This window comes from Nocardioides sp. (genome assembly GCF_050699375.1).
Lineage (GTDB): Bacteria > Actinomycetota > Actinomycetes > Propionibacteriales > Nocardioidaceae > Nocardioides.
This window is the reverse complement of the sequence record NZ_JBOHDN010000205.1, coordinates 1-44,526: the sequence shown is the minus strand read 5'-3', so window position 1 is coordinate 44,526 and position 44,526 is coordinate 1. Positions and strand designations below refer to the sequence as shown.

Below are 44,526 nucleotides of genomic sequence, written 5' to 3'. Positions count from 1 at the left end.
GGGGGAGGCATCACTTGTCTGGAGCCTGTCAACAATCCGAAGTCGCACTGGGTCGCCGAGTGCCGCGTGCACTGTGGCCCGGCGTTCCAGCTCGGATTGTTGCTCAGCATCCATTGAGTCAATAATTACTGACCCATTCTCGGATAGTCAAGGGAGGACCTGCCTGCACCCCTCGGAGCCGTCACCGACGAGGCTGGCTCGGCCCGCCTGACCGCTCGAAGGGGTATCAGGGGGATCCTTCGCCGCGGCGGCAGCCTCAGACGCGAAGGAACCCCGCCTGACCCGGTGCGTTTCCGCAGGTCAGACGGGGTTCCGTTTGGTGGAGCTGAGGGGATTCGAACCCCTGGCCTTCTCTTGGTGCCTGGCGCCTTGCGCCGGCCTCCGGATCTCTCGAGATTTCTCGGCCCGCCCCGAGAAACCACCGCTTGACCTGGGCGAACATCCATCATCGACTTCGCTGACGAGTGCCACGTTACCTCATCGCCTCGGCCGATCTCGGAGTCTCTCGACAGGGTTTTCGCGGAGTATTCGCGGAGTGGATAGGGCTAGGGATTCGAGAACACGTCGTGGTCACCGACCCGGCGCCACCGCACGCGCAACTCTCGCTCGACCGTGACCAGCTCGAGGGTCGCTCGCCCGTCAGGGCTCGCGAACGACCAAGTCATCTCAAGGACGCCGGGCGCTGAGCGGACCGACTTGACTCGCAACGATGCGGGCCACGGCGTCGCCGGATCGGCTACGTACGCATCACATGCAGGAACAAACTTCTCCCGCACCACCTTCTTGAACTGCGCCGCATGCTCTGGCTTGAGTCGCCGGAAGTCAGCATCGAACGCCGGCGTCGTCTCGAACTTCACTCGGCCGGGCGGAGGTCATCAAGATGGGCCAGAAAGTCCTCACCGCTGTCATGTACAGCCACCTCACCGGCCGCGACATGGGCATCGACCTCTCGCTCACGCTCCTGCCAGGTCTGTGTCCAGAACCACTTCTGGTCGGCCGGGACCGGCAGAGCCGGACGAAGCTCGATGACACCGTCACTGCGCTCGGTCAGCTCGAGCTGCGCACCGGGCTCGTCGAGATGCAGGCGCTTGCGCAGCTCAGCGGGCAGGGAGATCACGCCGCGGCGCTGTACGCCGACGTAGCCGTGGTACTCGTGAGCCTCTGCAGTCATACCACAATGATGCCCCGAAACCGCCGTGCAGAAAAGCGGCAGAGCAGCAGAACGACAAGGATCCCGCGCGAAACTCGAGCACACCCCGCTGCATTCGGCCGTCAGCAGTCTCTCCCTCGTCAGCCGATTCATCGCGCGCTCGCGATGTCCAGTGCCAGTCGCATCAGGTCCACCACGGTTCACGCCGGATCGTAGATGCGTACGAACTCTCCCGGGGCCGCCTCCACCTGCGAGAGGCCGACCTCGAACGTCTCGGCATCGAACCGGAACACGCTGGTCGGCGGATAGACGATGCGCGGTGCACTACGCGCCGAGGAGACCGCGATCTGGACGGCTGGCTCCATCTCGTCGGTCAGCCCGTGTGCCACCGCAGCGCTCACGCAGCACACGATTGCTTCCGGAGCCCGCATCCCAACCGCCAAGAGCTCGGGGAGCGAGGGCTCGGGCGCATCCGCGTGACGGAAGACCCCGCGCGAGAGCTCGATGACTTCACCGTCGTCCCGCCAGTGATACAGGTCCCGCGGATGCACTCCTGCCTGCAGGGCCGCTCGTGTCGTGAACGTCGCTGGAAGTGACTTCATTCCCACCATGGATAAAACCCATACACTCTCGCGGCGAGAGTGAGTGGATTTTATCCACCCTTGCAGATTCGCGCAGGCTCCCATCGACGCCAGGCGGAGGAGCAGACGGTTCGGGTGGTCGCGGCGTGTGTGGCTGCGATCGCAGGGGTGATCCGCTCGACGTCCGCCGCGGTGAGCGGCGTACGGCGGCGAGGATAGGAGTCGATGAGCACTGGAGACGTCGAGTTCATCGCGCGGTCCACCCCAACGCGACCCGACACGACCCGCCTCAACTCGAGCGCGCTGACCCTCCGAGCGGGTGCAGGCGTGAAAGTGCGAGTATTCGCGGAGCGACGTCGAAGGCCTGGCCTCGGATGATGCTGGAGCGACCACGGCAGTGATCGACCCTCCGAATCGCACGTCTAGGTGATGTCGCGGCGCATCGAGACCAGAGAACCGACGGCCGCGAGGAGTAGTCCGTACCCGGCGAGTACCAGCCCACCCAGCCAGGGGTCGAGATAGTTCTGCGTGCTGAGGGAGACCTGGGTGAGGGCTGCGGAGGCGGATCCGGGAAGGTAGGCAGTCCACTCGGAGGTGGCAGGTACCGCGGTCAGGATGGGCTCGGCGACGAAGCGGTAGACGAGAAGGCCGACAACGGTGGCGACTTGATTGCGGAGCAAGGCGCCGAGGCCGATGCCGATGACTGCGAAGATGATCACGTCGGCGACGACCCCGGCGTAGGTGCCGGGAAGCCCGTTGCCGAACAGCATCAGGTCGATGTCCCTCGCGTGCAGCCACGGCCAGGCGATCGCGGCGACAGTCAGCAGGCAGGCGGTCGCGTATCCCCCGCCCACGACGGCGTAGGTCACCAGCTTCGCAGCCACTATCTTTCCGCGACGTGGCGTGGTGAGGAACGTCGCGGTTGCGGTGCGGTGGCGGAATTCGCCGGTGATGCCGATCGCGGCCAAGACGGCGGCGAGGGTGTTGGCGCCGCCCGAGGCTACAGAGAAAAGGGTCTGCTGGCCGGCTGCGGTATGCAGCGGTGCGGTCATGGTGTCGGGGTCGTTGCTGAATCCGATCAGCAGCGATGCGTAGAGGGCGGTCAGCGCCATCGAAGCCAGGAGCAGCCACAGCCATAGCCGGGTGGAGAGCAGTTTGGCGATCTCGGCGGCGAACAGGTGTCTCATGACAGGGGCTCCTGGCTGGCGGTGAGGTCGAAGAAGGCGGACTCGAGGTTGCCGTGGGTTTGGGTGAGGTCGGCGAGGGTGGCCTGCTGCACCACGTGGCCGCGATGGAGGATGACCACGCGGTCGACCAGTTGCTGCATCTCGGTCAGCACGTGGCTGGAGACGAGTACGCTGCGGCCGCCGGCGGCGTAGTCCCTGAGGAATCTGCGTAGCCAGACGATCCCTTCGGGATCGAGTCCGTTGGCCGGCTCGTCGAGGATCAGGACGGCGGGATCACCTAATAGGGCGGTGGCCAGGGCCAGGCGTTGCCGCATACCGAGGGAGTAGCCACCGACTTTGCGGTTGCTGGCGTGGCTGAGGTCGACCAGTTCCAAGACCTCGCTGGCGCGCGAGCGTGGTAGCGCTGCGGCTGCTGTGTAGATGCGGAGATGGTCGAGGCCAGTTCGCCCGGGGTGGAATCCGGTGGACTCGAGGGCCGCGCCGACGAGCTCGATGGGCGTGGCCAGGTCGGTGTACAGCGTTCCGCCGATGGTTGCTCGGCCCTGGTCGGGACGAACGAGACCGAGCACCATTCGCAGTGTCGTGGTCTTGCCTGCACCGTTGGGGCCGAGGAATCCGGTGACTGATCCAGGTTCGACGACAAAGCTCACGTCGTCGACGGCCGCGACGCCACCGAAGTGCTTAGTCAGCCCGCTTACCTCGATCCGGCCTATTGGTTCACGCACAGCTATCGCCTCCCAGCACAGCCACGCCGCTCGTGTGGAACGAGATAGGGGTGCTGGCCTGCGGCCACAGAAAGCTTTGCGTCGCCTTGATTCGGAATCCGGCGTCGGTGATGGCCCGCACCGGATCCCGGCCGACGTGGCAACCACCCGCCAGGTGCGGGTAGATCGTGGCATCCATGGCCCATTGCAAGCGCGCCATTCCTGACGAGGGCGCGACGCCATGTTCGAGGAAGCGCACCTCTCCGCCAGCACGGAGCACTCGCCGTGCTTCGGCCAGGCAGGCCTGAACGTCCCGCACTGAACAGAGAACGAGAGTGAAGACCACTGTGTCGGTGCTGGCGTCGGCCACAGGCAGGTGCTCGCCGGCTCCGTCTACGACATCGATCGAGGCTTCAGTTTGAGTCGCGACGCGGGTCGCCTCGCGTCGCAGATGAGGCTCGGGTTCGACAGCGGTGACGTGCCGAACGGCGCTGGGGTAGTAGCGAAAGTTTGCTCCGGAGCCGGCGCCCACCTCGACTACTTCGCCACGCAGGTCAGTCAGGAGCGACCTTCGGTGCGCCCGCATCCCGCCGTCGTCCATCGCCCGTGCCATCGCGGGGTAGAGCCTGGCGAACAGCGGATGCCGTCTAGACCCGACGGTCGCGGCTTCAGGGTAAATGTTTACTCGCATGTATACAACCGTAGATGTATACTTCGATATATACAAGAGGAGCTGGTGACATCCATGACAGAAGGCAAGACGCGACTTCCCCGTGCCGAACGACGGGCCCAGATCTTGGTGGCTGCCACGCGTGCGTTCGCTCGACACGGGTTTGCCGACACCGGCCTAGACGAAGTCGCCGACGAAGCGGGTGTCACTCGCGTCGTCCTCTATCGCCACTTTGACTCGAAGGCTGAGCTTTATCGGACGATTCTGGACCGGGCGTGTGAACGGCTTGCCGAGCGCGTGGGCACCGACAACTTCGAGGACGATGCGATCCCGGCGCTGCTCGATGCCGCCGCCGAGGATCCCGACGCCTTCCGGCTGCTGTTCCGCTTCGCCAACCGCGAACGCGAGTTCCGAGATCTGACCGACAGTCTCTCTGCCGCAGCCGTGGAGGTGGCGCGCAGCAACCTCGCCAAGCAGATCCCGTCAGGGCCCTGGCTGGATTGGGCGGCGCAATTGATCCCGACTTTGACGACGGACGCGGTCATCGCGTGGCTGGATAGCGGTCAGCCCGACCCGGAACTGGCGGCCGGCCGAATTCGTGCCGCGATCCACGGCATCAGCCAAGCGGCGATGTAGCTTGCCCGACGCGTCGCAACCGGTGCTCGCCGCCCTTAGAACGGTCGCCAGGGCGAGGCGGGGTCGGTGGGTGTGGGTGACGGGGTGACTCGGATCGCGTAGCGGGTACGCGCTGACGGGGGTTGAGTCACGGGGCCGAGGTAGGTGTGCCCGGTCCTGCGACACCAGGCGGGAAGGTCGATCGGAGTCGGGTGTCGTCACAGATTGCTCAAGCCGAGTAGTGGCTTGCCGTGGACTCCTTGGTGACGGGCATGTCGGCGAGTCGCCACTCGAGCATGCCGTCCTGGAGGCGGATTGCCCGACGTCCTCGGGTGGTGAGCATGCGGACCGCGTCGTAGGCGAGCACGCAATATTCGCCGCGACAGTAGACGACGACGTCGACGTCGTCTGGCAGGTCGTCGATGCGCTCCGGTAGCAGATCGATCGGGATGGAGAGCGCGCCCGGGATGTGCCCGGCGTGGTACTCCTCGGCCGGGCGTACGTCGAGGACGATCGCACGGCCGTCCTCGATCTGGTCGACGAGTTCTTGGCGGGCCACTTCTCCCGGATCCGCATCGGGGCCCAGGTAGGCGTCCCGTGCGGCGCCCACCTCGGTTCGATGGTTCTCGGCGACCTTGCGCAGCAACGCCAGCAGTTGGGCGACGTCCTCGCCGGCGAGGCGGTAGTGGATGCGTACTCCGTCTCGGCGGGTGCGGACAAACCCGGCCTTCTTGAGGGTCTGCAGATGCGCGGAGGCGGTGGTCAGGTTCAGGCCTGCGGTGGAGGCCAGCGCCTCGACCGTGCGCTCGCCCTGGGCCAAGAGGTCCAACAGCTCTAGGCGTTTGCCGCTGCCCAGTGCCTTTCCGCTGGTCGCGAAGGCCTCGTACAGGTCGGCCTTGGCTTCAGTGATTGCCATCGTCTCGCCTTCTTCCATGATTCCATGGAATAGTGTAGGACATCCTCCTGGGCGCTGCCAGCGCCCAGGCGTCGCGAGTCGTGGGGAGTGCGGAATGAGTTTCATCGATGAGCACCTGGTCCCGCTGGTCGACCAGGGACTGGGTAACTCGGCCTACCTGGTGGATCTGGGGGATGGGCGCGCGATGGCAGTGGATGCCGCGCGCGACTTACGGTCCGTGCGGGCGGCGGCCGAGCAACGCGGACTCACGGTCGCCTTCGCCGCCGACACCCACCTCCACGCTGACTTCCTGTCCGGTGCCGCCCAACTCGCGCATGACCAGGACGCGGTTGTGCTGGCCTCTGCGACGGGTGATCGAACGTTCCCGCACCGCGGCCTCGACGATGGCGACGAGATCGACCTGGGCGGCCTGACGCTCCGAGCGCTGGCCACACCGGGCCACACCGACGAACACGTCTCATTCGTCCTGCTCGACGGGACGATCGAGCTCGGCGTGTTCACCGGCGGGTCCTTGCTGGTCGACTCCGCGGCCCGTACCGACCTGCTGGGCGCAGATCGGACCGAGGAGCTGGCCCGGGCCCAGTATCGCTCGTTGCAGCGACTTCGTGAGCTGCCCGATGCGACGGCTGTGTGGCCCACGCACGGTCCGGGGTCGTTCTGCTCGGCGCCCGCGCGGGGGGAGCGTACGTCGAGCATCGCGGAGCAGAAGCTTTCCAACCCACTGCTCGGCGCGCCCGATGAGGACTGGTTCGTCAAGGAGCTCGTCGGCCGCCTCGGGCCCTACCCGACGTACTTCGACCGGCTCGCCCAGGTCAACCGCCGCGGCCCGGCGGTCCTCCCGGCGACTCCCGGTCTGCCTGCTCTCACGGCAGATCAGGTCACCGCCGTGACCGCCGGAGGTGGGTTCGTGATCGACGCACGCCCAGCCGCCGACTTCGCCGCCGGGCACGTCCCGGGAGCGGTGTCGATCCCGCTCCGGCCGGTGTTCGCGACCTGGCTGGGCTGGCTGGTGCCCGCCGAGGTGCCGTTGGTCTTCGTCCTCAACGACGACCAGGACGCTGACGAGATCACCTGGTCCGCGCTCAACATCGGGTACGAGCAACTCGCCGGCACCCTGCGCGGAGGCATGTCGGCCTGGCGCGAAGCGGGCCTGCCCGTGCGTCGCACGCCCTTCGTCACCGCCGACGCAGCGCCGGCCGGGCCCTACCTCGACGTGCGCAGCGGTGGGGAGTTCGCCAGTGGTCACCTCCCCGGGGCCATCAACATCGACCTCGGCGACCTCACCGCCTGTGCCACCGAGGCGCCCCAAGGAGCGGTGGTTGCGTGCGGCCACGGCGAGCGGGCCATGACGGCCGCCAGCCTGCTCGAGCGAGCAGGGCGCACCGACGTCACCGTCCTGGACGGGGGCCCTGCCGACTTCGCCGCCGCGCATGGGCAGCCTCTCGAAGAGGGACCGGAGCGGTGACGTCCAGCGAGACGTCGCATCAGCAAGCCCGTTCCGACCGGCCGGTGCGGCTCGGGCTGCGCGAGAACTGGCTGCAGTTCACGCTGCTTGTCATCGTCAACATCTGCGTCGGCGCGTTGGTCGGGCTGGAGCGCACCACGGTGCCGCTGATCGGCACCGACGTCTTCGGACTGACCAGCGACCTGGCGGTGTTCTCCTTCATAATCGCCTTCGGCATCACCAAGGCGCTGACCAACCTCGCCGCCGGTGCGCTGACCGCGCGGTTCCGGCGCAAGCAGCTGCTCGTGGCCGGGTGGATCATCGGGATCCCGGTCCCGTTCCTGCTCGCGTGGGCCGACAGCTGGACCTGGATCGTGGCCGCCAACGTGCTCCTCGGTGCCAATCAGGGCCTGACCTGGTCGATGACGGTCAACATGAAGATCGACCTCGTCGGGCCCGCACGCCGCGGCCTGGCCACAGGGCTGAACGAGGCCGCCGGGTACACCGCCGTCGGCGTGATGGCACTCCTGACCGGCTACCTCGCCTCGACCAACGGCCTGCGACCAGTACCCGAGCTGATCGGCGTGCCGTTCGTGGTCGCCGGCCTGCTTCTGGCCATCGTCGTGCGCGACACCGCAGCCCACGTCGCGCTCGAGCTCGCCCAACACACCGAGCCGCCGCCCTCGGCCGAAAGCACCCGGTTAGGGGCGACCTTCGCCCGCACCTCCTGGAAACATCGCTCGCTGCGGGGCGCGAGCCAGGCCGGGCTCGTCAACAACCTCAACGATGGCCTGACCTGGGGCGTGTTCCCGCTGCTGTTCACCGACCACGGTCTCGGCCTGGCAGCGGTCGGCCTCATCAAGGGCCTCTACCCCATCTTGTGGGGCCTCGGGCAGATCGGCACCGGCCACCTGGCCGACTCCGTCGGCCGCAAGCCCCTCATCGTCTACGGCATGCTCGTCCAAGCCGGAGGATTCGTCCTGGCCCTCGCACTGCTGGACTGGCCCCTGCTCGCCGGCATCCTGTCCGCAGTCGCCCTCGGCCTGGGGACCGCCATGGTCTACCCCGCGCTGATCGCCTCCATCTCCGATCACGCCCACCCCGCCTGGAGGGCCAACGCGCTGGGCACCTACCGCTTCTGGCGCGACATCGGCTACGCCGCCGGCGCCCTGGTCGCCGGCATCCTCGCCGACGCCCTCGGACTCGAAGCCACGGTCGTCGCCGCCGCCGTCCTCACCGCACTGTCCGGTCTCCTGGCCGCCCGCTGGATCACCGAGAAACGGCCGACGTGAGCACCGCCTGTGCCCACCCTCCGCTGATCAGGCACACGTTTGACACCCTCCCGCCCCACCACTCGTGAGAGGCGCATGAACCCCACAAACTCCAGTCTGATCGAGCAGACCGCCCTCGACGACTCCGCCCGTCACGCCCTGTACCGCCGCTCCCTGACCGTGGTGGTGATCTCCCAGGTGTTCGGCGGCGCCGGCCTCGCAGCAGGAGTCACCGTCGGCGCACTACTGGCTCAGGACATGCTCGGCGGCGAAGGGATCGCCGGCCTCCCAGCCGCACTCTTCACCCTCGGATCCGCCTTGGCGGCCTTCACTGTTGGCCGGTTCTCCCAGCGCTCGGGTCGCCGCGTCGGTCTCACCGCAGGCTTTCTCACCGGTGCCCTGGGAGCCGCAGGCATCGTGCTCGCCGCCGTCATGGACAACCCCGTCCTGCTGTTCATCGCCCTGTTCGTCTACGGATCCGGCACCGCCACCAACCTCCAAGCCCGCTACGCCGGAACCGACCTCGCACCGCCGCAGAGCAGGGCGACCGCGGTCTCGATCGCCATGGTCTCCACCACCTTCGGCGCTGTCGCCGGCCCGAACTCCATCGGCCTGCTCGGCGACCTGGCAGACACGATCGGGATCCCCCGGCTGGCCGGTCCGTTCCTTCTCGCCGCGGTCGCATACGGCCTCGCAGGCCTGGTGCTGTTCGCGTTCCTGCGCCCCGACCCGTTCCTGGTCGCACGAGCCATGGCCACCCAGGCGCCCGCCGAAGCGCCGGCAACCGAACTCACCGCCCCAAGCGACAGCCCGCCAGGCGACACCGAGCCCGCGATGTCATCGAGGTCGACCAGCTCATCGCGCGGTGTCGTCCTCGGTGCCACGATCATGGTGCTCACCCAGATCGCGATGATCGCGATCATGACCATGACTCCGGTCCACATGCGCCACCACCATCACAGCCTCGACCAGGTCGGCTTCGTCATCGGCATGCATATCGGCGCCATGTTCCTGCCATCGCTGATCACCGGGCGCCTCGTCGACCGGATCGGTCGCATCCCGATGGCACTGGCCTCAGCGGCCACACTGCTCGCCGCCGGCCTCACCTCCGCTCTTGCCCCAGGCGACTCCATGGCCATGCTCACCCTCGCCCTCGTGCTCCTCGGCCTCGGCTGGAACTTCGGACTCATCAGCGGCACAGCGCTCATCGTGGACTCCACCCCACTGGCAACCCGCGCAAAGACACAGGGCACCGTCGACGTCCTCATCGCGATCGCCGGCGCCTCCGGCGGCGCCGTCTCCGGTGTGGTGGTCGACGCCTCGAGCTACGCCACGCTCTCCCTGGCCGGCGGATTCCTCGCACTACTGCTCATTCCCGTCGCCCTCTGGCATCAGACCCCTAGACGCCGGTTCGCAACGACCCGGCCGAAGGCTGCCAATGATCTCTAGAGCCAGCGCGTGCAGGTACGAAGCAATGTCCTCGACCTGCGGCTCCCCGCGCCGCCACAACCAGCACCGCAAGCGATTCGACACCCGCCATGCGGACACGCGCAGACGGATCTCACGGCTTGCAACTTGTACCTAGGTCCAGGTTTACCGTTGTTGCCATGGAGCCCTTGCTGACCACAGATGCCTGCACGATGCCGACTGCTGAGCGCCCCTTGCGGCTGGCGGAGTTCGATGACCTGTTCGCCACCTCGGTCCGCAGCGTCCGACCCCGCGGCAGCGATGTACGCCTGCACCTCGCCGGCGAGGAAGGCCTCCTCGAGCGGGTCCGCGACCTGACTGCACGCGAGACCTCGTGCTGCGCGTTCTTCACCTTCACCATCGAGGGCACCGACAAGAGCCTCACGCTCGACATCTCCGTGCCGCCCGCCCACCAGGAGATCCTGGACGCCCTAGCAGGCCGAGCCCAGGAGCTCTCGGCGTGAGCTTGCGGATCAGCGACATCGCCCAGGCCGTCGGTGTGAACAAAGAGACGCTGCGGTACTACGAACGCCGTGGGCTGATCGAGCAGCCGGAGCGAAGTCCCGGCGGGCATCGGCTCTATGACGAGCGAACCGTGCACACGATCCGGATCATCAAGGCCGCCCAACGGCTCGGGTTCACCCTCGACGAGGTGGCCGACCTGATCGAGGTCGGCCACCGCCGAGGGCGCGACTCCGGGCTCCAGGAGCGCGCCCAGGCCAAGCTCGTCGAGGTCGAGGCCCGGATGAAGGACCTCGCGGCGATCCGCGACAACCTTCGGGCCGCACTCGACGCCGGCTGCGATGACCTGCACCAGTGCGTGAGCAGCGACTGCTGCCCGCTGCCGTTCGCAGAGATCACCACCAGGAAGACCGACGCATGACGGCAAAGATGAAGGACCGCCACCTGCTCGGCGCGGGAGTCGCTGACAGGATGGCAGCGTGGACGCATTGAGATCCATCGCACTGTTCGTGGCTGCGGCCGTCGCGGAGATCGGCGGCGCCTGGCTGGTCTGGCAGGGCGTACGTGAACAGAGGGGCTGGATGTGGATCGGGGCGGGCGTCATCGCGCTCGGCATCTACGGGTTCGTCGCGACGCTCCAGCCCGATGCCCACTTCGGACGCATCCTCGCCGCCTACGGCGGTGTCTTCGTCGCTGGATCCCTGGCCTGGGGCATGGCACTAGATGGATTCAAGCCCGACCGCTACGACGTCGTCGGTGCTCTCATCTGCCTCGTCGGTGTCGCTGTGATCATGTACTCCCCACGAACCAGCTGATCGACGACGCAGCTGACTCTCGGAAGCCGAATCTCGGCATCTTCGGCGAAGGCGACTGCGCGCCCTCGCCCGCTACCTGATCGATGCTGACGTCACGGGCGCGTTCGCCCAGCAGATGATTCCGCACCACCAGCAGGCTTCCGAGGCTTCCACGGCACCCTTAGTAGCGCCGAGTGGTAGGCCAGCACCTGCTTCCTTGGCGCGTTGGCCGCCCTCGTCCTCGGCATGCTCGCCGCCCTTGTTGGCTTGCTCCTCCTGGCCGCGATCGAGTTTCAGGTACGCACGGTCGAAGCACCGCATCTGCGACGCCAGCATGGCGAGACCTATCGACGTTGCACGGCTCGTGTGCGCCGCTTCGCTCCTCGCATCGGGCTCACATGAGATTCAGGTTGGCGTCTTCATCTCGGTCTGGCGGTCCAGGCGTCTCTGATCGGCGCACTCGGCTCTGATCCATTGCCAGATGAGAACTCCCGCCATAATGGCGAGGGGGTAGGCACCCAAAGCCCAGCCGAGGGAGGCGCCGAGGTCCTGGTCGCTGGCAAGGGAGTCTGCCCATGGTGGGTGCACCAGTTGGAACCAGTCCTTCGCCACGATCTCGCTGTCGGTCAGGGAGAGCGACAAGAACGTGTGGAAGCCGAAGACCGCCATGACTATCAGCACCCTGAAGGGACGGGTGAGGCGTATCAGGCCAGGGTCGATGCCAACCACCGCGCTGGCGAACAGATATCCGAAGATCAGGAAGTGGGCGATCATCGCCACGTGTGCCGTATGCGACCGCATGGACAGTTCGAGACCGCCGGCGTAGTAGAAGGCGACCAGGCTGATGATGAAGATCGCTGAGGCGACCACCGGATGGCTGGCCATCTGGGTGTAAGGGGACTGAAGGAGCCGCAGCGTCCACTCGCGCGCTCCGTAGGAACCGTCGGGTCGCGCTGAGCTGGTCCGCAGCAGGAGGGTCACCGGAGCGCCGAGCACCAAGAATGTCGGCACCGCTGTCGCGATGGTCATGTGCTGGACCGTGTGCATGCTGAACAGCACCTGTCCATTGACGCCGGGGGCTCCGCTGGTTGCCCAGAGGAGGAGGACCCAGCCGGTCGTCCAGGCGAGCGCACGTCGTGCCGGCCATCCGTCCCCGTTTGCTCGGACCTGACGTACACGCGTCCAGTACCAGGCCAAGGCGATGACCGCCAGCAGCGCCCACAGGCCGTCGATGCGCCATGCGGTGATCCACTCGGGCCAGCCGAGAAGCCCTGGCATCCGATAGCCGAGGATCGCCTCGGCCCCGACCAGAGCACTCTCGCCCTCTGCGGATGGTGGCGCAGACTTCCCGAGCGCGACACCGACTCCCATGGCCGCCGCCATGATCGCGATCTCACCGAGCGCGAGCGCGCCGAAACCGGATCGGCGGCCCGAGGCGATCTTGTTGCTCAGCCGGTGCCTCTGCAGCCGGCCCACGACACCCAACGCGATGAGGCCGACGACCTTGGCGCCGAGCATGAACCCGTAGGAACTGACCAGGTCGGACCAGGCGTTGAGCCGAAGCGTCGCGTTCACGACACCCGAGAGCAGCACCGCGAGGAAGGACCAGCCGGCAAGAGTCGAGTAGCGCTGCAGGGCATGGCTTTGGGCAGAGCGATCCAGACGACGCGAGACGAGCAGCAGTGCCACCAAGCCGCCCAGCCAGACGGTGGCTCCGGCAAGGTGGAGTGCTTGTGACTCCACGGCCAGCCCGTGGTTCAGCGACCCAGCAGCGTGTCCGGTGAGCGCGAGTGGCCACAGCGCGAGAACGGCGATCACGAGCAGGATGCCGCAGGCGGTGGTCGTGCGACCCACGGCGGCACCGACTGCAACCGCGGCTGCGAGCAGGGAGCTGAGGGCGAGGTACTGGCCGAGCTCGAAGCCGGTGGCGAAGCGGGTCGCTGAGACCCACAAGGCTGGGTCGGACAGCGGGAATCCTGATAGCTGGGCGTAGGTGAGAACGAGGGTCAGCAGGCTGGACCATGCCCAGAGACCGGCGCTCCAGGCGACGGCTCCGGACAGGTGTGACCAGGCGCCGGCACTCGGCGCCGCAAGGTCGTCCTGGCCGGTTCGCGCAGGCAAGCACCAGCACAGCACCGCCAGCGCCCCGATCGTCATAGCTGCAGAGAGGTCGCGTACGCCGGTGGCGAGCGGAAGTCCCCACCGGGTTGCTGCCTCGACGTCCGGGATACCTGGTTCACTCACTGATGCCAGGGTCCCGGTCGCCGCGAGGATCCCGACGCCGAGGATGGGCGCCAGGCTGGCGGCAAGAAGCAGCAGAGCGTACGGAAAGCGGCCTGCGTGGTTCCTGCTCACGAGCTCGTGGCCCGGCGTCGGCGACGGGCCACGGCCGCCGCGATGAGAACGGCTACCAGCGGGAGGGAGAGCACCGCCCCGGCGATCACCAGGCCCAGCTTGCCGTCCCCCTGCTCGTCACCTTGTTCTTCACCTTGAACTGTCGGCTCAGTCGGCGACTCGCGCTCGTCGTCTTGGTCCACCCCTGCGCTCTCGGAAGCGCGCTCCGATGGGGGTTGGGTCGGGATGGGCAGCGGAGCAGTGAATGTGATGGTGCCGTTGACCGGATGGCCGTCGGCCGAGACGACGCGATAGGCAAGGGACCACGTTGCTGGCGTGCGGCCCGTTGCCGAGGTCGACAACCCGCTGTCGGGGACCGGCGCGGACACCGTTCCCGCGTCGGTGGTCGGGTCGAGTCGCACGGGTTCGGTGCCGTTGATGACGAGGCTGAGATTGGAGAACTCAGCAGACATATCGTCGGTGAACGTGAGGGCGAGCCGGTCAGGCGCGGACTCGAGCGCGGCCCCGTCCGCCGGGTCGGAGGAGGTGAGATCCGTGTGCGCGTCTGCTCGATCGGTCGATGCGACCAGGAGCACGGCGACCAACGTGGCGAGCAGGACCGCCAAGCTCAGCGAAATGGCCAGTCGACCCCTAGGGCTTGCGCGCCTGCGATGCTTCGTGGCGGCCGAGGCGTACTCCTCCAGGTCCTCCGGCAAGTCCTCGAATGCAAATGGGGTTCGTTCGGGGTGCTGCTGGTCCGGGGGGTTGCTCATCGTGCTTCCTGCCGAGTGGTATCTACTATGGCCCATAGTACATACCACTCGGGATCCGATCACCAGCGGCTGATTGCCCGGAGCGCGCGCTGGGTATGTGCGTTCTGGGTGTGGCTCCGATGCTCCAGCCAGCGGGGCGACGCCGAGACTTTGGCGCCAGTCGTGTCCAGGCAGCAGCTGTGCTCGTCGCCGACTCCGCCGGGCACGAGTGCCAGGGTGGCGGGGGCCGAGGCGACCAGGACGATGGCCGAGGCCAGGAACGCGACGGCGGTCCGCCGGAGGGGCTGATGTGGCCCGACGAGCCGCTGGGCGCGCTGCACGACGTCAGCACCGGTCGCGGCAAGGGCGCCCGAAGCCTTCGGGAGTCGATTTGCCAACGCGAGCTCGTAGAGCGCCTCAGCCAGGGACCGCCGATCGTCCACGGCCACCGCATCGTCGGCGTGCATCTCCGCGAGGAGAGCGATCTGCTGGTGGGCGACGCGGAAGAACCCGACGTAGGGAAAGGCCCGGCTCAGTGCGTGCGCGCGAGCGACCAGCCGAGCGTGCCGCGAGCTCAGGTGGGCGTGTTCATGCCGCAGAACCAGTGCGATCTGGTCGGCGGTGAGGGCCCGCATTGCGCCTCGGGTGATGACCACAGTGTCCGATGTCCCGGCGCGCCGCTCGCCCTGCACGCAGTACGCGGCCGCGGCGTCCTGGTCGAGGACCACGACGCCGTCCGCGGCGCGTTCGGTCACCAGGTCAAGGCTCGCCAGGTGGGCTCGCTGGGTCTGCAGGTCTCTGCGTCGCTGACCCCACAGGGCAATCGCGAGCCGTCCTCCAACGGCAGCCAGGAGTACGCCGCTTGCCGTTGTCAGGATGGCGCCGGTCGTGGATGCGTACTGGTGTTGGATCTCGATGGCACATGCCCGCAAGACCTCCCCGATCGCGCCGGCAGCCGATAGTCCGGGCATGGTGAGTGCCACCATGCCGAGCAGCAGAGCCGCGATCGCGGCGGCACTGACCGTCTGCCACAGGGCGATGCCCAGCCGGGGCGCTCGCCGCAGCACTTCGAGGCGCGGGAGCAGATACTGCCCGACACCCAGCGAGGCCGCGGCGAAGGCGATCAGGGCGGCGGCGCCGGTCATTTCTCCTCGCCCTGGTGTGTCGATCGGTCCGAGCCGGTGACGACTCTGCGCAAGGTCGCCAGCTCGTCATCGTCAAGGTGCTCGACAAAGTGCAGCAGGACGTTCGCGCGGTCGCCGCCGTCGGCGAGCACCTCGCCGAGCAGCGAGGCGGTGTGCTCCTCACGCGTCGCCGCCGGCGAGTAGACATAGGCCCTCCCCTGTCGCTCGCGCCCCAAGAGCCCTTTGCGGTGCAGGTTGTCCATGACTGTCATCACCGTGGTGTAGGCGATCTTGCGGTCTTCTGCCAAGGAGTCGTGGATCGCACGCACCGATTGCGGATCGTCGCTGGACCACATTCGCTGCATGATCGTCGCCTCGAGAGGACCCATACCGCGCATCATCGCTCCTTCAAGTACGAGCCGCCATCGTAGCTGCGGTCCGAGGGGGTCAGACCAGTGTCGACCAGTAGTCCCAGAATCGGACGGTGATGAGAGCCAGGACCACCAGGAAGGCCGCGAGGAGGATCGGCGCGTGCCACTGGATCGCGATGCGAGTCGACGCGCTCCGGGTGGCCCGCTCCCCAAAGATCCCTCGGCGGAGATTGTGCAGGGTGACGTACCAGAAGATCGGAATCACCACGCTCCACACGACCATGCAGTACGGGCACAACGCGCCGATCCGATAGAGACTCTGGAAGATCAACCAGAGGATGAACGCGAGTCCCGCTGTGACGCCTGCCTGGAGCCCGAGCCAGAACCAGCGTCGGAATCGGGCCCCCGCGAGGATCGCGGCGCCAGTGGTGATGAGCACCGGAAACGTTGCCACACCGATCAGTGGGTTGGGGAAGCCCAGCACCGCGGCCTGCGCCGACTGCATCACCGACCCGCAGCTCAGGACGGGATTCAGGCTGCACACCGGCGTATACGAGGAGTCCTGTGCCAGCTTGAACCGCTCGACCAGGAGGACCGCCGCTGCGATGAGCCCGATGGAGCCGCTCAGGAGCAGGCCCCAGCCGATCCTGATATCGGCGGCCGGGGAGCCCTCGCGCGCACGGGTTGTGCCACTCACTCCGCGAGCGCCTCATCGAGGACGCGGCTGAAGTCCTCCACAGCCTGCGGCTCGAACGGCTCGCCGTTGACGAAGAACGTCGGCGTTCCCTGCACACCGAGCTCGATGCCGTCATCGACATCGCGCCGGACGCGGGATGCGACCTCCTCGGAGGCGTAGTCCGCGCCGTACTTCTTCATGTCCAGGCCAATCTCCTCGGCGAAACTGCGGAAGAGATCGTCGTGCGGCGTCTGAGCCTCTCCCCAGGTCGCCTGGGTCTCGTACATCTTGTTATACATCGCCTCCAACTCGCCCTGTCGGGCCGCGGACTCGACTGCCCGTGCTGCCCGCTCGGAGTTGAAATGCCCCGGAAGCGGGAAGTAGCGGACGACGAAAGTGACCTGGCCGGCGTACTTCTTCCTCACGTCCTCGACGATCGGGTACGCAGCGCCGCATGCCTCGCACTCGAAGTCGAGAAACTCGACGAAGGTCACATCGCTGGTGCCCTTCTCGCCGAGGACTCGAGCATCGGAGCGCATAAGTGCGCTCTCCTTGGCCGGGGTGTCCGCGGCAGGAGCGGGGCGCTCTGCCTCGCCTCTCGATGAGGCGACGATGAGGGCCACGATCCCGGCGATCACCAGGCCGCCGATGACGGCGGTGATCTTGGTCTGCTTGGACACGGCTGCACTCCTCCTGAGAACTTCTTTCTACTAACAGGCATAGTAGGCGATGCCTGTTCGCCACGTCAGGTCAGCCACCGAACAACGCGGAGAGGCTCCCGACCGCGCAGATGGCACCGGGGCACTGGCCAACAGCCCAGATGACGGCTCGTTCAGGTCGGCTGGTGCTTACGCGAGCAGCGTGGCTGGATATGGATCGGAGCGGGCGTCACAGGCGCAGCTGCCCCAGCCCCGGAACGAAGCGCCCGGTGCTTGCCGCGTACGAGGTGTAGTCCTCCCCGTGGGTGCGAACCAGGTAGGGCTCCTCGACGACGCGGACCTGAAGGTGCAGGGCAACGAGGAGCAGACCTGCCCCTGCGAGCGCGACGGCATTGGGGACCATCAGGACCAGTCCGATGCCGGTGATGGCCATCGCGGTGAAGATCGGGTTGCGGACGAGGGCGAACGGCCCGGTCGTCACCAGCTCGGTGCGTTCGGTGTCGTCGACGCCGATGCGCCAACTGGTGCCCATGGCGACCTGGGTGAGCACGGTGGCCGTGATGCCGATCAAGGCAAGCGCCATTCCGCCGGCCTGGATGGCCGGGTGGATGAGGACGGCGACCGCGTCAAGGCCCGCAAGGGCAGCGATGGGGCCGAGGAGTCCGGCGAGCAGCGCCACGACGAACAGGACACCGGCCCGCCATTCCGGGTCGCCAGGGTGTCCGGAGATGCCTCGGAAGCCGCTGTCGCCGGTATGCCGGAGCTGGACCCAGGTGCGGATGCCGAATCCCAGCAGCATGTAGACGCCGAAGAGGACGAGCGCCGCGATGATCATGGCTGACGCCTGTCGATGGTCAGGAGCTCGATCTCGGTCTCGGCCTCGCCGTCGGTCCCGCTGGGGGCACAGCAGGAGTCGGCGCAGGTGATGGCGGCGTCCGCCTCGTAGGCCGAGGCCACCGGACCGCACGAGCACGCGTCGCCCCGCCAGGCATCCCAGCCCTCCTTCACCGCGACGGCAGCGATGACCAGGCCGGCGACGGGGTCTGCCCACGACCAGCCGAGCGTGGCGTTGAGAACCAGCCCGACGAGCAGAACCGCCGAGAGGTAGGTGCACAACAGGGTCTGGGTCGAGTCAGCCACCACCGCGTTCGACCCGAGTGCTCGCCCGGTGCGCCGCTGCGCCCACGACAGGAACGGCATGATCATCAGCGAAGCGATCGCCAGGCCGATGCCGACGACCGAGGTGTCTGGATCGCGCCCGGTGACGAGGGCGCGCCCCGACTCGAAGGTGACGTATGCGGCGAGGGCGAAGAAGGAGATGGCCATCAGTCGCAGCGCCTGCCGTTCCCGCGACTCCGGGAGCCGGTGGCGGAACTGCCACAGGATGATGAGCCCGCTGGAGACCTCGACGATGGAGTCGAGTCCGAACCCGACCAGCGCGACGGATCCGGCCACGAGCCCGGCGGTGATGGCGATGACCGCCTCGAGGCCGTTGTAGGCGACCGACGCGGCGGCGAGGAGCTGGGCACGGCGTCCGAGTCGCTTGCGGTCAACTGGAGTCAGATCGGTGGATGCATGCACGTGCGCGGCCATCACGCCTCCTCGTGCGCGTCGGCGTGAACGGCGGCGATGCCGTGGTTGGGGCACAGCGTCACCGCGTCGCCGGTGAGCGCAAGGACCCGCTCAGCGGCGGCCAGCAGGTCCATCACGGCTTGGCTGTGGGCCAGCGCGAACATCGACGCCCGCCCGACGGGACGTGAGGTCACCAGTCCGCAGTCCTTCAGGCAGGCGAGGTGCTTCGAGACCGTGCTCTGGGCCAGGCCGAGATGGGCGGTCAGATCGACCACGCGGTGCTCGCCGAGGGCGAGGTGGCGCAGGATCGCCAGTCGCGAGGGATCGGAGAACCCATGGAACAGACACGCTGCGGCACTCAGGGCTGCCGCCTCGTCCAACGAGTCAGCAGCACCCGTCATCGCTTTCATCGTCATATGGCGATGTTGCCACCCAATGGCCTTCCCGCGCAAGTCATGGAATTGCGGATCGCCTAAGATCAAGGCCATGCAGGACCGCCGGCCGACGCAGACACGCGGAGCACGCCTTGCGCTCGCCGCGGTTGCCGTAGCCCTGTTCGGTCTCATGTCGATGCACGGCTGGGGCTCCCACGCCGGCGATCACCCGATGGGCGCCGTGCCCGAGGGCGCGGCCGTCATGACCATGGGCCACGGTGGCCCGCACGCACTCGCCGCGACGGCCGGAAACGAATCTGTTGCCGCCGAGTCCGACGTCTCCGCAGCGGGCCAGACCCAGGCACCTGACGGCGAGGGAGGCGGGAGCATCCTCGGTCTCTGTCTCGCGATCCTCACCGGGTTGATCTTGGGCTTCGCTCTGTTGATGGCGAGGCGGGGCACCCGCGTTCTGCGGAGTCTGCTCCCGACGTGGCACAGCCCCGTCTTCTACGGGCGGGACCATGACCCACCCGACTTGTTGCACCTCTGTGTGATCCGCTGCTGAGCGGCCGCAGCCACGAGGCACCCATCCGGGTGGCTCGGGCTTTCGCCTGCCCAGACCCAGATCACACAGACGGAGTATTTCTCATGCGCAAGACCCTGCCGGCTGCCATTGTCGCGGCCTCGCTGTTCATCCTCGCGGCCATCGTTCTCGTCCTCGCTGTCCGTGGGGGCGAGGACGACGGCCACACCTCTGCCGGGCACAACGATGCCGACGTCGCGTTCGCCCAGCAGATGATTCCGCACCACCAGCAGGCCATCGAGATGACAGAGCTCGCCGAGACCCGAGCCGAGAGCCAGGAGGTCAAGGACCTGGCCGCTGACATCGAGGCAGCACAAGGCCCAGAGATCGAGACCATGACCGGCTGGCTCGAGAGCTGGGGCGAGGACGTCCCCGACAAGGGCATGTCCGACATGGATCACGGCGACATGTCGTCGGACGAGATGAGCGGGATGATGTCGGAGGAGGACATGACCGACCTGGGGAGCGCCTCCGGCAGCCGGTTCGACCAGATGTTCCTCACCATGATGATCGAGCACCACGAGGGCGCGATCGAGATGGCCCAGACCGAGCAGGTCGACGGCCAGTTCCCTGACGCCACAGCGATGGCCGAGGACATCGAGACCGCTCAGACCGAGGAGATCCGGACGATGCAGGCACTGCTCCAGTCCTGACCATCGTCCAAGCCGGGCAGGCGACGCGCCTGCCCGGCAACTTCTCAAGACCGGAGCATCCTCTTGAACCGAAACCTCCACCTCGCGATCGCGCTCGCAGTGGCCACGGCCTTCCTTTCGACCGCCTGCGCCACGGACCCGGAACCCACCGCACGAGCCGCAAAGGACAGCCCATCCAGCGACAGCTCAATTGGCCATATCCATGGCCTCGGGATCGACCCCGCCGATGACAGCCTCTACGTCGCCACCCACTTCGGCCTCTTCCACGTCCCCGATACCGGCAAACCGAGCCGGGTCGCCGACCGGTGGCAAGACACCATGGCGTTCACCGTCATCGGTCCGGGCCACTTCCTCGGGAGCGGACACCCTGACCTGACCGAGGAGCACCTGCCCTCGCACCTGGGTCTGATCGAGTCCACCGACGCCGGCGAGACCTGGACACCGCTCGCACTGCAGGGCGAGGCCGACTTCCACATCCTCGAGCCGGCCGGCGACGTCCTCTACGCGTACGACTCCACCACCAGTCGTCTGCTCCGCACCGAAGATCGGGAGCGGTTCGAGGAGATCCTGTCCGGCGACCTCGTCAGCGTCGCTGCTTCCAAGGAGGCCGGTCGACTGTTCGCGACCACGAGCAAGGGACAGCTCATCAGTATCGATGCACCGACCGGGGCGACCCGTGAGCTCGGCGGTCCGGTCACCGCCTATCTCGACACCACGGCTGAGGGCGGCCTGGTGGGCATCGGCCCGGATGGTGTCGTCCGGGTCAGTGGCGATGCGGGAAAGACGTGGCAGGAGGCCGGGTCGATCGGCGGTCAGCCGGCGGCCTTCACGATCACCGAGCAGGGCTGGTACGCCGCGACGGCGGAGGAGGCCTTCCGCTCGACCGATCACGGCAGCACCTGGGAACAGGTCCTGTAGGAGGGCGAGACGATGAGCAAGCACAGAACTGCATCCCACCGACGTCGGCAACCGCATCGCGGCCAGCGCGTGGCAGAGGGTTCCGCCGGCCACGCCGGTCTCGCTGTCCTTCTCACCGGCCTGGCGATCACCCTCCCACTCATCGCCATGGCGCGCGACAGTCATCCCGCCACGAAGAGTGAGCGCGCCCCGATCTCGTCGGTAGCCGCCTCGCCTTCAGCTTCGCCGACCTCAGGGACAAAGTTCCCTGACGGCGAGGTCGCCGCAGCCGAGGGAAATGTCTCCCGACCAAGCACACCGGCCGCGACGCCCGTGGCGATACCCGAGCGCGGGTCCGGGAGATTTGAGGTCGCGGCCGCTCCATCCGGCGCACTGGATGAAGCGACGACATACCGAGTCGAGGTGGAAAAAGGACTGCCTTACACCACCAACCAGGTCGCTCGATTCATAGAGACGACTCTCGCCGACGACCGCGGCTGGGCGGCCGAGCACCAGCTCGCACGTGTCGACGGCCACGCCGACCTGCGGATCGTCCTCGCCACGCCCGAGACCGCCGACGAGCTGTGTGCTCCCCTTGACACCGACGGCAGGCTCTCGTGCCGCAACGGCAGCGATGTCGTCCTCAACGCCTGGCGATGGCACTTCGGCGCCGACAGCTACGCCGGCGACCTGACGGGCTACCGCCGCTACGTGGTCAACCACGAGACCGGCCACGCGCTCGGCTACCCGCATGCGCAGTGTCCAGGCGAGGGCGCGACTGCTCCGGTGATGCTGCAACAGACCAAGGGGCTGGACGGCTGCACCGCCAACCCGTGGCCCGCCCGGGTGGATCTGGGCGACCACGGCGCTTGACCCCTGGACTGACTGACTCGCCAAGCGGGCCGCACGGCATGGCTTAGTCGCGGCCGGGTACCTGTTCGGCATCGGGCCAAATCGGCTCGTGTACGACAGCCTCAATGACCAAGAGGGAGTGCCATGCACACCGTCGAGCAGGTGCTGAAGACCTACCCCAAGGACCTGGGCGGCATCGACACCGCCAAGCTTGCGAAGACGATCCAGACGTTGATCGAATGTGCCCAGGCGTGCACGGCGTGCGCTGATGCCTGCCTTAGCGAAGACAACGTCGCCGACCTGACCAAGTGCATCCGCAGCAACCTGGACTGCGCCGACGCATGCTCGGCGACCGCCAACATCCTGTCCCGCCACACCGGCTACGACGCCAACATCACGAGGACATTCCTCGAGGCGTGCGCGACGGCCTGCAAGGCCTGTGGTGACGAGTGCTCTCGCCACGCCGACATGCACGAGCACTGCCGCGCCTGCGCCGACGCATGTCGCGCCTGCGAGCAGGCATGCCGCGACCTGCTCGCGAACTTGGGCTGACCGAACCCGTCAGGGCGACGCGGACGTACGCGTCACCGCCCTACGGGCGCGTGTCACCTGCTCCTTGCGCCAGCCGTACTTCGTCAGGCCGCGGGGCTTGTAGATGTTCAGCACGAGGATGCCGATGAGCAGGACCAGGCCGATGACCGCGTGCGCGATGTCGCTGCCCATCGCGAGCAGCCCCTCCTCCCCCAGCCTCCGCGCCCGGTCCGCTTGGGCGGTGACGTCGGGCATGTGCATGATCAGGACGGCCGTCAGCACGACCGTGCCCATCAGCGAGACGAGCACCCAGTAGTGGCGCAGCAGCCCCCACTTCGTCACCACGCCCATCACCAGGCCGGTGGCGAGCGACCCGATGGCGAGCGGCACGATCGCGTACCAGCCGACGAGCTCCATCCCGATCCACGCGGCCAGGACAACTGCGGGGTCCCCCGTGGCCGGCACAGCGAAGGCCAGCGCCAAGTACGCGCAGACTGCGCCGATCCAGCCCACCGAGCAGCTCAGGTGCAGCGCGAGCAGGAGCCGACGCAGGCGCGGGCCGACGGTCACAGTCCCTTCCCCTGAGCGGGCGAATCCACTGCCAGGGCCGAGTACATGCCCGCACCGTGGCGTCCTGGCCCGTGGTCGCCACCGACGACGAACATCGCCAGCACCGCGAGGAGCACCACCACAAGCAGCGCCCCGAGAAGGTACTTCACCCACGACGGCATGCCCGGAGGTACGTCGGCGCTCGGAGCAGTGGGCTTCGGCTCGTCTCCGGTGGTCATCAGTCAGTCCTCGTTTGTAAGACAATGTGTCTATCTAAATATGCACGGTGTCTCTACATACGACAAGGCGTATCGTCGAACCATGCCGAAACTCTGGAAGGACACGGTCGAGGAGCACCGACGTGATGTCCGAGCGGCGATCCTCGAGACCGCCTGGGTGCTGGCGCGCGAGCAGGGTGTCCGTGGCGTCACGATGGGTCTCGTCGCCGAGCGGGCGGGCATCAGTCGGGCAACTCTGTACAAGTATTTCCACGGGGTCGACGAGATGCTCGTGGCCGGTCATGCCGAGCACGTCGCGCAACACCTTGCACACCTCGAGGGGCTCCGTGACGAGGGGCGCTCTGCCGGAGACGGGTTGCGCGCGATGCTCCAGGGCTATGCACGGATCTGTTTCCATCGAGGTACGTCAGCTGCGACCGACCTGCAGGGCCTGGTCCACCACGGCGACGAGCACCGGCGCAACAGCGCGGACCTGACCGCGCTGTTTGCCAAGGCCGTGCGAGGCGCCCAGGAATCCGGTCAGGTACGGACCGACGTCGCGCCCGAGGAGCTGGCCGCCTACAGCATCCACGCGCTCGAGGCCGCCGACCAGGCATCGGCGGCCAGCGCGGTCGACCGCCTCGTCGATCTCGTCTCGGAAGGTCTCCACCTCCAGGTGGAGACCGCCGGGCCCGGTCACGATTAGGACCCGACGGTCGACACCGTCCCGAACTGCCCGGACTCAGATCAGGCGTGCACCGGAAGGCGACTCAGTGGCCTCACACCGCGTGCACGCACGAGCACTGGCACGCAGCGAGCGTCCCTTCGGCGGTATCGGCTGCCGTACGGACGAGCACGTCGACTCCGCGGCCACGATCAGCGATACCGACCGTGGTTGCGGGGGTGGTTCCGGCCGTCTCGCCGGCCGGTACAGCGTCGGTTGCCTTCTCTTCGCGCGTCCACAGGGCCGGGGCGGCGGTGGCGCCGATCGCGGCGAGGATGGCGAGGATGGTCCAGGTGGTGGTGAAGCCGGCGTTGGTGGCGACCCATCCTGCGATCGGGTAGGTGATCAGCCAGGCGAGGTGGGACAGCGAGAACTGGGCGGCGAAGACCTGGGGGATGGCGGCGGGTTCGACCGAACCCCGGAGCACTTGGCCGGTTGGAGTGATGATGAGCGCCATCCCGGCACCGATCGTGAGCCAGATGGCCGCGGTGAGCGGTGGTATGGCAAGACTCGCTGCGGCTGTCGCGAGAGCGGCGAGGACTCCGACGACCAGAACGAGAGCTCCGGTGAGCATGACGACCCGTTCCGCGACGCGGTCCAAGATCCGGGGGAGGACAAGTGCCGCGAGCAGGGTGCCGGATCCTGAGGCGGCGAGCATCCAGGCCACGTCGGACTGGGTTCCGCCGAGCACGTCGCGGACGTAGTTGACGGTGTTGACCACGACGATGGATCCGGCGGCCGCGACCACGAGGTTCAGTGCCATCACGCCGCGCAGGCTGGGCGTGGCGGTGAAGGTCCGAAGTCCCGAGAGGACCCGGTCCAAGGGGTTGGTGTGCTGGCTGGGGCGGGCGTTGGGGATACGGGTGGAGAGCACGAGTATCGCGGAGACAGCGAAACCGAGCGTGGTGCCGAGGAACAGCAGGTTGAAGGACATGACCGCGAGCGCGACGGCTGCGAGCATCGGGCTCAGCAGGCTCTCCATGGTGTAGGCGACCTGCGAGGCCGAGAGCGCTCGCGTGTAGTCGGCCTCTTCAGTGACGATGTCGGGGATGACCGCCTGGAACGTAGGCGTGAACGCCGCAGACGCGGTCTGTAGAACACCTATCAGCACATAGATCTGCCAGATCTCGGCGACGAACGGCAGAGCAAGCACCACCAGGGCACGGATCACGTCGAGGACGGTGAGGAACAAGCGTCGAGGCAACCGATCGACGTACGCCGCTGCCAACGGTGCGACGATGACGTAGGCCACCATCTTGATGGTCAACGCGGTCGCGAGCACCGCACCGGCGCGACGGCCAGCCAGGTCGTAGGCGAGCAGACCCAGCGCGACCGTGGCCAGACCGGTTCCGAACAGTGCGATCACCTGCGCGCTGAACAGGCGCCGGTAGTCGCGGATCGCGAACAACCCCATGGCTCTAACCCTTCCTCAGGCCAGGCCGTTTCCATGGCCTGGCGTCGTTGTTCATTCGATGAGAAGCCTGTCCCGCGTCGCTGTCCCTGGTCTGTCCGGCCACCGTGGGCCGGGCGCTATCGGCGCCCAGCAGCGCTTCGAGCGCTGCGTCCCGCCTTGTGATGGTGGCGGCCACCGGTGCGGTGGATCCGATAATCCCGGCCGTTCGCCGCGCGAACGCTGACGACGCGGGTCGGGCCGGGGTACCGGAGCCTTGCGGTTTGTGCGGTCTCAGGCGGTAGCGAGCTTGTAGCCGGCCTTTTCGACGGCCTGCTTCACGGACGCATCGCTGATGTCGCTCTCGCTGGTGAGAGTGATCGCACCGGCGGCGAGGTCGACGTCGACGTCGAGGACGCCTGGGATCTGCTCGACCTGGTCGGTGACTTTGCCGGCGCAGCCGCCGCAGGTCATGCCGGAGACGGTGTAGGTGGCGTTGGTTGCCATGGTGAAACCTTTCTGGTGGGTTCCGTGCCCGGGTTGGGCCGGTTGTTGCGGGGGCCTGCCGGTGAGACAGGGCCTCTGGGACCCGATCCGTCTCGGGGAGCCCAGAAGTATGCGGTCAGGCGTTCACTGACTGGGGCCGGGATACCTCTGTGGCGGCGTCGGTGTCGGCTCGTAGGTCGCTGTTGGTTGCTCGGAAGCTGCGCAGCCGCAGGCTGTTGGAGACCACGAACACCGAGGAGAACGCCATGGCGGCTCCGGCGAGCATCGGGTTGAGCAGTCCGGCAGCTGCCAGCGGGAGTGCGGCGACGTTGTAGGCGAACGCCCAGAACAGGTTCCCCTTGATGGTGCCCAGGGTGCTCCGGGAGAGCCGGATCGCGTCCGCGGCTGCGCGGAGGTCTCCACGGACCAGGGTGAGGTCGGAGGCCTCGATCGCGACGTCGGTGCCGGTGCCCATGGCCAGACCGAGGTCGGCCTGGGCCAGTGCCGCGGCGTCGTTGACACCGTCGCCGACCATGGCAACGGTCTTGCCCTGCTCCTGCAGTCGCTTGATCACGTCGACCTTCTCCGACGGCATCACCTCGGCGATGACCGTGTCGGAGCCCGCCTCGATGCCCACCGCGGTCGCAACCGTGGCGGCGACGGTGGCGTTGTCGCCGGTGAGCAGCACCGGGGTCAGCCCAAGGGTGCGCAGCTGCCCGATGGCCTCGGCCGAGGTCGGCTTGATGGCGTCGGCGACGACCAGAACCCCGCGGGCTCGGCCGTCCCAGCCGACCGCGACCGCGGTCTGGCCCTTCTCGGCCGCCTCGGTCATCGCCGTTTCCAGGGTCGGCGTCAGGTGCTGGGACCACTCCGCAAGAAGCTGCGGTCGTCCGACAAGGACGGCGTGCGACGCCTCCCCGTCGAGGATGATCCCCTGCACGCCCAAGCCTTCGATGTTGGCGAAGTCCTCCACCGTCGGCAGGTCCCCGACTTGTGCAGCCGCACCCTTGGCGATGGCCTGGGCGATCGGGTGCTCGGAGGCGTCCTCCAGGGCACCTGCGAAGCGCAGCAGCTCATCGACATCCTCACCTTCGGCGACGACCGTACGTACGAGGGTCATCTGACCGGTGGTGACGGTGCCGGTCTTGTCCAGGACGATGGTGTCGACCTTGCGCGTGGACTCCAGCACCTCGGGCCCCTTGATCAGGATGCCGAGCTGGGCGCCTCGGCCGGTGCCCACCATGAGGGCGGTCGGCGTGGCCAACCCGAGCGCGCACGGGCAGGCGATGATCAGCACTGCCACGGCGGCGGTGAACGCGGCAGCGATGCCACCACCGGTGCCGGCCCAGAACCCGAAGGTCGCGACAGCCAGACCGATCACGATCGGGACGAAGATGCCCGAGACCCGGTCCGCCAGGCGCTGGGCCTGGGCCTTGCCGTTCTGGGCGTCTTCGACGAGCTTGGCCATCTGCGCCAACTGGGTGTCAGCGCCAACACGGGTTGCCTCGATCACGAGCCGCCCGCCCGCATTGACGGTCGCGCCGATCACGGTGTCGCCGGGGCCGACCTCGACCGGCACGGACTCGCCGGTCACCATCGAGGCATCGACTGCCGAGGAGCCTTCGAGGATCCGGCCGTCAGTGGCGATCTTCTCCCCGGGCCGGACCACGAACCGGTCACCGGCTGCCAGCTGGTCGACGCTGATCCGCTCCTCGGCGGGGCCGGCGGGGCCGTCGCGGAGGACCGAGACCTCCTTCGCACCGAGCTCGAGCAGTGCCCGCAGGGCCGCGCCGGCCTGGCGCTTGGAGCGCGCCTCGAAGTAGCGACCGGCCAAGATGAAGGTGGTCACCCCAGCCGCGGCTTCGAGGTAGATGTTGCCGGACCCGTCGGTGCGAGCGATGGTGAGCTCGAAGGGGTGGGTCATCCCCGGGGCACCGGCGGTGCCGAAGAACAGCGCGTACAAGGACCAGCCGAGCGCCGCCAGCGTACCCATGGAGATCAGCGTGTCCATGGTCGAAGTGGCGTGCTTGAGGTTGGTCCAGGCCGCCTTGTGGAACGGCAACGCACCCCAGACGACCACCGGCGCAGCGAGCGTCAACGAGAGCCACTGCCAGTAGTTGAACTGCAGCGCCGGAATCATCGCCATCGCAATCACCGGTACGCTCAGGACCGCCGAGACGATCACCCGGTTGCGCAGTGCGCGTACAGGATCATCCTCGGACGTCGTCGTCTGGGGCGACGGGCCCTTCGGCTCGGGAAGGCGCGCGGTGTAGCCGGCCTGCTCGACCGTATCGACCAGCGCGGTCGCGTCGATGCCGTCGGCGTAGATGACCTTGGCCTTCTCGGTGGCGTAGTTGACCGTCGCGGTCACACCCTCGAGCTTGTTCAGCTTGCGCTCGATGCGGTTCGCGCACGATGCGCACGTCATACCACCGATCGCAAGCTCGACCTGGTTGCCAGGGGCACTGCCCTCGGGTGTGACGTCATTGAGCGCGCTCATCGTCTCTTCCTTCCTTACCGACTGCTTCTCGTTCTGAATGCGTTGCGGTTGGTTCGGGTCAGTGGCTGTGCCCGCCGTGACCTGCCGAGCCGGAACCGCTGGGCTGTGCGGTGGGCTCACCTGATCCGGCTTCCCCGGACACGGGCGCGGACTTGCCTGCCTGGACGGTGAACTCGGCGGTGCGGACCACGCCGTCGTGCTTGAAGTCCAGGTACAGGCGATATGCACCGGCAGAGGGTGCCGAGGCGAAGAAGGTGATGTCCGGACCGGGCTCGGTGACGCCATCTCCCGGCTCGCCCTCTGGGTGAACGTGCAGGTAAGCCAGGTCTCCCGAGCGCAGCGCAACTAGATGCCCGTACGCGGCGAGGTAAGGCTCCAGGTCGGTCACCTCCTGCCCATCACGGCTCACCGACAGAGTCAGCTCTGAAGACTCATCGGGAACCAGCTGCCCCTTCAGCGTGACCGTGTACCCGTCGACCTCCGCAGTCTGGCTGACCGGCGGCAGCGGCGCCGGCTGGTAGGTGCCCGGGACCGAGAGGTCGCTGCCCAGCGTCATGGTCTCGCCGTGGGCAGTGGCCCGGAAGTCGGCGAAGACCCGCCACGCTCCGGACGTGAGGTCAAGGTCGGTCGTCCAGGTGCCCGCATCGTCGCCGGACCTGGCGAGAGTCGGGTGGACATGCTGGAACCCGCTCATGTCCCGCCGGACGGCGATGAAGTGGAGGTCCTTGTCGTGGGTGGGCTCGTAGTCGGTGACGGGCTCTCCGTCGGGCCCGGTCACCCGGAACTTCACCGACGTACGCCCGGCGGCCAGGATCGTCGAGTCCAGGTCCAGCGTGTATCCGTGCTCCGAGATCATCAGCCCGCCGGGCTGCTTGCTAGCACCCCCGCCGTGGCCGGCGCGCCCGCTGGCCTTGCTGTCGGTGTTGTCGTGGCCGGCCTGTCCGTGGCCTGCATTGTCTGTCATGTCATCTCCTGAGTGGCTGGTGGCTTGCGCGGTCTGGCCGATTGGCCCGGTGGCGTTGCCGACGCCGAAAGCGACGGCGAGGACGGCAGCAAGGGCGGCGATGAAGCCGCCGAGCTTGAAAGAGGTCTTCACGTGGAGGCTCCTTGGTCGGGACCTATGCGGTCGTGGGTGTCGGTGCTGGATGTCGGTGTAGGCGATGCCATGGGTCAGGAGCGGACCAAGCGGGCGATGGCGTCGGAGGCCTCTTTGACCTTCTCCTTGGCTTCCACGCCACCCGTGGCCGCTGCCTGCGTGAGGCAGTGGTTGAGGTGCTCATCAAGGAGCGCGAGGGACACCGACTGCAGTGCCTTCGTCACCGCAGACACCTGGGTGAGGATGTCGATGCAGTACTTCTCGTCCTCGACCATCCGCTGCAGCCCCCGAACTTGACCTTCGATACGCCGCAGCCGCTTGAGGTAGTCGTCCTGGCGGTGCATATAGCCACGCTCGCTGTGGTGCTCGTGACTTCCCATGGTCATTCCTCTGCTGGTCCAAACGACATCTGCTCGGTTGCCATCCGGAAACCATACCCCGGTACGGTATAATCCTGGCGACGCAAGGAACCATACCCCCCTAAGGTACGGATGTCCACCACGGCAGACCCACCCGACAACGCAGAAGGAGCACCTCATGACCGACAGCGCGGCACCCCAAGCCAGCAGCCAGACCAAGCCCGCAACCATCAAGACGGTCGACAACGGACCACTCCAGATCAAGGGAGCAGCACAGCTCGTCGACCACGACGGCAACAGCTACGACACCGGCAGAACGATCTTCTTGTGCCGCTGTGGCGAATCCAGGAACAAGCCGTTCTGCGACGGCTCCCACGTCAAGGTCGGCTTCGCCGCCAGCCAGCGTGCGGCCGCGGCAGAACAAGACCAAGACGCCTAGGTCGGTCCGCACCTCCGCCTCTGGCCCGACAGGTGGCCCCCGTCGGGCCAGAGGCGCGACACCAAGGCTCCAGGATTGCCCATCCAGGACTGTCCATCACCGGTTCACTCTGGAACGAGGATCGCGCGGCCGAGCGGCTGCGGGGTGAGTCGAGACAGCTGGGCCGTGGCTCCGACCTTCACTGCGGACCCGCGGTCCTGGCTGGCTCCTCTTGCGGTGCTGCGGCCTGCGAGGAGCTGCGTGCCGACCGCTTGGCCGGGCCTGCCAACGCTCCGGGACGAAGGGTATCGCCCGCGCCCGGGCTGCTTCGCCGCGAAATGCACGGGCCGTTGCGATAGCCGGCGCCAAGACGAGCAGAGCCGTCGAGGCCACACAGATCCCTGTGATCAGCACGCCGACGGACGGGGTGAGCAGCACCATCGCGCTTCCGGCCATGAGCGGGCCAAGGAACTGACCGCTGAGGAGGAAGCTGTTGGCGACGCCGAGATACCCGGCACGCTCGTGTTGGCCGGCCTTCTGCGAGGCGTACAACATCAGTGACTGTGCCAGCGCCGCGAAGCAGAAGCCCTGGATGAACCGCAGCGGCACCAGCGCGGGCAGCCAGCCCACAGCTGCCTGGAGGAGCACGGTCGCGGCGGTGATGCCGCTCGCGATGGCCAGCGTGCGCAGCGGGAGACCGGTCTTGTCGTTGACTTTGCCCCACCACAGGGAGCCGACCAAGGTGCCGGCCCACATCACAGCGTGGAGTCCCCCAACCCACGGCCCTGCCTGTTGGGGTTCGGCCACCAGCTCGGTGACGAAGTCGGCATAGATCGGGATCAGGCCGTAGACGCCGAAGAAGGCGAGAAAGCCCCCGGTCAACGGGATCCAGCCGATCCGGGAGCACACGGATGTGACAGCGGTCCGCGCCGGTTCTGCGCCCGCTATGGACGGTCGCCGTGCATCGTGGGGATTCCGCAGCCGGAGCGTGCAGACTGCCCCGAGCAGCAGTGCCGCGACGGCGATCCCGATCAGCAACGGCCGGAGATCGCCGGTGGCGACCAGCGTGCCGCCGGCAACCGGACCGGCAAGGGCGCCGGCTGCTGTGGCGCTGTAGGAGCGACCCAGTGCGCGGCCACGGCTGCCCTCGGATGCCGCTGATCCCACGTACGCTGCGGCTGCCTCGACCACGCCTCCGAGCGTGCCCTGCACGATCCGTGCAGCCAGCAGGGCCAGAGGACTGCCGGCGGCGGCCATCAGAGCCATCGCCAGACACAAGCCCACCAGGGCGCGGACCACCATCCACTTGGGACCGATGCGGTCGCCCAATCGACCCCACAGCGGTGTGGTGATCGCCAACGGGAGGGCGGGGGCCGCGATCGCGGCTCCCGCCCAGACCCCGACGGTGGCGTCGGAGGCGCCGAGCGATGCCATGTAGAGCGGCATGATCGGCACCAGCGCCATCAGCCCGGCGGTGTTGACGAACTGGGAGATCCACAGCAGCCCCATGTCCGTGCGCCGCAGGGTCAGGTGCTCATTCATGCTCGAGTTCATGTCCGGGCGGAGACATCCAGTCGCTGGTCGGACACGCCGCCAACCGTGGAGACCATCTCGAGCCACTGGTCGTCATAGACCAGGTCGAGGTACCGCTCCCCCCGGTCCGGGAGCACCGTCAGGATGCGACTGCCAGATGGCGTGGTCGGCAGGAACTGGGTGATGGCTGCGATCACCGCACCAGAGGAGCCGCCACCGAGGACACCCTCGGTGGCAACCAGGTGTCGACAGCCCAACGCGGCTCGAGCATCGTCGACGTGGACCACGTGGTCGATCTCCGCGCGGCTGAGCAGCTCAGGCACCCGGCTCGCTCCGTAACCGGGGATCTCACGCGGACCAGCAGGCGTTCCGAAGATGACCGATCCGACCGCATCCACGGCAACCACCTGCATCGCCGGGTACCGCTCCCGCAGCCGCCGGGCCAGTCCCAGGATCGAGCCCGTGGTGGACACGGCCGCCACCAGGTAATCCACCGGGGTCTGGACCGCGTCAAGGACCTCGCGACCCGTCGTCTCGTAGTAGGCGCGCCAGTTGAGTTCATTGGCGTACTGGTTGACCCACACGCTGTCGGAGCTGGCGGCGGCCAGCTCCTGAGCCCGGCGAACCCGGGTGTGCAGATAGCCGCCGCTCTCGTCACGCTCGGTCACCAGCTCCACCTCGGCGCCCACTGCCTGCAGGAGCCGAAGGTTCGTCGAGGTGGTCTTCGGGTCCACCACCGCGGTGAAGGCCAGTCCGTGGAGTCCGGCCATCGTTGCCAGGGCGACCCCGAGATTTCCCGAGGTGCTCTCCACCAGGCGCATCCCGGGTCGCAGGTCGCCTGATGCCAGTCCTGATTCGATGATGAAGCGTGCCGGCCGGTCCTTCATGCTGCCGGCAGGGTTGAGCATCTCGAGCTTGGCGATCACTTCCCGATCAGGGTCCGGGAAGCAGCGTCCCAGGCGCAGCAAGGGGGTTTCGCCGACGCACGTGATCAGGGAGTCGTGGATGTTTTCGGGCATGCCAAAGTTCCTTCGTTCATGAAGTCGAAAGGTGCGTAAAGGGGCTAGGAGGGTGTCGTCAGACGACGCCGGCTCCTAAACCCTCTGCACACCGAGTTCACGAACGAGATGCGGGGTCGACCGCGGCAGATCAACGGGACCCTGTGACCGGCTCAGCTCCGCGGGGCGAGGCACGACCCACAAGCACCCCACGGCAGGGGTCAACGCCGAGACAGCGACTCCGAGACGCGACTGACTGATCTCGCCGCACTCGTACTCGCCGTGAGGGTGCTCGACCTTGATTACGTCCACGTCGCTGGCAGCGCCGGCATCACCGATGGTGGAGTCACCGTGATCGTGATGACCCGACTCTTGATCACTGTCGTCGACATGGGCGGCTGACACAGCCGGCGACTCGGCCACGGGCTCAGCGATGGCGTGGTCGGCGCCTCCGTGGTGTCCGCTGTGCATGCTCAGCAGATGCACCGCAAACACCATCGCGGCGATCAGGGCCACCACGACGCGTGACCGGCGCCCTGAGAACGACACGCGACGAAAGCTGGAGGCGAACGGCGCGTCAAGCCCCGAGGTCATACGCCCCCTTGCGTCGTCATCATCTTGATCCGGCGCAGCCAAACTAACAGCCGACCCTGAGGAAACCCTGACACCACGACGTGACCTACGACACTGACCGTCGAGGACGTAGGCCTCTGGCCGGGGAGCGGGAGATTCAGCGCGTGCAGAGCATGAGGTTGTACGTGGATCCTTCATGGTCAATTTCGAGTCGGTCGACAGCCAGTCCCGCCTTTTGGAGCTCCCCGATGACGTCATCGACCGGGCGCACCGTGAAGTTGTGCTTGGCGAAGCGCTGAGAAGCCATCCAGTCCGGATCGGCCACGCCAAGCACGCCGCGACCGTTCGGGGCGAGAACGCGCGTCAGCTCGGCGAATGCAGGTTCAAGGTCGACGATGAAGTAGATCGTGTTGAGGCTGACCCAGCCATCGAGAGTATCGTCGGCAATCGGGAGCGAAGACATCGTTGCCTCGTGCAGCACGAGTTGTCCGGACTCGAGCGCCTCGCTGAACGTGCGACGTGCACGCGCGAGCATGTCAGTGGATGGTTCGATCCCGTGAACGTGACCGTTCGGGGCTGCCCCGAGAAGCAGCTCGAGCCCGACACCACCTCCGAAGCCGATGTCGGCCACCGTTTCGCTTCCCGCGAGTCGGAGGGCCTTTACGGCGGACTCGATTGCAGGTCGATTGCCCTTGTTGAGGATGCGTGCGACAACAGCGCCGAGTGGCCCTGCCGGGCCGCCGAGCTGGCGACTCAACATCCGTAGCGCAACGTCGGGGACGGGGATCTTCACCCAGCCACCATCGCATGCGCCGCAAAGCCAGTCGCCGAGCAACGGCACATGACCCCTGTCACCTTGCGCGAGCATCGGTTGCACTGGCCTCGCCAACCCGTCGCAACAGTCGGTTGAGACGACGGGCCAGCGAGGAGATCAGAAACTGCCGTCCTCCGTCGGGGCGTTGTTGGCTTCATAGTGAAACTCAGCAAGGAGTTCGGATGCGGCCGAGGCTGCGGTGGCGATGGTCTCCTTGGGTACGTCACATGCCCTTAGTGCCGCCGCCGCGATGCGGTCGGCGTGCTCGGGGGTGACCGTCCGGCCGGTGTTGCGGAGGGTGGTGACGACCTCGACCGAGTGCATCAGCATCTCGCCGAGCTCTCCGGCGTCGAGATCGGAGGCGACGCCAGGTGAAGCGATCTGCATCCCGAGCCGGCCGTAAGCGTCGATGAGTTCTTGGCGTGAATCGCGGAACTCAGCGTAGACCTCGCTGTTGGCCACATCGGCCTGCCCGTAGAGGATGCCCTCGTTATTGGGAGCCTCGGTCAGGGTTCGAACGTCGATGAGGGTGAGCAGGTAGAGCGCGGTCTCGTGAGTCTCGGGTGGGACCAGGGTCTCGATCTTGGTGACCTTGTCGACGGTGGGACGCACGGAGCGTTGCAGAAGTTCTGCGAGGAGCTCGTCCTTCCCGGCGAAGTGGTAGTAGAGCGACGCCTGCCGAATGCCGACCCTCTCCGCGATCTCTCGGGTCGAGGTAGCCGCAAACCCCCGAGTTACGAACAGCTCTGCGGCCGCGTTGAGCACCTGGTCGCGCGGCGATGCAGTGCTGGTGGTCGGGATATGTCGTGGACGCCCCGGGCTCGCCTGCCGGGCTCTCATGCGAACATCCGAGACCGGCGCCGGAATGGATGTTGGTCGATGCTTGCCACCACTACCCTGCCTCCGTCGTATAGAACTGCATAATTGAGTATGCAGTTTTATACGACGAATAGCAACGGCCAACTCCTACTCCTCAGTGGTCGAACTCGCCCTTGCGGGCACCGTCGAGGAAGCAAGCCCACTCGTGGGCATTGAAGATCAGCGCGGGTCCGGTCGGGTCAGTTGAGTCGCGTACGGCCTTCCAGCCTTGCCGGCCACTCGCAACCTCGACACAGCCCCCGTCATCTCCGCTCGTGTCCGCCTTGCGCCAGTTGGTGAAATCGTCCAAGGACGGTCGGTCAGAGCTCAGCATGATCAGTCTCCTTCTCGTTGAGGTGGTGCAACTTGGTCCTGCGCGAGCAGGCTAAGCCAGGTCTGAGACTCGTCGGGCGAAAGTGCGGCGAGGACCATCTGTCCCCAGACGGTGGCGTAGATCTTGAGGTCATCTGCTCCTGCGACGGTTACGCCAAGACTCGGTGTCTCGACTCGAACGTGCTGGTCCTGATCGCGGAACTTGACCCAGACGAAGCCGCTCAGGGGCGGCATGGACATCGGCGCGTCATCGGTGATCACCTGGATGGTCACGCGCGGGGATTGCGCAAACTCAGCAAGGTGCTCCCATTGGCGCTGGCGCACGTCGTGTTGCGCCATGGGCACCCAGCGGACGGCAGTTTCGGTCACGACCACGTGATAATTGGGGCCGTCGATCTCTGGGCTGCGCAGCCGCTCACCGCGTTCCAGGCGGGCTGCTACGGCTGCCTCGACGTCCGTGTTCGCGGTGAGGTGGGATGCTTCGATGACTGCATGGGCGTACTCGGCGGTCTGCAGCGGGCCGGGCACAAGGAACGGCTGGAAATGCCGTATCTCTGAGGCAACCTCGTCCAATGCCAGCAGTTGTCGCTGGCGCTCTTCGAGACTGCCTCGGTGGACGGCCTGCCAGCTGTGCACCTCCGTCAGCACGGACTCAGCCAAGCTCAGGACCTTGGTCCTCTCGTCCTCGTCGGCCTTGACCGCATCCAGCCATCGGTTGACCAGGTCGATGCTCGGCTTCACTGTCACGCTGGTCTCAACTCGGGAGATCCTCGCTTGCGAGGTTCCCAAACGCTCGCCCAGCTGCGTTCCGGACACACCGGCGGCGCTGCGAAGTCGACGCAGTTCGGCGCCGAGTGCTCGACGTCGCTGGATCGGGGACAGCTCCACCTGAAACCTCTTCCGCCGGGTTCGTACCCTGTCTCGCCTATGCAGTCTCATGCAGTCTAGGGGTGGAGGTGCAAGAACTTCTCGCCGTACCATCAACTTCCATGACTGCCGGACTGTTCAGCGTCGGGGACTACCGCCTCAGGATCGACACGACCGCGGACGGCGCAGACGCACCCGCCGTGGTCCTCGTCCCAGGCACCGAAGACACCAGCGCTGATGGCTTCGGTGAAGTGCTTCCCCATCTGCGTGACGTTCCGCTCGTCTGTTACTCAAGACCTGGCTTGGGCGACAGCGAGCCCGCCGCTGTTACGACGCCTCGCGGCGTTCGCGCGGCAGCGGGCGAGCTGCATACGCTGCTCGAGGCAGCGGAAATCCACCCGCCCTGGGTGCTCGTCGGCCACTCGTTCGGCGGGTTGATCTGCGAAGCGTTCGCGGCCGAGTGGCCGGACGAGACCGCAGGCCTGGTCCTAATCGACACAAGCGACGCCCAGCTGTACCTCGACGTCGGCCGACCAGTGGTCGGCGATGGGGAGGAGCCGGGGACGATTCCGTTCGATGTGGCCGCTTCTGTCCGCGATCTCGCACGGCACGGCGCTCATACTCCGGAGCGTCCGGTGGCAGTCGTGGCCAGCCGGCCTGGACGCTGGCTCGATTCCAAGACCCCAGAACTCTGGCGCCCATTCACACTCGCCGAACTCGACGACCGCTGGCAGGCAAACCAGGCTGCTCTGGCCGAACGTCTCGGCGGAGGCCTCATCAAAGCGCAGACCGGCGGCCACTACGTTCAGCGTGACGACCCGGAACTGGTCGCGAGCGCAATCCGTCACATCTGCCAACAGGTCAGCCTTCGCCGACAGCACGGCGCCCATGACCGAGACCAGACATCCCAGCCAACCAGCGGCCAAGCGAACTCGTCCCGGATGACCTCGTAGCAACCTAGGCCCAACAGACCTCTTTCATTCCCTCTCAGCTCGGCCACTCACAGTCCTCCGTTGTCCCTGGGGTGCGTGACCATGACGATCCACAAGCTGGCCGCGGGCTCGGGGTATGAGTACCTGACCCGGCAGGTGGCGGCGGGCGACTCCACCGAACTCGGCACCACTGCGCTGGCGGACTACTACGAGGCCAAGGGCGAAGCGCCTGGCCAGTGGATCGGATCGGGGCTCGACGCATTCGCTGGTCCGGACGGGATCGACGCGGGCGATGTGGTGACGGCCGAGCAGATGGGACACCTGTTCGGTGCCGGGGAGCATCCCGCCACTGGGCGTCCGTTGGGTCGGCGGACGCGGTCGGACGGGGTGGCCGGGTTCGATCTGACGTTCAGTCCGGTGAAGTCGGTCTCGGCATTGTGGGCGGTCGCGCCGCCTCTGATCGCGCGTGCGATCGAGCGGGCACACGATGCCGCGGTCAACGACGCGTTGGCGTATGTCGAGCGTGAGGTGCTGTTCACCAGGGAAGGGACCGATGGGGCGCGGCAGGTCGAGACTCGCGGCTTGATCGCGTCCGCGTTCCGTCACCGGGACTCCCGTGCCGGCGACCCGGATCTTCATACTCATGTCGCCGTCGCGAACAAGGTGCAGGCCAAACACTCGGGTAGGTGGCTCAGCATCTATGGCCGGGTGTTGTTTCAGCACACGGTGGCGATCTCGGAGACGTACAACACCGCGCTCGAGTATCGACTCGGGGAGGCGCTCGGTGTCACGTTCGCCGAACGTGCCAACCCTCGGGAGCGGCGCCCGGTCCGCGAGATAGTGGGTGTCTCGGCCGGGCTGTGTCGAATGTGGTCGCGACGGACGCGGGCCATCGACCGCCGTGAGAGTGACCTGGTCAACTCGTTCGTCCACGAGCACGGTCGGCTACCGACCGACCCGGAACGACTCGGCCTGGTGCAACGAGCCAATCTGGAGACGCGTGACCCCAAACACGAGCCGCGCGCCGAGGCCGATCAGCGACGGATCTGGCGCCGCCAGGGATCGGAGTTCCTAGGTAGCAATTCGACTCTCGATGCGATGGTCGGTACGACGCTGGATGCGGCTCCTACAGTGCGCCGCTCAGAATCTGCCGACCCGATAAACCCACATCTGATCCAGCAGGTAGCCGTGGCCGCGATCACCGAGCTCGAGACTCGTCGGGCGACCTGGCAAACCTGGCATCTACGGGCCGAGGCGGAACGCCAGGTACGAGCAACGGCATACGGTCGGTTCCCCGGAGACGGCGTACGCGCCGTGGTTGATGACGTCGTCGGCGCGGCCTTGGGGATGTCGGTGCATCTCAGTCCTGATAGCGACCCCGTCCAGATGAGGCCTGATCTTCGCGAGCCGAGTGGCCTTCGGCGCTCGGACGGAACCAGCGTCTATCGGCATACCGGTGCAGACCGCTACACCAGCCGGCGGATCCTTCAAGCCGAACAGCGTCTGGTCGACTCGGCCGGCTTGGGCAGCGACTTCGCATTCTCACCTGAGGAGATCGACATCGTCCTGGCTGCCAGCGCCGGTGGCGGCGTACGTCTCAATGACGGGCAATGCGCTATGGTGCATGCGCTGGCCGGTGGTGGTCACCGGGTCAGGCTCGCACTGGCGCCTGCCGGGTCGGGGAAGACCACGGCGGTCGAGGTCTTGGCTGCGGTCTGGACGACCAACGGCTATGACGCGATCGGGCTGGCGCCGTCGGCGGCTGCGGCGAAGGTGCTCCAGGATGCCACCGGCCTGCCGTGCGAGACCCTCGCGAAGGTCGACGACGAGATCCTCACCCAGTCCCCCGACACCGACCGGAACCATCGCGATGGGCTGAGCAACCGCGTAGGACCCGAGACCCTGGTGGTGGTCGACGAGGCGGGGATGGCCGACACATTGACCCTCGACCGGGTTGTCGCATTCTGCAACTCACGCGGTGCCACGATCCGGCTTCTGGGTGACGATCAGCAGCTCTCCGCCGTCGGGGCCGGTGGTGTGCTACGCGACATCGCCCACCGGCACGGGGCCGACCGACTCGAGGAGGTCGTACGCTTCGTCGATCCCGGCGAGGCCGCAGCCTCCCTCGACCTTCGCGACGGCGATCGAACCGCGATCGGGTTCTATCTCGACCACGACCGCGTCCACGCCGGCGACGAGGAGACCACGATGGCCGAGGTCCTGACCGCCTGGCTGCCCGACCGAGACCGTGGGCTGGACGCACTCATGCTGGCGCCGACGCGAGAGATGGTCGCCACACTCAACCATCGGGCACGATCAAACCGTCTCGCGGGCATCGAGCCGCGGAGCCAGGTCGAACTGGCCGATGGCAACCGTGCGTCAGTCGGCGACACGATCATCACGCGCCACAACCAGCGCCGCCTGGCGGTCTCCGGCACCGACTGGGTCAAGAACGGTGACCGCTGGACGATCACCCGCATCCGCCGCGGCGCATTGACCGTCCGTCACGCCACCACTGCCCTGAAGGCGGTGCTGCCGGCTGACTATGTGGCCGACCATGTCGAGCTCGGCTATGCCTCAACCGTCCACACCGCGCAGGGCCTCACCGCCGACGTCGTCCATGGGATCGTCGACGGCCGCGAGGACCGGCAGATGCTGTACACGATGCTGACCCGCGGTCGGCGTGAGAACCATGTCCACGTGGTGCTCGAACCAGGCGATTCCGCCGATGCCGATCGGGAGCAGTGCATGCTGCCCGGGTTGGAGGAGCAGATGACCGCGATCCAGATGTTCGACGAGGTGGTCGCTCGAGACGGTGCTGCGGTCTCGGCCACCACCACACTCCGCCGCGGCCGAAGCTGGCCCACCCAGCTCCACGACGCCTCCGTACGCTACGCCGACGCCGTCACCACCGGAGCGAAGGGGGTTCTCGATGGTGCCTGGGAGGAAGCGCTCGAGGAGGCGGGGGAGGGCCCACTCCCCTGGCTGCCCGCGATTCCTGCAGATCTCGCGTGCGACGAGTCGTGGGGTCCGTATCTCGCCGCCCGTGCCCAGCACGTCGAAGTGACCGCACAGGGTTTCCTCAACCACCTGGACGACACCCGCACGCCAACAGCAGCAACGGTGGGCAGGAAGCGGCCCGCCTGGACTGTCCGGTATGCCGATGTCCTCGGTGACCTCCACGACACCGTGTCGCTGTGGCGGGCTGCCCGCGGGGTGCCGGAGGATGATCCGCGTCCGACCGGGCCTGCCGTCACCGACCCAATCGCCGCCCGGTTCCAGCGGCACATTCTGCGCCAGCTGACTGGTCGCTACAGCGACTCGGTCCGGCGCTGGCACGAGATGATCATCCGCCGGGCAGGGATCCCGGTCCAGGACGATCACATCAGAGGCGAGGCCATCGACCTCGCCCGCATGCTCGATGCACTCCATCGCCGCGGCGACGACGCCCGGGAGGTACTCGACCGTGCCCTGGCCCGGGGTCCGTTGCCCGAGGGGCATCCCGTCGCCGCCCTGACCTACCGCGTTCGCAAGCTCACCCGGCTCGATGCGCTTCAGCCACGACGCGAGTCCGCCGGGCGTGCTGGCCCATCGGCGCTGGGCCTGTGACCTCCCAGCAGGATCACGCAGCGCCGATCTCGCCGCCGCCGTGCTGCTCAGCACGCCAGCGATCCAGGCTGACGTCGTCGATGCATGCGACGGCGTAGATCGTCAGCCGGTCCAGAGCATGAGCGGCACGCCGCCGCAGCGTACGGGACGCAGCCGGGTGATCGCGGGCGACCAGCTCGACGGCCGCTGGAGTGGTCAGCCCCAGTCGGCCGCGGCGCAGCGGTGCACCGACGGTCTCGGCTGCCGCAGCCAGCTGGCGGAGCAGACAGACCTCGTCCTCGGATACCGCACAATCGAGGACTGCCTGATCGAGGAACTCGCGCAGTTCTATGTCCGGCGCGACGACAGACTCGACGGCCGCCCGATCGCCGGTGGTGCTCGCGAGTGTCGTGAGGTCGTCGGTGACCAGCACGCGCTTCCAGTGGCGGTCGGCACGGCTGCCGACCCCGAGCGAGGCTGCGACCTCGCGTCGGGTCGCATTGAGGAGTGCCCGGGCAAGCCACGGAGTTCGTAGCCGATGCACCTGGGAGGCCTGCACCCACAACTCGGAGGCGACCAGTGCGTCGACGTCGGGCGACAGATCGCTCAGCCCTTCGGCGACCCGGCATGCTCCGGGGATCAGGAGCCACACCAGGACGGCGACCGCTGATCGGTCGGTGGCAGTCAGCGTCGCCAGGGTCCGCAGCACCGCCGCCTTGTCCGCGGCGTCGGCCTGGCGGGTCCATTCCCTGAGGTCAGCGAGGTCATCGACCACGGCCAGGCGCGGGTCGACGGCGCACCATCGTTCCCATCCTTCTCGCGCTTCGGCAAGCAGCGGTGATGTCGGATCGTCGAGTCCGAATTGGTCCGCAACACTCATCGAGGCCCCCATTCCTGGCTGTCACCAGGTAGGTGCGCGCGACGAACGCGCCTCTTGAGCGTGTCAGATCCGAAGAGTTATGTTTTGGTATGGCCATCGGTCACGAGGGCTCACTGTTGGAGGCCGCTCGCGTTGCTCGCGGGTTGACCCAAGAGGCGCTCGCGCGCCGATGCGGCACGTCACAGCCGTCGCTATCGGCCTACGAGCGCGGAGCAAAGTCGCCCACGCTGGCAGTCCTCGAGCGCATCCTGCGCTGCCTCGACTTCGAGCTCGCCCTCAACGAGTGGATCACCTTCCACCAGATCGCGGTCGCCGGGCCCGGACGGTCCACGGCCCTGGTGCCGAACCGGCTGTGGCGACTGGAGCCCGAGCAATGCTTCGCGCCCCTGAGAGTGACCCTTGGCCAGGATCACCGCGTGTTCGATCTGGGTGACCGTGACCGGCGGCAGGCTGGCTATGCCTGGCTGCTGCGCTACGGCGCCGAGACCCAGCTCTTCGAGCACCTCGACGCCGCGCTCCTGGTCGACGCCTGGCCCGGTCTGGCCGAGAGCCTTCCCTCGGAGATCCGCACCGCGTGGGGGCCACTGGTCGGCCAGACCGCAGATCAGGCGATCGAGGAACTCATGATCGCCGACGCCCGGGAATGGGGACAGGACTACCGACGTCGAACGGCTTCGCGCGCGAAGAAGCAGCGGGTGTTTCGGCGACTGGCCGACTATGGGCTCGATCCCGACCAGATCCGAGTACTGATGCGGCACTGGTGACAGGCTCCGTCTTGTCGCCTCATCCAAGAGTGTTTCGTGAATCGTCGTGTTTCTCGCGATGAGAAACGGGCCAGGGTCGACGGGTGCTCCATCGACAAATGACGTACGCCGATATCGGTCGCCAGTGCGGCATTATGTGTCACCATCGTCCCCCTCCTGATCGACCCGCGCGATGACCTCGTCCTCCCCACGAGCGGGCGGGAGGGTGAGCAGGGTGCCGTCGGGGTTCTTCCGTCGGAAGGTGCGCTCCATGTGGGCGGCCGGGGTTCGGTCGATGGTGGTGTCGACCTCGATGTAGAAGCCCTCGGTGATAGCCGACGAGGTGTGGCCCAGGAAGGTGGCCGCAGCATCGCTGTCCATGCCGCGGGCGATGACGGTCGCTCCGGTGCGGCGGTACCAGCGCAGGCTGATCCCGGAGTCAGCCAAACCGGCATCGACGAGGAACTCGCGGAAGGTGCGACGTACGTTGGGCGGTACCAGCGGACCGCCGGTGCGGCCGGCGAAGATGGTCCGCTCAGTTGGGACACCTCGGAGCCGGCGGCGGATCACCGCGGCGGCGAACTCCGGGACCGGGACGAACCGGTTCGAGGAGTCGGTCTTGGGGCGCTCCTGGCGGAAGGTGCCCTTCTTCTTCCGCTGCACCACGGTCCCGGTGACTGCGGCGACCATGCCCGCCGGACCGTCGGTGATGTCGCACGGCCGCAGGGCCAGCACCTCGCCCGGACGCATTGCGGTGCCGAGCAGGATCTCGATGATGTCGCGGACCTGGCCATCGGGCTTCGGCCCCGGCAGCCCGGGGTCGGTGCGCCAGTTGGCGGCGGCCTCGCGGATCTTGCTGACCTGCTCGAGGCTGAGCGCCTTCGGCTTGTTCTTCACCACTCGCAGCCGGGAGGTGCCCTGTACCGGGTTGCGGTTGATCGCGTCGTGGCGCAGCGCGTACCCGAAGAGCAGGTTGAGCACGGTGCGGGTCTTGCGGGCGCGGGAAGGCGAGTCGGCCTCCTGCGCGTTGAGCAGCGCCTCCACGCGGCCGGTGGTGAGCTCGGCGAGGGTGAAGTGTTCGAAGGCGGGCAGGATGTAGAGACGTACCTGGTCGCGGTAGTGGTCCTTGGTGCCGTCGGCCAGCTCCTTGGTCTCCAGGTCGGCGTCCCAGCGATCGACCAGGGTCGTGAACGGGGCGTCGGGGCGCAGGTCGCCGGCATGGCCGAACCCGGGGCGACGCAGCAGCCGCTTCTTGAGTTCACGGCGTGCCTGCGGGGCGGTCTCGCGGGAGACACGGACCTGCCGGACCCGGCCGTCGGCGTCCCGCACCCGGGTCTCGGCGATCGTCTTCTCACCCGTACGGCGGGTGGTGATCGTGCCGTAGGTGCCGAGGTCGATGCGTGGGCGCACCATCACCGCTCACCCTCCTCACCCGGCCTCGGCATCGGGGCGATGGCGTCGGGCGTCCTCCGCCTCCAGGCTCGCCAGCCAGGCCTCGATCTCCCCCGCCCGGAACCGGAGCTCGCGCCCGACGCGGAAGCCGCGCGGGCCTCGGCCTTGGGAGCGCAGGTCGTACAGGGTCTGGATCGGGACGTGGAGATGGGCGCAGAGCTCGGAGAGGGTGACCACCCGTGCGAGCGGCACTGCTGCGGCGGGGCTTGTCTGGTTCGCGCCGTCGTCGCGGCTATCGGAGTCGGCTGCGGTGCTGAGTCTGTTGTCGTAGGTGTCCATGCACCCCAAGGCACCGAGCCTGGCGCGAGTGGCCGAGACGGTCCGAGAAACCTCGACCGTGCTGTCGTGGTCGGAGCGGTAGTTTCGCTGAATTCGCGGAGTAAACGCGGAGCGGGCATCTGTTCATCCTTGGTTCTGGATGACGGATGCCCGCTCTGACCTGGTATTTCTTGGTGGAGCTGAGGGGATTCGAACCCCTGGCCTTCTCATTGCGAACGAGACGCGCTACCAACTGCGCCACAGCCCCAAGCGATGAGAAACGTTAGCACCTCGTCGCGGGTGAATCCCAATCAGTAG

General features: G+C 67.3%; 50 protein-coding genes and 1 tRNA gene. 17 read left to right on the top strand and 34 right to left on the bottom strand.

Annotated features, from left to right (window positions below; all coding sequences use genetic code 11):
- Positions 1-545: 545 nt before the first annotated feature.
- From ACRDPS_RS15280 to ACRDPS_RS15255, 6 genes are all read right to left on the bottom strand, one after another.
- Positions 546-857 (bottom strand): hypothetical protein, encoded by a 312-nt coding sequence (locus ACRDPS_RS15280; protein ID WP_431502503.1) that lies wholly within the window; start codon positions 855-857, stop codon positions 546-548.
- Positions 854-1,171 (bottom strand): AbrB/MazE/SpoVT family DNA-binding domain-containing protein, encoded by a 318-nt coding sequence (locus ACRDPS_RS15275; RefSeq protein WP_431502502.1) that lies wholly within the window; start codon positions 1,169-1,171, stop codon positions 854-856. Before ACRDPS_RS15275 ends, ACRDPS_RS15280 begins: the two co-directional genes overlap by 4 nt.
- A 179-nt stretch (positions 1,172-1,350) precedes the next feature.
- Positions 1,351-1,752, bottom strand: a complete 402-nt coding sequence (locus ACRDPS_RS15270; RefSeq protein ID WP_431502501.1) for a type IV toxin-antitoxin system AbiEi family antitoxin domain-containing protein — start codon at positions 1,750-1,752, stop codon at positions 1,351-1,353.
- A gap of 401 nt (positions 1,753-2,153) precedes the next feature.
- Positions 2,154-2,918, bottom strand: a complete 765-nt coding sequence (locus ACRDPS_RS15265) for a hypothetical protein (protein WP_431502500.1) — start codon at positions 2,916-2,918, stop codon at positions 2,154-2,156.
- Positions 2,915-3,643, bottom strand: coding sequence for an ABC transporter ATP-binding protein (locus tag ACRDPS_RS15260; protein WP_431502499.1), 729 nt, complete (start codon positions 3,641-3,643; stop codon positions 2,915-2,917). Before ACRDPS_RS15260 ends, ACRDPS_RS15265 begins: the two co-directional genes overlap by 4 nt.
- On the bottom strand, positions 3,636-4,313 hold the full coding sequence (locus ACRDPS_RS15255; protein WP_431502498.1) for a class I SAM-dependent methyltransferase: 678 nt from the start codon (positions 4,311-4,313) through the stop codon (positions 3,636-3,638). Before ACRDPS_RS15255 ends, ACRDPS_RS15260 begins: the two co-directional genes overlap by 8 nt.
- Positions 4,314-4,367: 54 nt before the next feature.
- On the opposite strand from ACRDPS_RS15255, the gene ACRDPS_RS15250 reads away from it, so the two are divergent.
- The gene (locus ACRDPS_RS15250; protein WP_431502497.1) at positions 4,368-4,928 is read left to right on the top strand and encodes a TetR/AcrR family transcriptional regulator; all 561 of its coding nucleotides are present in this window, start codon (positions 4,368-4,370) and stop codon (positions 4,926-4,928) included.
- A gap of 208 nt (positions 4,929-5,136) precedes the next feature.
- Here ACRDPS_RS15250 and ACRDPS_RS15245 read toward each other — a convergent pair whose 3' ends face one another.
- The gene (locus ACRDPS_RS15245; protein WP_431502496.1) at positions 5,137-5,823 is read right to left on the bottom strand and encodes an ArsR/SmtB family transcription factor; all 687 of its coding nucleotides are present in this window, start codon (positions 5,821-5,823) and stop codon (positions 5,137-5,139) included.
- Between the two features lie 94 nt (positions 5,824-5,917).
- On the opposite strand from ACRDPS_RS15245, the gene ACRDPS_RS15240 reads away from it, so the two are divergent.
- The 6 genes from ACRDPS_RS15240 to ACRDPS_RS15215 all read left to right on the top strand — a co-directional run bounded on the left by ACRDPS_RS15240 (position 5,918) and on the right by ACRDPS_RS15215 (position 11,282).
- Complete coding sequence (locus tag ACRDPS_RS15240) at positions 5,918-7,288, top strand: MBL fold metallo-hydrolase (protein WP_431502495.1); 1,371 nt, start codon at positions 5,918-5,920, stop codon at positions 7,286-7,288.
- The gene (locus ACRDPS_RS15235; RefSeq protein WP_431502494.1) at positions 7,285-8,559 is read left to right on the top strand and encodes an MFS transporter; all 1,275 of its coding nucleotides are present in this window, start codon (positions 7,285-7,287) and stop codon (positions 8,557-8,559) included. Before ACRDPS_RS15240 ends, ACRDPS_RS15235 begins: the two co-directional genes overlap by 4 nt.
- A gap of 75 nt (positions 8,560-8,634) precedes the next feature.
- A complete protein-coding gene (locus ACRDPS_RS15230) occupies positions 8,635-9,987 on the top strand; it encodes an MFS transporter (protein WP_431502493.1) in 1,353 nt (450 codons plus the stop codon).
- A gap of 158 nt (positions 9,988-10,145) precedes the next feature.
- Complete coding sequence (locus ACRDPS_RS15225) at positions 10,146-10,469, top strand: hypothetical protein (protein ID WP_431502492.1); 324 nt, start codon at positions 10,146-10,148, stop codon at positions 10,467-10,469.
- On the top strand, positions 10,466-10,888 hold the full coding sequence (locus ACRDPS_RS15220; protein WP_431502491.1) for a MerR family transcriptional regulator: 423 nt from the start codon (positions 10,466-10,468) through the stop codon (positions 10,886-10,888). Before ACRDPS_RS15225 ends, ACRDPS_RS15220 begins: the two co-directional genes overlap by 4 nt.
- A 58-nt stretch (positions 10,889-10,946) precedes the next feature.
- Complete coding sequence (locus tag ACRDPS_RS15215) at positions 10,947-11,282, top strand: YnfA family protein (protein WP_431502490.1); 336 nt, start codon at positions 10,947-10,949, stop codon at positions 11,280-11,282.
- 72 nt (positions 11,283-11,354) lie between these two features.
- Here ACRDPS_RS15215 and ACRDPS_RS15210 read toward each other — a convergent pair whose 3' ends face one another.
- The 10 genes from ACRDPS_RS15210 to ACRDPS_RS15165 form a co-directional block, all read right to left on the bottom strand.
- The gene (locus ACRDPS_RS15210; protein ID WP_431502489.1) at positions 11,355-11,597 is read right to left on the bottom strand and encodes a hypothetical protein; all 243 of its coding nucleotides are present in this window, start codon (positions 11,595-11,597) and stop codon (positions 11,355-11,357) included.
- 69 nt (positions 11,598-11,666) lie between these two features.
- Positions 11,667-13,505, bottom strand: coding sequence for a cytochrome c oxidase assembly protein (locus tag ACRDPS_RS15205; RefSeq protein WP_431502488.1), 1,839 nt, complete (start codon positions 13,503-13,505; stop codon positions 11,667-11,669).
- Positions 13,506-13,612: 107 nt separating this feature from the next.
- Positions 13,613-14,368 (bottom strand): copper resistance CopC family protein, encoded by a 756-nt coding sequence (locus tag ACRDPS_RS15200; RefSeq protein ID WP_431502487.1) that lies wholly within the window; start codon positions 14,366-14,368, stop codon positions 13,613-13,615.
- Between the two features lie 59 nt (positions 14,369-14,427).
- Positions 14,428-15,492, bottom strand: a complete 1,065-nt coding sequence (locus ACRDPS_RS15195) for a M56 family metallopeptidase (RefSeq protein ID WP_431502486.1) — start codon at positions 15,490-15,492, stop codon at positions 14,428-14,430.
- Entirely contained in the window at positions 15,489-15,860 is a 372-nt protein-coding gene (locus tag ACRDPS_RS15190; RefSeq protein ID WP_431502485.1) for a BlaI/MecI/CopY family transcriptional regulator, read from the bottom strand. Before ACRDPS_RS15190 ends, ACRDPS_RS15195 begins: the two co-directional genes overlap by 4 nt.
- A gap of 58 nt (positions 15,861-15,918) precedes the next feature.
- Positions 15,919-16,539 (bottom strand): vitamin K epoxide reductase family protein, encoded by a 621-nt coding sequence (locus ACRDPS_RS15185; RefSeq protein ID WP_431502484.1) that lies wholly within the window; start codon positions 16,537-16,539, stop codon positions 15,919-15,921.
- Complete coding sequence (locus ACRDPS_RS15180; RefSeq protein WP_431502483.1) at positions 16,536-17,198, bottom strand: DsbA family protein; 663 nt, start codon at positions 17,196-17,198, stop codon at positions 16,536-16,538. The genes ACRDPS_RS15185 and ACRDPS_RS15180 overlap by 4 nt, the downstream gene beginning before the upstream one ends.
- A 208-nt stretch (positions 17,199-17,406) precedes the next feature.
- On the bottom strand, positions 17,407-18,012 hold the full coding sequence (locus tag ACRDPS_RS15175; RefSeq protein ID WP_431502482.1) for a methyltransferase family protein: 606 nt from the start codon (positions 18,010-18,012) through the stop codon (positions 17,407-17,409).
- Complete coding sequence (locus ACRDPS_RS15170) at positions 18,009-18,770, bottom strand: cation diffusion facilitator family transporter (RefSeq protein WP_431502481.1); 762 nt, start codon at positions 18,768-18,770, stop codon at positions 18,009-18,011. Before ACRDPS_RS15170 ends, ACRDPS_RS15175 begins: the two co-directional genes overlap by 4 nt.
- Positions 18,770-19,150, bottom strand: coding sequence for an ArsR/SmtB family transcription factor (locus tag ACRDPS_RS15165; RefSeq protein WP_431502480.1), 381 nt, complete (start codon positions 19,148-19,150; stop codon positions 18,770-18,772). Before ACRDPS_RS15165 ends, ACRDPS_RS15170 begins: the two co-directional genes overlap by 1 nt.
- A gap of 85 nt (positions 19,151-19,235) precedes the next feature.
- Between ACRDPS_RS15165 and ACRDPS_RS15160 the strand changes: the two genes are divergently transcribed.
- The 5 genes from ACRDPS_RS15160 (at position 19,236) to ACRDPS_RS15140 (ending at position 22,660) form a co-directional block, all read left to right on the top strand.
- Entirely contained in the window at positions 19,236-19,688 is a 453-nt protein-coding gene (locus tag ACRDPS_RS15160; RefSeq protein ID WP_431502479.1) for a hypothetical protein, read from the top strand.
- 83 nt (positions 19,689-19,771) lie between these two features.
- Entirely contained in the window at positions 19,772-20,359 is a 588-nt protein-coding gene (locus tag ACRDPS_RS15155; protein ID WP_431502478.1) for a DUF305 domain-containing protein, read from the top strand.
- Between the two features lie 63 nt (positions 20,360-20,422).
- Positions 20,423-21,277, top strand: coding sequence for a F510_1955 family glycosylhydrolase (locus ACRDPS_RS15150; protein WP_431502477.1), 855 nt, complete (start codon positions 20,423-20,425; stop codon positions 21,275-21,277).
- Positions 21,278-21,289: 12 nt separating this feature from the next.
- Positions 21,290-22,129, top strand: a complete 840-nt coding sequence (locus tag ACRDPS_RS15145) for a DUF3152 domain-containing protein (protein ID WP_431502476.1) — start codon at positions 21,290-21,292, stop codon at positions 22,127-22,129.
- Positions 22,130-22,252: 123 nt separating this feature from the next.
- Positions 22,253-22,660, top strand: a complete 408-nt coding sequence (locus ACRDPS_RS15140; protein ID WP_431502475.1) for a four-helix bundle copper-binding protein — start codon at positions 22,253-22,255, stop codon at positions 22,658-22,660.
- Between the two features lie 9 nt (positions 22,661-22,669).
- On the opposite strand, the gene ACRDPS_RS15135 is transcribed toward ACRDPS_RS15140, so the two are convergent.
- Positions 22,670-23,209: a DUF2269 domain-containing protein gene (locus tag ACRDPS_RS15135; RefSeq protein WP_431502474.1), complete on the bottom strand. Its 540-nt coding sequence runs from the start codon at positions 23,207-23,209 to the stop codon at positions 22,670-22,672.
- Positions 23,206-23,427 carry a hypothetical protein gene (locus ACRDPS_RS15130; RefSeq protein ID WP_431502473.1) on the bottom strand — a complete coding sequence of 74 codons (222 nt, stop codon included), beginning with the start codon at positions 23,425-23,427 and terminating at the stop codon, positions 23,206-23,208. The genes ACRDPS_RS15135 and ACRDPS_RS15130 overlap by 4 nt, the downstream gene beginning before the upstream one ends.
- A gap of 82 nt (positions 23,428-23,509) precedes the next feature.
- Between ACRDPS_RS15130 and ACRDPS_RS15125 the strand changes: the two genes are divergently transcribed.
- The gene (locus tag ACRDPS_RS15125) at positions 23,510-24,112 is read left to right on the top strand and encodes a TetR/AcrR family transcriptional regulator (RefSeq protein ID WP_431502472.1); all 603 of its coding nucleotides are present in this window, start codon (positions 23,510-23,512) and stop codon (positions 24,110-24,112) included.
- 73 nt (positions 24,113-24,185) lie between these two features.
- Here ACRDPS_RS15125 and ACRDPS_RS15120 read toward each other — a convergent pair whose 3' ends face one another.
- The 5 genes from ACRDPS_RS15120 to ACRDPS_RS15100 all read right to left on the bottom strand — a co-directional run bounded on the left by ACRDPS_RS15120 (position 24,186) and on the right by ACRDPS_RS15100 (position 29,988).
- On the bottom strand, positions 24,186-25,544 hold the full coding sequence (locus tag ACRDPS_RS15120; protein WP_431502471.1) for an MFS transporter: 1,359 nt from the start codon (positions 25,542-25,544) through the stop codon (positions 24,186-24,188).
- A gap of 270 nt (positions 25,545-25,814) precedes the next feature.
- Positions 25,815-26,027: a heavy-metal-associated domain-containing protein gene (locus tag ACRDPS_RS15115; protein ID WP_378885913.1), complete on the bottom strand. Its 213-nt coding sequence runs from the start codon at positions 26,025-26,027 to the stop codon at positions 25,815-25,817.
- Positions 26,028-26,142: 115 nt separating this feature from the next.
- Positions 26,143-28,506 (bottom strand): heavy metal translocating P-type ATPase, encoded by a 2,364-nt coding sequence (locus tag ACRDPS_RS15110; protein ID WP_431502470.1) that lies wholly within the window; start codon positions 28,504-28,506, stop codon positions 26,143-26,145.
- A gap of 58 nt (positions 28,507-28,564) precedes the next feature.
- On the bottom strand, positions 28,565-29,602 hold the full coding sequence (locus ACRDPS_RS15105) for a hypothetical protein (protein ID WP_431502469.1): 1,038 nt from the start codon (positions 29,600-29,602) through the stop codon (positions 28,565-28,567).
- 74 nt (positions 29,603-29,676) lie between these two features.
- Positions 29,677-29,988, bottom strand: a complete 312-nt coding sequence (locus ACRDPS_RS15100) for a metal-sensitive transcriptional regulator (protein ID WP_431502468.1) — start codon at positions 29,986-29,988, stop codon at positions 29,677-29,679.
- A gap of 151 nt (positions 29,989-30,139) precedes the next feature.
- On the opposite strand from ACRDPS_RS15100, the gene ACRDPS_RS15095 reads away from it, so the two are divergent.
- Positions 30,140-30,400, top strand: a complete 261-nt coding sequence (locus ACRDPS_RS15095) for a CDGSH iron-sulfur domain-containing protein (RefSeq protein WP_431502467.1) — start codon at positions 30,140-30,142, stop codon at positions 30,398-30,400.
- A gap of 96 nt (positions 30,401-30,496) precedes the next feature.
- On the opposite strand, the gene ACRDPS_RS15090 is transcribed toward ACRDPS_RS15095, so the two are convergent.
- The 6 genes from ACRDPS_RS15090 to ACRDPS_RS15065 all read right to left on the bottom strand — a co-directional run bounded on the left by ACRDPS_RS15090 (position 30,497) and on the right by ACRDPS_RS15065 (position 36,376).
- Complete coding sequence (locus tag ACRDPS_RS15090; protein ID WP_431502466.1) at positions 30,497-31,921, bottom strand: MFS transporter; 1,425 nt, start codon at positions 31,919-31,921, stop codon at positions 30,497-30,499.
- Between the two features lie 8 nt (positions 31,922-31,929).
- Entirely contained in the window at positions 31,930-32,931 is a 1,002-nt protein-coding gene (sbnA, locus tag ACRDPS_RS15085) for a 2,3-diaminopropionate biosynthesis protein SbnA (protein WP_431502465.1), read from the bottom strand.
- Positions 32,932-33,640: 709 nt separating this feature from the next.
- Positions 33,641-34,276: a class I SAM-dependent methyltransferase gene (locus ACRDPS_RS15080; RefSeq protein WP_431502464.1), complete on the bottom strand. Its 636-nt coding sequence runs from the start codon at positions 34,274-34,276 to the stop codon at positions 33,641-33,643.
- Between the two features lie 138 nt (positions 34,277-34,414).
- Entirely contained in the window at positions 34,415-35,260 is an 846-nt protein-coding gene (locus ACRDPS_RS15075) for a TetR/AcrR family transcriptional regulator (RefSeq protein ID WP_431502463.1), read from the bottom strand.
- A gap of 10 nt (positions 35,261-35,270) precedes the next feature.
- Positions 35,271-35,489, bottom strand: a complete 219-nt coding sequence (locus tag ACRDPS_RS15070) for a DUF397 domain-containing protein (protein ID WP_431502462.1) — start codon at positions 35,487-35,489, stop codon at positions 35,271-35,273.
- 2 nt (positions 35,490-35,491) lie between these two features.
- Complete coding sequence (locus tag ACRDPS_RS15065; protein WP_431502461.1) at positions 35,492-36,376, bottom strand: helix-turn-helix domain-containing protein; 885 nt, start codon at positions 36,374-36,376, stop codon at positions 35,492-35,494.
- Between the two features lie 101 nt (positions 36,377-36,477).
- Between ACRDPS_RS15065 and ACRDPS_RS15060 the strand changes: the two genes are divergently transcribed.
- Both ACRDPS_RS15060 and mobF read left to right on the top strand, forming a co-directional pair.
- Positions 36,478-37,308 carry an alpha/beta fold hydrolase gene (locus tag ACRDPS_RS15060; RefSeq protein ID WP_431502460.1) on the top strand — a complete coding sequence of 277 codons (831 nt, stop codon included), beginning with the start codon at positions 36,478-36,480 and terminating at the stop codon, positions 37,306-37,308.
- A gap of 81 nt (positions 37,309-37,389) precedes the next feature.
- On the top strand, positions 37,390-40,896 hold the full coding sequence (gene mobF / locus ACRDPS_RS15055; RefSeq protein ID WP_431502459.1) for a MobF family relaxase: 3,507 nt from the start codon (positions 37,390-37,392) through the stop codon (positions 40,894-40,896).
- A 13-nt stretch (positions 40,897-40,909) separates the two neighbouring features.
- Here mobF and ACRDPS_RS15050 read toward each other — a convergent pair whose 3' ends face one another.
- The gene (locus ACRDPS_RS15050) at positions 40,910-41,755 is read right to left on the bottom strand and encodes a hypothetical protein (RefSeq protein WP_431502458.1); all 846 of its coding nucleotides are present in this window, start codon (positions 41,753-41,755) and stop codon (positions 40,910-40,912) included.
- 89 nt (positions 41,756-41,844) lie between these two features.
- Here ACRDPS_RS15050 and ACRDPS_RS15045 point away from each other — a divergent pair, with 89 nt between their 5' ends.
- Positions 41,845-42,519, top strand: a complete 675-nt coding sequence (locus ACRDPS_RS15045) for a helix-turn-helix domain-containing protein (protein ID WP_431502457.1) — start codon at positions 41,845-41,847, stop codon at positions 42,517-42,519.
- A gap of 132 nt (positions 42,520-42,651) precedes the next feature.
- On the opposite strand, the gene ACRDPS_RS15040 is transcribed toward ACRDPS_RS15045, so the two are convergent.
- The 3 genes from ACRDPS_RS15040 to ACRDPS_RS15030 form a co-directional block, all read right to left on the bottom strand.
- Complete coding sequence (locus ACRDPS_RS15040) at positions 42,652-43,911, bottom strand: site-specific integrase (protein WP_431502456.1); 1,260 nt, start codon at positions 43,909-43,911, stop codon at positions 42,652-42,654.
- Positions 43,912-43,926: 15 nt separating this feature from the next.
- Positions 43,927-44,229 (bottom strand): helix-turn-helix transcriptional regulator, encoded by a 303-nt coding sequence (locus ACRDPS_RS15035; protein WP_431502455.1) that lies wholly within the window; start codon positions 44,227-44,229, stop codon positions 43,927-43,929.
- A 171-nt stretch (positions 44,230-44,400) separates the two neighbouring features.
- Positions 44,401-44,476, bottom strand: a tRNA-Ala gene (locus tag ACRDPS_RS15030).
- Positions 44,477-44,526 lie beyond the last annotated feature (50 nt).

Bases quoted from the DNA above. Each gene is read 5' to 3' on its own strand.
- ACRDPS_RS15155 (WP_431502478.1), top strand. From the start codon at position 19,772: ATGCGCAAGACCCTGCCGGCTGCCATTGTCGCGGCCTCGCTGTTCATC.
- ACRDPS_RS15120 (WP_431502471.1), bottom strand. From the start codon at position 25,544: ATGGGGTTGTTCGCGATCCGCGACTACCGGCGCCTGTTCAGCGCGCAG.
- ACRDPS_RS15110 (WP_431502470.1), bottom strand. From the start codon at position 28,506: ATGAGCGCGCTCAATGACGTCACACCCGAGGGCAGTGCCCCTGGCAAC.
- ACRDPS_RS15050 (WP_431502458.1), bottom strand. From the start codon at position 41,755: ATGAGTGTTGCGGACCAATTCGGACTCGACGATCCGACATCACCGCTG.
- ACRDPS_RS15210 (WP_431502489.1), bottom strand. From the start codon at position 11,597: ATGCTGGCGTCGCAGATGCGGTGCTTCGACCGTGCGTACCTGAAACTC.
- ACRDPS_RS15130 (WP_431502473.1), bottom strand. From the start codon at position 23,427: ATGACCACCGGAGACGAGCCGAAGCCCACTGCTCCGAGCGCCGACGTA.
- sbnA (WP_431502465.1), bottom strand. From the start codon at position 32,931: ATGCCCGAAAACATCCACGACTCCCTGATCACGTGCGTCGGCGAAACC.
- ACRDPS_RS15070 (WP_431502462.1), bottom strand. From the start codon at position 35,489: ATGCTGAGCTCTGACCGACCGTCCTTGGACGATTTCACCAACTGGCGC.
- ACRDPS_RS15060 (WP_431502460.1), top strand. From the start codon at position 36,478: ATGACTGCCGGACTGTTCAGCGTCGGGGACTACCGCCTCAGGATCGAC.
- ACRDPS_RS15255 (WP_431502498.1), bottom strand. From the start codon at position 4,313: ATGCGAGTAAACATTTACCCTGAAGCCGCGACCGTCGGGTCTAGACGG.
- ACRDPS_RS15125 (WP_431502472.1), top strand. From the start codon at position 23,510: ATGCCGAAACTCTGGAAGGACACGGTCGAGGAGCACCGACGTGATGTC.
- ACRDPS_RS15160 (WP_431502479.1), top strand. From the start codon at position 19,236: ATGCAGGACCGCCGGCCGACGCAGACACGCGGAGCACGCCTTGCGCTC.
- ACRDPS_RS15200 (WP_431502487.1), bottom strand. From the start codon at position 14,368: ATGAGCAACCCCCCGGACCAGCAGCACCCCGAACGAACCCCATTTGCA.
- ACRDPS_RS15170 (WP_431502481.1), bottom strand. From the start codon at position 18,770: ATGGCCGCGCACGTGCATGCATCCACCGATCTGACTCCAGTTGACCGC.
- mobF (WP_431502459.1), top strand. From the start codon at position 37,390: ATGACGATCCACAAGCTGGCCGCGGGCTCGGGGTATGAGTACCTGACC.
- ACRDPS_RS15140 (WP_431502475.1), top strand. From the start codon at position 22,253: ATGCACACCGTCGAGCAGGTGCTGAAGACCTACCCCAAGGACCTGGGC.
- ACRDPS_RS15090 (WP_431502466.1), bottom strand. From the start codon at position 31,921: ATGAATGAGCACCTGACCCTGCGGCGCACGGACATGGGGCTGCTGTGG.
- ACRDPS_RS15100 (WP_431502468.1), bottom strand. From the start codon at position 29,988: ATGACCATGGGAAGTCACGAGCACCACAGCGAGCGTGGCTATATGCAC.
- ACRDPS_RS15175 (WP_431502482.1), bottom strand. From the start codon at position 18,012: ATGATCATCGCGGCGCTCGTCCTCTTCGGCGTCTACATGCTGCTGGGA.
- ACRDPS_RS15225 (WP_431502492.1), top strand. From the start codon at position 10,146: ATGGAGCCCTTGCTGACCACAGATGCCTGCACGATGCCGACTGCTGAG.
- ACRDPS_RS15275 (WP_431502502.1), bottom strand. From the start codon at position 1,171: ATGACTGCAGAGGCTCACGAGTACCACGGCTACGTCGGCGTACAGCGC.
- ACRDPS_RS15035 (WP_431502455.1), bottom strand. From the start codon at position 44,229: ATGGACACCTACGACAACAGACTCAGCACCGCAGCCGACTCCGATAGC.
- ACRDPS_RS15195 (WP_431502486.1), bottom strand. From the start codon at position 15,492: ATGACCGGCGCCGCCGCCCTGATCGCCTTCGCCGCGGCCTCGCTGGGT.
- ACRDPS_RS15115 (WP_378885913.1), bottom strand. From the start codon at position 26,027: ATGGCAACCAACGCCACCTACACCGTCTCCGGCATGACCTGCGGCGGC.
- ACRDPS_RS15245 (WP_431502496.1), bottom strand. From the start codon at position 5,823: ATGGCAATCACTGAAGCCAAGGCCGACCTGTACGAGGCCTTCGCGACC.
- ACRDPS_RS15165 (WP_431502480.1), bottom strand. From the start codon at position 19,150: ATGACGGGTGCTGCTGACTCGTTGGACGAGGCGGCAGCCCTGAGTGCC.
- ACRDPS_RS15095 (WP_431502467.1), top strand. From the start codon at position 30,140: ATGACCGACAGCGCGGCACCCCAAGCCAGCAGCCAGACCAAGCCCGCA.
- ACRDPS_RS15265 (WP_431502500.1), bottom strand. From the start codon at position 2,918: ATGAGACACCTGTTCGCCGCCGAGATCGCCAAACTGCTCTCCACCCGG.
- ACRDPS_RS15250 (WP_431502497.1), top strand. From the start codon at position 4,368: ATGACAGAAGGCAAGACGCGACTTCCCCGTGCCGAACGACGGGCCCAG.
- ACRDPS_RS15230 (WP_431502493.1), top strand. From the start codon at position 8,635: ATGAACCCCACAAACTCCAGTCTGATCGAGCAGACCGCCCTCGACGAC.
- ACRDPS_RS15240 (WP_431502495.1), top strand. From the start codon at position 5,918: ATGAGTTTCATCGATGAGCACCTGGTCCCGCTGGTCGACCAGGGACTG.
- ACRDPS_RS15145 (WP_431502476.1), top strand. From the start codon at position 21,290: ATGAGCAAGCACAGAACTGCATCCCACCGACGTCGGCAACCGCATCGC.
- ACRDPS_RS15040 (WP_431502456.1), bottom strand. From the start codon at position 43,911: ATGGTGCGCCCACGCATCGACCTCGGCACCTACGGCACGATCACCACC.
- ACRDPS_RS15270 (WP_431502501.1), bottom strand. From the start codon at position 1,752: ATGAAGTCACTTCCAGCGACGTTCACGACACGAGCGGCCCTGCAGGCA.
- ACRDPS_RS15190 (WP_431502485.1), bottom strand. From the start codon at position 15,860: ATGGGTCCTCTCGAGGCGACGATCATGCAGCGAATGTGGTCCAGCGAC.
- ACRDPS_RS15045 (WP_431502457.1), top strand. From the start codon at position 41,845: ATGGCCATCGGTCACGAGGGCTCACTGTTGGAGGCCGCTCGCGTTGCT.